Origin of the sequence: Zhengella sp., from assembly GCF_041397485.1 — a bacterium.
Taxonomy (GTDB): Bacteria; Pseudomonadota; Alphaproteobacteria; order Rhizobiales; family Rhizobiaceae; genus Zhengella.
Genome location: NZ_JAWKWO010000005.1, coordinates 337220 through 394890, shown reverse-complemented (window position 1 = coordinate 394890; position 57671 = coordinate 337220). Strand labels below are relative to the sequence as shown.

Annotated in this window: 53 protein-coding genes (1 of these 53 cut by a window edge); 17 read left to right on the top strand and 36 right to left on the bottom strand. The window is 64.0% G+C overall.

Translation table 11 applies throughout. The features are described from left to right. The first annotated feature begins 17 nt into the window (after positions 1-17). The 8 genes from R3D65_RS16770 (at position 18) to R3D65_RS16735 (ending at position 8760) form a co-directional block, all read left to right on the top strand. On the top strand, positions 18-410 hold the full coding sequence (locus tag R3D65_RS16770; RefSeq protein WP_371276412.1) for a 5-carboxymethyl-2-hydroxymuconate isomerase: 393 nt from the start codon (positions 18-20) through the stop codon (positions 408-410). Further along, positions 407-1918, top strand: a complete 1512-nt coding sequence (gene hpaE / locus R3D65_RS16765) for a 5-carboxymethyl-2-hydroxymuconate semialdehyde dehydrogenase (protein WP_371276411.1) — start codon at positions 407-409, stop codon at positions 1916-1918. The genes R3D65_RS16770 and hpaE overlap by 4 nt, the downstream gene beginning before the upstream one ends. A 62-nt stretch (positions 1919-1980) precedes the next feature. Continuing rightward, entirely contained in the window at positions 1981-2961 is a 981-nt protein-coding gene (hpaD, locus tag R3D65_RS16760; protein WP_371276410.1) for a 3,4-dihydroxyphenylacetate 2,3-dioxygenase, read from the top strand. A 90-nt stretch (positions 2962-3051) separates the two neighbouring features. Further along, entirely contained in the window at positions 3052-4449 is a 1398-nt protein-coding gene (locus R3D65_RS16755) for an aspartate aminotransferase family protein (protein ID WP_371276409.1), read from the top strand. Continuing rightward, positions 4446-5300 (top strand): fumarylacetoacetate hydrolase family protein, encoded by an 855-nt coding sequence (locus R3D65_RS16750; RefSeq protein WP_371276408.1) that lies wholly within the window; start codon positions 4446-4448, stop codon positions 5298-5300. Before R3D65_RS16755 ends, R3D65_RS16750 begins: the two co-directional genes overlap by 4 nt. Then, a complete protein-coding gene (hpaH, locus tag R3D65_RS16745) occupies positions 5297-6097 on the top strand; it encodes a 2-oxo-hept-4-ene-1,7-dioate hydratase (protein WP_371276407.1) in 801 nt (266 codons plus the stop codon). The genes R3D65_RS16750 and hpaH overlap by 4 nt, the downstream gene beginning before the upstream one ends. Positions 6098-6219: 122 nt before the next feature. Continuing rightward, a complete protein-coding gene (gene rimO, locus R3D65_RS16740; RefSeq protein ID WP_371276406.1) occupies positions 6220-7533 on the top strand; it encodes a 30S ribosomal protein S12 methylthiotransferase RimO in 1314 nt (437 codons plus the stop codon). Positions 7534-7638: 105 nt separating this feature from the next. Then, positions 7639-8760 carry an acyltransferase family protein gene (locus R3D65_RS16735; RefSeq protein WP_371276405.1) on the top strand — a complete coding sequence of 374 codons (1122 nt, stop codon included), beginning with the start codon at positions 7639-7641 and terminating at the stop codon, positions 8758-8760. 55 nt (positions 8761-8815) lie between these two features. Here R3D65_RS16735 and R3D65_RS16730 read toward each other — a convergent pair whose 3' ends face one another. The 6 genes from R3D65_RS16730 to pcsA all read right to left on the bottom strand — a co-directional run bounded on the left by R3D65_RS16730 (position 8816) and on the right by pcsA (position 15401). Beyond that, entirely contained in the window at positions 8816-9895 is a 1080-nt protein-coding gene (locus R3D65_RS16730) for a BMP family ABC transporter substrate-binding protein (RefSeq protein ID WP_371276404.1), read from the bottom strand. Between the two features lie 55 nt (positions 9896-9950). Continuing rightward, a complete protein-coding gene (locus R3D65_RS16725) occupies positions 9951-10919 on the bottom strand; it encodes an ABC transporter permease (RefSeq protein WP_371276403.1) in 969 nt (322 codons plus the stop codon). Then, positions 10912-12000, bottom strand: coding sequence for an ABC transporter permease (locus R3D65_RS16720; protein ID WP_371276402.1), 1089 nt, complete (start codon positions 11998-12000; stop codon positions 10912-10914). The genes R3D65_RS16725 and R3D65_RS16720 overlap by 8 nt, the downstream gene beginning before the upstream one ends. Then, positions 11997-13568 (bottom strand): ABC transporter ATP-binding protein, encoded by a 1572-nt coding sequence (locus R3D65_RS16715; RefSeq protein ID WP_371276401.1) that lies wholly within the window; start codon positions 13566-13568, stop codon positions 11997-11999. The genes R3D65_RS16720 and R3D65_RS16715 overlap by 4 nt, the downstream gene beginning before the upstream one ends. Before the next feature lie 106 nt (positions 13569-13674). Further along, positions 13675-14652, bottom strand: a complete 978-nt coding sequence (locus R3D65_RS16710) for a quinone oxidoreductase (RefSeq protein WP_371276400.1) — start codon at positions 14650-14652, stop codon at positions 13675-13677. Between the two features lie 2 nt (positions 14653-14654). Then, positions 14655-15401 carry a phosphatidylcholine synthase gene (pcsA, locus tag R3D65_RS16705; protein ID WP_371276399.1) on the bottom strand — a complete coding sequence of 249 codons (747 nt, stop codon included), beginning with the start codon at positions 15399-15401 and terminating at the stop codon, positions 14655-14657. A 206-nt stretch (positions 15402-15607) separates the two neighbouring features. On the opposite strand from pcsA, the gene R3D65_RS16700 reads away from it, so the two are divergent. Continuing rightward, the gene (locus R3D65_RS16700) at positions 15608-16855 is read left to right on the top strand and encodes a UbiH/UbiF family hydroxylase (RefSeq protein ID WP_371276398.1); all 1248 of its coding nucleotides are present in this window, start codon (positions 15608-15610) and stop codon (positions 16853-16855) included. Here the strand turns inward: R3D65_RS16700 and R3D65_RS16695 are convergent. Then, the gene (locus R3D65_RS16695; RefSeq protein WP_371276397.1) at positions 16793-17755 is read right to left on the bottom strand and encodes an AEC family transporter; all 963 of its coding nucleotides are present in this window, start codon (positions 17753-17755) and stop codon (positions 16793-16795) included. The genes R3D65_RS16700 and R3D65_RS16695 overlap by 63 nt on opposite strands. A 283-nt stretch (positions 17756-18038) precedes the next feature. On the opposite strand from R3D65_RS16695, the gene hspQ reads away from it, so the two are divergent. After that, entirely contained in the window at positions 18039-18371 is a 333-nt protein-coding gene (hspQ, locus tag R3D65_RS16690) for a heat shock protein HspQ (protein WP_371276396.1), read from the top strand. Positions 18372-18450: 79 nt separating this feature from the next. Here the strand turns inward: hspQ and R3D65_RS16685 are convergent, their stop codons facing one another. Next, positions 18451-19065, bottom strand: coding sequence for an invasion associated locus B family protein (locus R3D65_RS16685; protein ID WP_371276395.1), 615 nt, complete (start codon positions 19063-19065; stop codon positions 18451-18453). A 272-nt stretch (positions 19066-19337) separates the two neighbouring features. On the opposite strand from R3D65_RS16685, the gene R3D65_RS16680 reads away from it, so the two are divergent. Beyond that, positions 19338-21134, top strand: a complete 1797-nt coding sequence (locus tag R3D65_RS16680) for an extracellular solute-binding protein (RefSeq protein ID WP_371276394.1) — start codon at positions 19338-19340, stop codon at positions 21132-21134. Further along, entirely contained in the window at positions 21131-21970 is an 840-nt protein-coding gene (gene mazG / locus R3D65_RS16675) for a nucleoside triphosphate pyrophosphohydrolase (protein WP_371276393.1), read from the top strand. The genes R3D65_RS16680 and mazG overlap by 4 nt, the downstream gene beginning before the upstream one ends. Before the next feature lie 16 nt (positions 21971-21986). Here mazG and hflX read toward each other — a convergent pair whose 3' ends face one another. The 9 genes from hflX to dusB form a co-directional block, all read right to left on the bottom strand. Beyond that, positions 21987-23336: a GTPase HflX gene (gene hflX, locus R3D65_RS16670; RefSeq protein ID WP_371276482.1), complete on the bottom strand. Its 1350-nt coding sequence runs from the start codon at positions 23334-23336 to the stop codon at positions 21987-21989. Positions 23337-23384: 48 nt separating this feature from the next. Continuing rightward, positions 23385-23627, bottom strand: coding sequence for an RNA chaperone Hfq (gene hfq / locus R3D65_RS16665; protein WP_099307621.1), 243 nt, complete (start codon positions 23625-23627; stop codon positions 23385-23387). A gap of 141 nt (positions 23628-23768) precedes the next feature. Next, positions 23769-24632, bottom strand: a complete 864-nt coding sequence (locus tag R3D65_RS16660) for a D-amino-acid transaminase (protein ID WP_371276392.1) — start codon at positions 24630-24632, stop codon at positions 23769-23771. A gap of 50 nt (positions 24633-24682) precedes the next feature. Then, on the bottom strand, positions 24683-26059 hold the full coding sequence (trkA, locus tag R3D65_RS16655) for a Trk system potassium transporter TrkA (RefSeq protein ID WP_371276391.1): 1377 nt from the start codon (positions 26057-26059) through the stop codon (positions 24683-24685). Between the two features lie 19 nt (positions 26060-26078). After that, positions 26079-27440 (bottom strand): sigma-54-dependent transcriptional regulator, encoded by a 1362-nt coding sequence (locus tag R3D65_RS16650; RefSeq protein ID WP_371276390.1) that lies wholly within the window; start codon positions 27438-27440, stop codon positions 26079-26081. Further along, positions 27430-29697: an ATP-binding protein gene (locus R3D65_RS16645; RefSeq protein WP_371276481.1), complete on the bottom strand. Its 2268-nt coding sequence runs from the start codon at positions 29695-29697 to the stop codon at positions 27430-27432. Before R3D65_RS16645 ends, R3D65_RS16650 begins: the two co-directional genes overlap by 11 nt. Before the next feature lie 153 nt (positions 29698-29850). After that, entirely contained in the window at positions 29851-31308 is a 1458-nt protein-coding gene (gene ntrC, locus R3D65_RS16640; protein ID WP_371276389.1) for a nitrogen regulation protein NR(I), read from the bottom strand. A 3-nt stretch (positions 31309-31311) separates the two neighbouring features. Further along, positions 31312-32454 carry a nitrogen regulation protein NR(II) gene (locus R3D65_RS16635; protein ID WP_371276388.1) on the bottom strand — a complete coding sequence of 381 codons (1143 nt, stop codon included), beginning with the start codon at positions 32452-32454 and terminating at the stop codon, positions 31312-31314. Continuing rightward, entirely contained in the window at positions 32451-33482 is a 1032-nt protein-coding gene (gene dusB, locus R3D65_RS16630) for a tRNA dihydrouridine synthase DusB (RefSeq protein WP_371276387.1), read from the bottom strand. Before dusB ends, R3D65_RS16635 begins: the two co-directional genes overlap by 4 nt. 175 nt (positions 33483-33657) lie before the next feature. Here dusB and R3D65_RS16625 point away from each other — a divergent pair, with 175 nt between their 5' ends. Next, positions 33658-34851, top strand: coding sequence for a bifunctional 2-C-methyl-D-erythritol 4-phosphate cytidylyltransferase/2-C-methyl-D-erythritol 2,4-cyclodiphosphate synthase (locus tag R3D65_RS16625; RefSeq protein WP_371276386.1), 1194 nt, complete (start codon positions 33658-33660; stop codon positions 34849-34851). Further along, positions 34848-35339 carry a CinA family protein gene (locus tag R3D65_RS16620; RefSeq protein WP_371276385.1) on the top strand — a complete coding sequence of 164 codons (492 nt, stop codon included), beginning with the start codon at positions 34848-34850 and terminating at the stop codon, positions 35337-35339. The genes R3D65_RS16625 and R3D65_RS16620 overlap by 4 nt, the downstream gene beginning before the upstream one ends. Before the next feature lie 3 nt (positions 35340-35342). Here R3D65_RS16620 and R3D65_RS16615 read toward each other — a convergent pair whose 3' ends face one another. The 12 genes from R3D65_RS16615 to eno form a co-directional block, all read right to left on the bottom strand. After that, a complete protein-coding gene (locus R3D65_RS16615) occupies positions 35343-35804 on the bottom strand; it encodes a type II toxin-antitoxin system RatA family toxin (protein ID WP_371276384.1) in 462 nt (153 codons plus the stop codon). A 10-nt stretch (positions 35805-35814) separates the two neighbouring features. Then, positions 35815-36783 carry a lipoyl synthase gene (gene lipA / locus R3D65_RS16610; RefSeq protein ID WP_371276383.1) on the bottom strand — a complete coding sequence of 323 codons (969 nt, stop codon included), beginning with the start codon at positions 36781-36783 and terminating at the stop codon, positions 35815-35817. 31 nt (positions 36784-36814) lie between these two features. Beyond that, positions 36815-37111: a GlsB/YeaQ/YmgE family stress response membrane protein gene (locus R3D65_RS16605; RefSeq protein ID WP_371276382.1), complete on the bottom strand. Its 297-nt coding sequence runs from the start codon at positions 37109-37111 to the stop codon at positions 36815-36817. Positions 37112-37233: 122 nt separating this feature from the next. Continuing rightward, complete coding sequence (gene lpdA / locus R3D65_RS16600) at positions 37234-38682, bottom strand: dihydrolipoyl dehydrogenase (protein WP_371276381.1); 1449 nt, start codon at positions 38680-38682, stop codon at positions 37234-37236. A gap of 18 nt (positions 38683-38700) precedes the next feature. Then, positions 38701-39270 carry a GNAT family N-acetyltransferase gene (locus R3D65_RS16595; RefSeq protein WP_371276380.1) on the bottom strand — a complete coding sequence of 190 codons (570 nt, stop codon included), beginning with the start codon at positions 39268-39270 and terminating at the stop codon, positions 38701-38703. Positions 39271-39314: 44 nt separating this feature from the next. Beyond that, positions 39315-39551 (bottom strand): YdcH family protein, encoded by a 237-nt coding sequence (locus tag R3D65_RS16590; protein WP_371276379.1) that lies wholly within the window; start codon positions 39549-39551, stop codon positions 39315-39317. A 70-nt stretch (positions 39552-39621) separates the two neighbouring features. Further along, positions 39622-40263, bottom strand: coding sequence for an SGNH/GDSL hydrolase family protein (locus R3D65_RS16585; RefSeq protein ID WP_371276378.1), 642 nt, complete (start codon positions 40261-40263; stop codon positions 39622-39624). 3 nt (positions 40264-40266) lie between these two features. Next, positions 40267-41643 (bottom strand): pyruvate dehydrogenase complex dihydrolipoamide acetyltransferase, encoded by a 1377-nt coding sequence (locus R3D65_RS16580; protein WP_371276377.1) that lies wholly within the window; start codon positions 41641-41643, stop codon positions 40267-40269. 10 nt (positions 41644-41653) lie between these two features. Beyond that, entirely contained in the window at positions 41654-43102 is a 1449-nt protein-coding gene (locus tag R3D65_RS16575) for a pyruvate dehydrogenase complex E1 component subunit beta (protein ID WP_371276376.1), read from the bottom strand. Between the two features lie 13 nt (positions 43103-43115). Then, entirely contained in the window at positions 43116-44159 is a 1044-nt protein-coding gene (gene pdhA / locus R3D65_RS16570; protein WP_371276375.1) for a pyruvate dehydrogenase (acetyl-transferring) E1 component subunit alpha, read from the bottom strand. A gap of 210 nt (positions 44160-44369) precedes the next feature. Continuing rightward, on the bottom strand, positions 44370-44690 hold the full coding sequence (locus tag R3D65_RS16565) for a septum formation initiator family protein (protein ID WP_371276374.1): 321 nt from the start codon (positions 44688-44690) through the stop codon (positions 44370-44372). Positions 44691-44837: 147 nt separating this feature from the next. Beyond that, positions 44838-46112 (bottom strand): phosphopyruvate hydratase, encoded by a 1275-nt coding sequence (gene eno, locus R3D65_RS16560; protein WP_371276373.1) that lies wholly within the window; start codon positions 46110-46112, stop codon positions 44838-44840. Between the two features lie 234 nt (positions 46113-46346). On the opposite strand from eno, the gene R3D65_RS16555 reads away from it, so the two are divergent. Beyond that, entirely contained in the window at positions 46347-46475 is a 129-nt protein-coding gene (locus R3D65_RS16555) for a hypothetical protein (RefSeq protein ID WP_371276372.1), read from the top strand. An 11-nt stretch (positions 46476-46486) separates the two neighbouring features. Here R3D65_RS16555 and kdsA read toward each other — a convergent pair whose 3' ends face one another. The 7 genes from kdsA to R3D65_RS16520 form a co-directional block, all read right to left on the bottom strand. Beyond that, entirely contained in the window at positions 46487-47326 is an 840-nt protein-coding gene (kdsA, locus tag R3D65_RS16550; protein ID WP_371276371.1) for a 3-deoxy-8-phosphooctulonate synthase, read from the bottom strand. A 4-nt stretch (positions 47327-47330) separates the two neighbouring features. After that, complete coding sequence (locus tag R3D65_RS16545) at positions 47331-48173, bottom strand: VOC family protein (protein ID WP_371276370.1); 843 nt, start codon at positions 48171-48173, stop codon at positions 47331-47333. Positions 48174-48289: 116 nt separating this feature from the next. Then, the gene (locus tag R3D65_RS16540) at positions 48290-48436 is read right to left on the bottom strand and encodes a hypothetical protein (protein WP_371276369.1); all 147 of its coding nucleotides are present in this window, start codon (positions 48434-48436) and stop codon (positions 48290-48292) included. 214 nt (positions 48437-48650) lie between these two features. Beyond that, positions 48651-50486: a dihydroxy-acid dehydratase gene (ilvD, locus tag R3D65_RS16535; RefSeq protein WP_371276368.1), complete on the bottom strand. Its 1836-nt coding sequence runs from the start codon at positions 50484-50486 to the stop codon at positions 48651-48653. A 138-nt stretch (positions 50487-50624) separates the two neighbouring features. After that, on the bottom strand, positions 50625-51923 hold the full coding sequence (locus tag R3D65_RS16530; RefSeq protein WP_371276367.1) for a flavin-dependent oxidoreductase: 1299 nt from the start codon (positions 51921-51923) through the stop codon (positions 50625-50627). Positions 51924-52015: 92 nt separating this feature from the next. Continuing rightward, positions 52016-53785, bottom strand: coding sequence for a hydantoinase B/oxoprolinase family protein (locus R3D65_RS16525; RefSeq protein ID WP_371276366.1), 1770 nt, complete (start codon positions 53783-53785; stop codon positions 52016-52018). After that, positions 53775-55838 (bottom strand): hydantoinase/oxoprolinase family protein, encoded by a 2064-nt coding sequence (locus tag R3D65_RS16520; protein WP_371276365.1) that lies wholly within the window; start codon positions 55836-55838, stop codon positions 53775-53777. The genes R3D65_RS16525 and R3D65_RS16520 overlap by 11 nt, the downstream gene beginning before the upstream one ends. A 111-nt stretch (positions 55839-55949) precedes the next feature. On the opposite strand from R3D65_RS16520, the gene R3D65_RS16515 reads away from it, so the two are divergent. Both R3D65_RS16515 and R3D65_RS16510 read left to right on the top strand, forming a co-directional pair. Further along, entirely contained in the window at positions 55950-57344 is a 1395-nt protein-coding gene (locus R3D65_RS16515; RefSeq protein WP_371276364.1) for a hypothetical protein, read from the top strand. A gap of 94 nt (positions 57345-57438) precedes the next feature. Further along, a protein-coding gene (locus R3D65_RS16510) for an ABC transporter substrate-binding protein (protein ID WP_371276363.1) crosses the window boundary here: on the top strand, positions 57439-57671 show its start. The gene runs 1072 nt beyond the window's last position; only the first 233 of its 1305 coding nucleotides appear in the window; its start codon is at positions 57439-57441; its stop codon lies beyond the right edge, outside the window.

Sequence of the window (57671 nt, the reverse complement as noted above, 5' to 3'; positions counted from 1 at the left end):
TAGGGAGGAGTGACGGCGTGCCGCATATCCAGATCGACTATTCGGGCAATCTCGAACATCGCCTCGACATCGCGGGGCTGTGCCGTGCCCTGCGCGATGCGGCGGTGGAGACGGGAGTCTTCCCGCTGGCCGGTGTCCGGGTTCGTGCCACGGCCTGCACCCATTGGGTGATCGCCGATGGCGACCCGCGGCATGCCTTCCTCGACATTTCCATCCGTCTGCGCGGCGGGCGCCCGCCAGAGGACAAGCAGCGGGCGACCGCGCATGTGTTCGCCACCGCCGAGCGTTATTGCGCGGCGGTGATGGACTCATCCTCCTTCATGCTGTCGCTGGAAATGCGCGACATCGATCCGGAGCTGAGCCCGAAGGCCAGTTCCATTCGCAAATATGTTTCCGGAGATGCTTCATGAGCGATCTGCAAGCCCGCCTAGCCGCCCTTCAGCCCCATCTGGAGCGTTTCCGCGGCAATGGCGTCGAAAACCTGATCGATGGCGAGAGCCGGCCTGCCATTTCTGGCGACACCTTTGAAACCCGCTCGCCGGTGGATGAGAGCCTGATCGCGCAGGCTGCCAGCAGCGATGCCGGCGATATCGATGCTGCGGCCAGGGCCGCCAGGGCCGCCTTCCCGGAATGGCGGGCGATGAAGGGTGCCGACCGCCGGAAGCTGTTGCACAGGATAGCCGACGCGATCGTTGCCCGCGCAGAGGAAATCGCGCTTTGCGAATGCTGGGACACGGGCCAGGCGTACCGGTTCATGTCCAAGGCGGCGCTTCGCGGCGCGGAAAACTTCCGCTTCTTCGCCGACATGGCGCCCTCCGCGCGCGACGGCAAGTCCCTGCCCTCGCCCGGTCATCTCAATGTCACCTCACGCACGCCCATCGGCCCCGTCGGCGTGATCACGCCATGGAACACGCCCTTCATGCTGTCGACGTGGAAGATCGCGCCGGCGCTTGCCGCCGGTTGCACGGTGGTCCACAAGCCGGCGGAATTCTCGCCGCTGACAGCGCGTCTGCTGGCCGAGATCTGCCATGAGGCCGGTTTGCCGAAAGGGGTGCTGAATCTCGTCAACGGTTATGGCGAGACGGCTGGCAAGGCGCTGACCGAACATCCCGACATCAAGGCCATTGCCTTTGTCGGCGAAAGCCGCACCGGATCGATGATCATGGCGCAGGGCGCGCCGACGCTCAAGCGCGTGCATTTCGAACTCGGCGGAAAGAACCCGGTCATCGTCTTCGATGATGCCGACATGGAGAGGGCGCTGGATGCGGTCATCTTTATGATCTATTCGCTCAACGGCGAACGCTGCACCTCTTCCTCAAGGTTGCTGGTACAGGAGAGCATCGCCGACACGTTCCACGCCCGCCTTGCCGAGCGCGTCGCGCGGATCAGGGTCGGCCATCCGCTCGATCCGGCGACCGAAGTGGGGCCGCTCATCCACAAGACCCATTTCGACAAGGTCGCCTCCTATGTGGAGGCCGGCAAGCAGGACGGCGCCCGTCTGGCCGCCGGCGGAAAGCGCGTCGGAAGCAAGGGATGGTTCATCGAACCGACGTTGTTCACCGGGGCCACGCAGACCATGCGCATCGCGCGCGAAGAGGTCTTCGGCCCCTTCCTGACATCGATCACCTTCCGCGACGAGGACGAGGCCCTCGCCATCGCCAACGATGTCGACTATGGCCTGACCGGCTATGTCTGGACCAATGACATCACGCGTGCGCTGCGCTTCTCCGAGGGGCTGGAAGCGGGCATGATCTGGGTGAATTCGGAAAACGTGCGTCACCTGCCGACCCCGTTCGGGGGCATGAAGGCAAGCGGGATCGGCCGTGACGGCGGCGACTGGTCCTTCGAATTCTACATGGAGCAGAAGAACGTGGCCTTCGCCACGGGACGTCACAAGATCACGCGGCTCGGTGCCTGAACGGGCTGTGCCGCATCCGCTTCCCCCTCGTTTCGACCGCCGAGCTTCCAGGAGATCATGCCATGCCGGTTCCCGCGCCAAATCTCTACCCACCCTTCAATATCGTTCGCCTCAGCCACGTGGAACTGATCGTGACCGATCTGGCGGCCAGCCGGGCCTTTTATGTCGATACGCTCGGCTTGCAGGTGACCGACGAAACCGAACGCACCGTCTGGCTTCGCGCCATGGAGGAGCGCGGGCACCATTGCATGGTGCTGCACAAGGGCGATGTGCCGTCGGTGAACTACCTTGCCTACAAGGTCTTTTCCGAGAACGATCTCGATGGCGCGCATGACTGGTTTGCCGCGCGCGGCCACACGGTGGAGTGGGTGGACCGGGACTACCAGGGCCGCACCCTGCGAACCCATGATTGCTTCGGCGCGCCGATGGAATTCTATTTCCGCATGGACCGGCTGGCGCCCATCCATCAGCAATACGCTTTATATCGCGGTGTTAAGCCGCTCCGGATCGATCACTTCAACTGTTTCGCCCCGAATGTCGACGAGGCGGTGGCCTTCTACAACGAACTCGGGTTTCGGGTGACGGAATATACCGAGGACGAGGAAACCGGGCGTCTGTGGGCCGCGTGGACCCACCGCAAGGGCGGTGTGCATGACATCGCCTTCACAAATGGCACCGGCCCGCGCCTGCACCACACCGCATTCTGGGTGCCCACCCCCCTCAACATCATCGACCTGTGCGACCTCATGTCGACCACCGGCTACCTGAAGAACATGGAGCGCGGTCCGGGCCGGCACGGCATTTCCAATGCCTTCTTCCTCTATATCCGCGATCCTGACGGGCACCGCATCGAAATCTACTGCTCGGACTATCAGACCGTCGATCCCGATCTGGAGCCGATCCGCTGGGACCTGAAGGATCCGCAACGCCAGACCCTCTGGGGCGCCCCCGCGCCAAGGAGCTGGTTCGAGGAAGGCAGCCTTTTCGCGAATGTGGCACTGAGCGAGAGTGACATGAAGGCGCAGCCGATCATCGCGCCGTGACGACAGCGGCTTGCCACGGGCGTGGCAGGCGCGCAAACAGGCGGCATCGCATCCGCCTGCCATGACCTGCTGCAAGAGGGAACAGACACCATGACGCCTGAAGACTTCCGCAAGTGGTCGCGCATGGCAGCCGATTGGGGCGCGGATTATCGCGAGAGCCTGCGCGAGCGGCCCGTCAGGGCGCAGACGGCACCGGGCGACATTGCCGCGCAATTGCCTGCCTCGCCGCCGGAAGAAGCGCAGCCGATGGATGCGATCATGGCCGACTTCGAACACATCGTGCTGCCGGGCATGACCCATTGGCAGCATCCGCGCTTCTTCGCCTATTTCCCGGCCAATGCGGCGGATGTCTCGGTCGTGGCCGAGTATCTGGTCACCGCGATGGCGGCGCAATGCATGCTCTGGCAGACGAGCCCGGCGGCGACCGAGATGGAAACCCGGATGATGGACTGGCTGCGCCAGGCCATCGGCTTGCCGGCGCATTTCTCAGGCGTCATCCAGGACAGCGCCTCTTCCGCCACGCTGGCGGCGGTGCTGACCATGCGCGAACGCGCACTCGAATGGGGCGGAAACAGGCATGGTCTTTGCGGCCAGCCGCGCCTGCGTGTCTATGCAAGCGCGGAGGTGCATAGCTCGATCGACCGGGCCATCTGGATTTCCGGCATCGGCCAGGACAATCTGGTGCGTGTGCCCGTCTCCGGCGAACGGCGCGGCCTCGATCCGCAGGCCCTCGATGAAGCCATTCGCGCCGACCTTGCGGCGGGTTTCCTTCCGGCCGGCGTTATCGCCTGCACCGGCGGCACGAGCACCGGCGCTTGCGACGACATTGCCGCCGTCATTGCTGTCGCCAGGCGGCATGGCCTCTACGTCCACGTGGATGCGGCATGGGCCGGATCGGCCATGATCTGCCCCGAGTTCCGTTCTCTGTGGTCGGGTGTCGAAGGCGCCGATTCGGTCGTCTTCAATCCGCACAAATGGCTTGGCGCGCAATTCGACTGCTCGGCCCATTTCATTGCCGATCCCGAAAGCCTGGTCAGGACACTCGCCATCCAGCCGGAATACCTCAGGACCCAGGGCCATGACGGGCTGATCAACTATTCCGAGTGGTCGGTTCCGCTCGGCAGGCGGTTCCGGGCGCTGAAACTCTGGTTTCTCATTCGCGGCTACGGCCTTGAAGGCCTGCGCCAGCGCATCCGCAATCATGTGGCCTGGGCGCAGGCGCTGGCGGAGCGCCTGCGGGAGACACCGGGTTTCGAGATCGTCACGGAACCGGTTCTCTCGCTCTTCACCTTCCGCCTGAAGGGGCTGGACGACGCGGCGCAGCTTGCCTTCGTCAACCGCGTCAATGACGACGGGCGCATCTACATCACCCAGACACGCATCGACGGGGCCATTGCCATCCGCTTCCAGGTGGGCCAGTTCGATGCCCGCGAATCCGATGTGGCGATGGCCGGCGACGTGCTGGCGGAACTTGCGGAGACAGCATGAAATTTGCCACCTTTTCATCTGCCGGAGAGACATTCTGGGGCACCGTCGGCACGAATGGCGTGATCGCGCTGTCCCCGGATTTTCCGCAATACCGCACATTGCGCGATGTCATCGAAGCCGGAGCGCTCGGCGCCGTCGGCAAGGCCGCTGAAGGACGGGCGGTGACGCATCCCGATGGTTCCTTTCAATGGGAAATCCCGGTTCCGGATCCAGAGAAGATCATCTGCGTCGGTGTCAACTTCCCCGACAGGAACGCCGAGTACAAGGACGGGCAGGATGCACCGCCCAACATGAGCCTGTTCATCCGTTTTCCGCGTTCATTCGTCGGACACGAGCAACCGCTGCGGCGGCCGCCCGAAACGCACCAACTGGATTATGAAGGCGAAATCGCCGTGGTCATCGGCACGGGCGGGCGGCGCATTGCCGAGGCCCGCGCCCTCGACCACATTGCGGCACTGACGCTGTGCAACGAAGGCACGCTGCGCGACTGGGTGCGCCACGCCAAGTTCAACGTGACGCAGGGCAAGAACTGGGATGCTTCCGGCGCCATGGGGCCATGGCTGGTTCCCTTCACCGATCCCGCGCAGATCACCGATATCGGCCTGTGCACCCGCGTCAATGGCGAGACGCGCCAGCAGGACAGCACAGGGCGGATGCTGTTCCCGGTTGCCCGCCAGATCGCCTATATCTCCACCTTCACCACGCTCGTGCCCGGCGACATCATCGTCACCGGCACGCCGACAGGCGCCGGCGCCCGCTTCGATCCGCCAGTCTACCTCAAGCCGGGCGACCAGGTGGAAGTCGAGGCCGACGGTATCGGTGTCCTGCGCAACGGCGTGGTGGACGAATGACGCCCGGCGAGATCGAGGACGCCGCGAGGAGGCTGTTGGAGGCGGAACGGACGGGCGTCCAGTGCGGATTGCTGAGCCTGGCCCATCCGGGCATGACGCTGGACGATGCCTATGCTGTTCAGGCCGCGCTTGTCGCCCGGAAGCTGGCGAAAGGCCGCCGCGTGATCGGCTGGAAGATCGGCCTGACATCGCGGGCCATGCAACAGGCGCTGAACATCACGACGCCGGATTCCGGCGTGCTGCTGGACGACATGCTTTTCGAAACGGGGGCGACCGTCCCGGCCGGCCGGTTCATCCAGCCGCGGATCGAGGCGGAAATAGCCTTCATCATGAAGGACGGCCTGTCCGGCGCCCAGACGAGCCGGAGCGACGTGCTGGCCGCCACGCAGGCCATGGCGCCCGCACTCGAAATCCTCGACACGCGCATCCTGCGCGCCGATCCGGCCACCGGCAAGCCCCGGATCATCACCGATACCGTTTCGGACAATGCAGCCAATGCCGGCATCGTGCTTGGCCATGAACGCCACGCCCCCGGCGCCGCCGACCTGCGCTGGACCGGCTGCATCCTGAAGCGTGACGGCATTGTGGAAGAAACGGGTCTGGGTGCCGGCGTGCTCGACGATCCGGTCGCCGGCATCGTCTGGCTTGTGAAGCGGCTCGCCGTTTACGGCCAGGGCCTGTCGGCGGGCGACATCGTGCTGTCCGGTTCGTTCATCCGCCCGGTCGAGGCGCCGCCCGGCAGCCGCTTCGAGGCCGACTTCGGGCCGTTCGGAACCGTGTCCGTCGCCTTTGGCTGAAAGGCGCCCTGCCCGGCCGCCTTGCTCTCGCCGCCGATCCGGTCTATGCGCCTCATCGATTGCGGCCAGTCGCATGCCCCTGCATGCCCGCCGCCTGCCCCCGAAAGCACGGAAAGAGCCTCATGTCCGCACCGCGTGTCAGTTTCGTTTCCCTCGGCTGCCCCAAGGCACTGGTCGATTCCGAGCGTATCATCACCCGCCTGCGTGCCGAAGGCTACGAGATCGCCCGCAAGCATGACGGCGCCGATCTTGTCGTCGTCAACACCTGCGGCTTCCTCGATTCCGCGCGCGACGAATCGCTGGGCGCGATCGGCGAGGCGCTGAACGAAAACGGCAAGGTGATCGTGACAGGCTGCCTGGGGGCCGAGCCGGACGTTATCCGCGAGCGCCATCCCGGCGTACTCGCCATTACCGGCCCGCAGGCCTACGAAAGCGTCATGGCGGCGGTTCACGAGGCCGCCCCGCCCGTCCACGATCCGTTTCTGGACCTTGTGCCGGAACAGGGCGTCAAGCTGACGCCGCGCCACTATGCCTATCTCAAGATTTCCGAAGGCTGTTCCAATCGCTGTTCCTTCTGCATCATCCCGGCGCTGCGCGGCGATCTCGTTTCGCGACCGATCGGGGACGTGTTGCGCGAGGCGGAAAAACTGGTCAAGGCAGGCGTGAAGGAGATCCTCGTCATCAGCCAGGATACCAGTGCCTATGGCCTGGACATGAAGTATGCCGAAAGCCCCTGGCAGGACCGGCAAGTGCGTACGAGGTTCCTCGATCTTGCCCGCGAACTGGGCGAGATGGGCGTGTGGGTGCGCATGCACTATGTCTATCCCTACCCCCATGTCGACGAGGTCATTCCGCTGATGGCCGAGGGTAAGATCCTGCCCTATCTCGACATTCCCTTCCAGCATGCCAGTCCGGCCGTGTTGAGGAACATGCGCCGCCCGGCACACCAGGAAAAGACGCTGGAACGCATTCGCCGCTGGCGCGACATCTGCCCTGATCTGGCCCTTCGCTCCACCTTCATTACCGGTTTTCCGGGGGAGACGGAGGAGGATTTCACCATGCTGCTCGACTGGCTGGACGAAGCGAAGATCGACCGCGCCGGCTGCTTCAAATACGAGCCGGTCAAGGGCGCCCGCTCCAACGATCTCGGCCTTGAAGACGTGCCGGCCGAGATCAAGGACGCCCGCTGGAAACGCTTCATGGAGCGCCAGCAAGGCGTTTCGGCCAAACTTCTGAAGCAGCGTGTTGGCAAGCGCCTGCCGGTCATCATCGACACGGCGGACGGTACGGCGGGCACCGGCCGGACCAGGTATGACGCGCCGGAAATCGATGGTGTCGTGCATGTGCGCTCACGCCGCCCGCTACGCGTCGGCGACATCGTGACCGTGAAGATCGATGGCGCGGACGCCTACGACCTGCACGGCACTGCCGTATGACGGGACTGGCGCATTAACCCTGCCGGTTCACCCTGTCAGACGTATCTTATTTCGCTAAAGCAAGCTTGCCGCTAGTTTATGCCTTCTTCATGGAGGCGGCAGGCAATGACATCGGCAGATCAGGCTCAAGGCAACCGGCCGGCTCAGCGCATGGGATCGCTTGATCTCCTGCGCCTGGTCTCGGCGCTGGCCGTCGTCGCCTTTCACTACCTGTTTCGCGGCAGCGCCGGGCAAGTGCCCTATCTCGATCATCCGTATCCAGCGGCGCAAGCCATGGCGCTCTACGGCTATCTCGGCCTCAACCTTTTCTTCATGATCTCCGGATTCGTGATTGCCTGGTCGGCGGAGGGCCGTACGTTCCGCGCCTTCGCCATTGCCCGTTTCGCCCGGCTCTATCCCGGCTTCGTCATATGCATGACCATCACATTCGCCGTGCTTCTGTTTGCCGGCGATCCGCGCCTGCCGGTTGGAACCGCTCAGTATGCCGCCAATCTCGCCATGATCCCGCAGGTTTTCGGGCAACCCTTCATGGACGGTGTCTACTGGACCATCGTTCTCGAACTCGTCTTCTATGGCTGGGTTTCGCTGGCGATCCTCAGCGGCTTGTTTGCAAGCCGGAAGCTGCTGCTCCTGACCTCGTGGCTGGCCATCTCCATGGTGAACGAATACTGGCTTGGCAGCGGCGCGCTGCGCATGGTCCTGATCACCGAATACGCCCCCTTCTTCGCCGGCGGCGTCCTTGCGCATCACATCGTCTCGCGGGGATGGCGGCTGGATGCCGTGCTGCTGGCATTTGCCGCCTTCCTGATGGCGCTCACGCACATGAAGGGCATGCAGGGCTGGATGATGGCCCATTATGGCATTGCGCCCGGCAACCAGGCACTTGCCATTTCCGGTCTGGTCCTTCACCTCGTCTTCTGGGCGGCCGTGGCGGCGCGCGGGCTGTTGCCGTCGACCGGATTGGTGATGATGCTCGGTGGACTGACCTATCCGCTCTATCTCCTGCACCAGAATATCGGCTATGTCGGCATCAACGCCTTGACGCCGCTGCTGGGCCAGACGGCGGCATTGGTCGCGACCCTTTGCGCGATCCTCCTCGTCTCGTGGTTGGTCTGGCGCCATGGCGAGACGCCCGGCCGGCGCATGATCGCCACCCTCCTGAATCGCGGTGCGGACTGGCTGGTTTCCCGGCCATTGGTGCGCCGGATGGTGCTTGCGCGGCAATAAAAAAACGCGGGACCGAAAGGCCCCGCGCAAAGTTCATGGAAAAATGAAGGCAGCCTTACTGCGGCAGCTTGTCGTCCACGCCTTCGACATAGAAGTTCATGCCGAGAAGCGTGCCGTCATCGGCCACTTCGCCTTCTGCCAGCCAGTCGGAACCATCCTGCTTCTTCACCGGACCGGTGAAGGGATGGAATTCGCCCGACTTGATCTTGCCCTCGATTTCCTCGGCCTTGGCCTTCAGGTCGTCGGGCATGTTCGTGTAGGGCGCCATCAGCACCTCGCCTTCCGGCATGCCGGCCCACACATCCACCTGTTCCCAGGTGCCATCAAGCACGGCCTTCACCCGCTTGATGTAATAGGGTGCCCAATTGTCGACGATCGAGGTCAACTGGGTTTCCGGTCCGAACTTGATCATGTCGGATGCCTGGCCGAAGGCCTTGATGCCGCGCTCGGAGGCCACCTGCATGGGTGCGGTGGAATCCGTGTGCTGGGTGATGATGTCGGCACCCTGATCGACCAGTGCCTTGGCGGCATCGGCTTCCTTGCCTGGGTCGAACCAGGTATTGGCCCAGACCACCTTGACCTTGAAATCCGGATTGACCGACTGCGCGCCCAGCATGAAGGCGTTGATACCCATCACCACTTCCGGGATCGGGAAGGATGCGATGTAGCCGGCGGTACCGGCTTGCGACAGCGAAGCAGCGATCACGCCCTGCACATAGCGCCCCTCGTAGAAGCGCGCGTTGTAGGTGGCGACATTGGGGTGTTCGCGCTTGTAGCCGGTGGCATGCTCGAACTTCACGTCCGGGAACTTGGCGGCCACCTTGTTGGTGGCGTCCATGTAGCCGAACGAGGTCGTGAAGATGATGTTGCAACCCGAGCGCGCGAAACGCTCGATGGCGCGTTCGGCATCCGCGCCTTCCGGCACGCTTTCCAGATAAGCCGTTTCCACCTTGTCGCCGAGCGCTTCCTCAAGGGCCAGCAGGCCCTGGTGATGCTGGTAGGACCAACCGAAATCGCCGATGGGACCGACATAGATGAAGCAGGCCTTCACCTTGTCCATCTGCGCCATGGCGCCACTGGCCGCCGCGAGTGACATCGCGGATGCAGCGGCGAGGGAGAGGATCAGTTTTTTCATATGTTCAACCTCTTGAGTGTGTATGTCGCGCGGGGCTTCCCGTCCTGGTTCTTGTCTAGCGGTCCGGAACGAACGGCCGCCCCAGCGAGGCCGGTGTGTTCATCATCGTCAACCGCCTGTTTCGGGAGATAAGCACAAGGACCACCACTGTTGCCAGATAGGGAAGCGAAGAAAGGAACTGGGACGGAATGGATTTGATCAGTTCCGCCAGCCAGAACAGGGGGGCAGGCAGGAATCCGAGCTCTTTCAGGCTGATTGCCTGGATGTGGAGCTGGAGGATGGTGATCGCACCGAACAGATAGGCACCGGCCAGCACCCTCCAGGGACGCCATGAGGCGAAAACCACCAGCGCGAGCGCGATCCAGCCGCGCCCGGCCGTCATGTTCTCCACCCATTGCGGTGTGTAGGCCAGAGAGAGATAGGCACCGGCAAGACCCGCGCAGGCGCCGCCATACATGACGGCGAGATAACGGATGGCAATCACCTTGATGCCCAGCGCATGGGCCGAGCCGTGGCTGTCGCCGACCGCGCGCAGCGTCAGGCCGGCGCGCGTGCGGAACAGGAACCACGCCGTCGCCGCCGTCAGGGCGATGGACACATAAAACAGCGGATCCTGCCCGAACAACAGGCGGCCGACCAGCGGCAGCGCGGAAAGGCCCGGTATGGCGATGGCCTCCATGCGCACGCCCGGCGTTCCGACGAATGATTCGCCAAGTTGCCCCGACAGGCCGATGCCGAGCAATGTCAGCGCCAGGCCGGTGGCCACCTGGTTGGTGACGAGGGTCAGGGTCAGGAACCCGAACAGGAGCGAAAAGGCAGCGCCGGCCACAACGGCCGCGATGGCGCCCAGCCATGGCGAACCGGAGATGAGCGCCACGCCAAATCCGGTGACGGCGCCGATCAGCATCATGCCCTCGACGCCGAGATTGAGAACGCCGGAGCGTTCGACCACCAGTTCGCCGATGGCGGCCAGAAGCAGCGGGGTCGCCGCTGTCGCGACGGTCAACAGGATCGCCTCAAGCACCGCGCGCCTCCCCGGTTCCGCGCACGATACGTACGCGATAGTGAATGAGCGTGTCGCTCGCCAGAACGAAAAACAGCAGCATGCCCTGGAAGACACGGGCGGTCTTGTCGGAAATCTGCAACGATATCTGAGCCGCTTCGCCGCCAAGATAGGTCAGCGCCAGGACGAAACCGGCGACAATGACCCCGAGCGGATTGAGCCGGCCCAGAAAGGCCACGATGATCGCGGTGAACCCGTAACCGACCGAGAGCTTCTCGTTGAGGCTCTGCACCGCCCCGGCCACTTCCGTGATGCCGGCAAGTCCGGCCAGCGCGCCGGAAACCAGGAAGGCAAACAGCGTCATGCGTCTGGGCGAGAAGCCGGCAAACCGCCCGGCGCGCGGGCTCTGGCCAAGCACCCGCACCTCGAAACCCTTCAGCGTGCGCGACAGCAGGAACCAGACCACGATCGCGGCGACAATCGCCAGCGCGATGCCGATGTTGGCCCGGCCGGAGGCGGGCAGGATTTCCGGCAGCAGCGCATCGGCATGAAATGCGATGGTGCCGGGAAAGCTGAACCCTTCGGGATTGCGCCATGGTCCGCGCACAAGCCAGTCGTTGAACAGTTGCGCGACATAGACGAGCATCAGGCTCGTCAGGATTTCGTTCGTGCCGAAACGCACCTTCAGCAGCGCGGGAATGCCGGCATAGGCGGCACCGCCGACCATGGCCATGACCAGCATCATCGGCAGGACCAGCGGCCCCGTGAGACCGGGAAACATCACCGGCAGCAGGGAACCCAGCATGGCGCCGGTGATGAATTGTCCTTCCGCGCCGATGTTCCAGTTGTTGGAGAGATAGCAGACGCACAGGCCGGTGCCGATGAGGATCAGCGGCGCGGCCTTGATCGCCAGTTCATGCAACGACCAGGTCTCGGTCAGCGGCTCGATGAAATAGGAATAAAGGCCGACCGCCGGATTCTTGCCCAGCAATGCAAACATGATCGCGCCGGCAATGATGGTGAGCCCCAATGCGACGAAGGGCGACAGCGCGCTGAACAGGACCGAATGGCCGGAGCGCTTGACGAGTTCGATGCGCATCATGCCCCCTCCGCATGCGGCGTTGCCTTGTGGCCGGGCTCTGCCCCGCCCATCAGCAGGCCGATATTCTCGTACGTGGCCTCGCCAATGGGAACCGGTTTGGACAGCTTTCCGTTGTGCATGACAGCAATGGCGTCGGACATCTCGAACAATTCATCGAGATCCTGGCTGATGATGAGAACCGCCGATCCTTCGCGTGCGAGCTCGATCAGCGCCTGCCGGATACGCGCCGCGGCGCCGGCGTCCACGCCCCAGGTCGGCTGATTGACCACCATCACGGCGGGCCTGCGGTCCATTTCCCGCCCGACAATGAACTTTTGCAGGTTTCCGCCTGACAAGGCCGAGGCCTCGGGATCCTCGCCGCTCTTGCGCACGTCCATTTCCTTGACGATGCGCCGGGCGCCATCGGCCAGCGCCGCCGTGCGCACGGTGCCAAGAGCGCCGAGATAGGTGCCGCTGTCGGTGGCGTGGCGCGACAAGAGCAGGTTCTGCGACAGCGGCAGGCCCGGGGCGGCGCCGTGGCCCAGCCGTTCTTCCGGAACGAAACCCGCGCCGAGCCTTCGCCTTGCCGAGATGTCGAGATGGCCCGCATCCGTGCCGCGAATGCGCACGGCGCCAGCTTGCGCCTGCCTCGCCTCTCCGGAGACCGCCTCGAAGAACTCGCCCTGCCCGTTGCCGGCGACGCCGGCAATGCCGATGACGTGGCCAGCGCGAACGGTCAGGTCGATATTGGAAAGCCGCACGGAAAACGGTGTTGCAGCGGCACGCGACAGGCCCCGGATTTCAAGGAGCGCCTCGCCGTCCTCGCCGGCAGGGGCCGGGCGCGAAACGGTCTGGATTTCCTCGCCTACCATCATGCGTGCAAGCGAGGCCGCCGTTTCGTCACGCGGATTGCAATGTTCCACGACCTTGCCATGGCGCAAAACCGTGGCGCGGTCGCATAGCCGCTTCACCTCTTCAAGGCGGTGCGAAATGTAGAGGATGGACTTTCCTTCCTCGCGCAGCCGCTCCAGCGTCTCGAACAGCTTGTCGGCTTCCTGCGGGGTCAGCACCGATGTCGGCTCGTCCAGGATGATCAGTTCCGGCTTCTGCAGCAGACAGCGTATGATCTCGATGCGCTGGCGCTCGCCGACGGAAAGGTCGCCCACCAGTGAATGCGGGTCAAGCGGGAGACCGTATTCGACGGAAAGCCTTCGCGCGCTGTCGGCGATCTGGGCCAGCGGCGTCGAGCGGTCCAGCGCGAGCGCGATGTTTTCGGCCGCCGACAGGGCTTCGAACAGCGAGAAATGCTGGAAAACCATGCCGATGCCCAATTGCCGCGCCATGCTCGGCGAGGTGATGGCCTGCGGAACACCTTTCCAGCGGATGGTGCCGGCATTGGGTTCCAGCGAGCCGAAGAGCATCTTGACGAAGGTGGACTTGCCCGCGCCGTTTTCGCCGAGCAGGGCGTGGATTTCCCCCGGCGCTATGGACAGATCGACCCGGTCATTGGCCACGAGCGTGCCAAACACCTTGGTCAGTCCCTCGACGTCGAGAAGACGCCCTTTCTCCTGCAAATCCGTATCGCTCAACCGGCCCTACCCCCCCAATGACGCGATGAACCGGCAGTCTAACCGGTCAACCGGCCCGCTTTAGCCGGCTGCGTCTTGAAACAGCTTCAAGCTTTTTCCCGGCAAATCAAGGCACCAGAACCGTTGTTCCCGTTGTCTTTCGGCCCTCCAGATCGCGATGCGCCTGCTCGGCGTCCTTCAGTGCGTAACGCTGGTTTATGTTGATCGTGACGATGCCGCGCGAAACGAGATCGAACAGTTCCCCGGCCGCCTGCTCGAGCGCTTCGCGGGCGGCGACATAGGTGAACAGTGTCGGCCGGGTCGCGAAAAGCGAGCCCTTTTGCGAAAGATGGGCCAGGTTGAAGCCCTCGATCGGCCCGGACGATTGTCCGAAGGAGACGAAAAGCCCAAAAGGCTTCAGGCAGTCCAGCGAACCGGGATAGGTGTCCTTGCCCACCGAATCATAGACCACATCGCATTTCCCGCCGCTGGTCAGGCGGTCGATCTCGGCAACGAAATCCTGCTCGCGGTAATTGATGACCTCGTCATAGCCATGCGCCAGTGCCAGTTCGATCTTGTCGGGCGAACCCGCGGTGCCGATGACGTTGGCGCCCAGATGCTTGGCCCACTGGCCGGCGATCAGGCCCACGCCACCTGCCGCGGCATGGAAAAGGATGGTCTCGCCCGGCTTGACCGCATGCGTGCGGCGCAGCAGGTACCAGGCCGTCATGCCCTTGAGCATCATGCCGGCGGCCTGTTCGTCGCTGACCCCGTCGGGGACTTTGACCAGCCGGTCGGCAGCGATGACACGCTTCTGGGCATAGGCACCGAGGCCCGCGGCGTATGCGACGCGGTCGCCAGCGGTCAGGCCGCTCACACCTTCGCCGACGGCTTCGACGATACCGGCGCCCTCATTGCCGGGAATGAACGGCTGGCCGGCCGGCGCCGGATAAAGCCCGGTGCGGAAATAGGTGTCGATGAAATTGAGCCCGATCGCGGTATGCCGGATCAGCGCCTCGCCCTTGCCCGGCGCCGGCGTCTCGACGTCCTCGTAACGTAGGACATCCGGCCCGCCCGTCTCGTGAACACGAATGGCCTTGTGCATTGTCAGGAACTCCTTTTGCCGAGATTGGGAAACATCTGCATGATCGCGCCGATGAGGTAGAGATAGAGACCGGTCGCCGAGATGCCGATCTTTACCCAGAAACTGGCCTGCATGTTTTCAACCAGCGCGATGACGCCGAGCGCGCACCAGGCCAGGAAAACCGGGAGGTTGATCTCGCGGAGGCGCTTGACGCGCACCGGATGCAGGAAGTTGACGGGCACGAAGGTGAGGATGGCGGAGAAAACGACTGCGGCGAAGGATGTCCATTCGCCCGGCTCGATGACGAAAAGCGTGAAGACGAGCATGTTCCAGACAACCGGGAAGCCCTTGAAGAAGTTCTCCTTCGTCTTCATGGATGTGTCGGCGTAGTAGATGGCGCTCGAGATGACGATGATCGCCGCCGACAGGAACGACAGACCCTCGCCCATGAAACCGCGATTGTAGAGCGCGAAGGCTGGTATCAGCACATAGGTGACATAGTCGATGACATTGTCGAGCATGTCGCCCGACCAGGTGGGCAGGACCGACTTGACCTGGAGCTTGCGTGCGATCGGCCCGTCGATGCCGTCGACGAAAAGCGCCAGTCCGAGCCACAGGAACATGGCCGTCCACCGCTCTTCCGCGGCTGCCACAAGTGACAGGAATGCCAGGAAGGAGCCCGAGGCGGTCAGCAGGTGGACCGAAAAGGCCTTGGCCTGGGGCCAGGTCACCTTCTTGCCCGTGGGCCGGGAAAACAGCGGTCGTTTCACGCGCACGCCCCTCCGGCGGAAAGTCTCCACGCCATCGATTTTCCTCCCTTGCCCCGGTTTCGGGTCTGGTGCCCGGGCCGCAACATCCGGAAATGCCGCCGCCGTTGCGGGTCCATCCATTGCCGGCATGCCCTGTGCTGCCATATACGAAACCGCAAGGCCAGTGACTAGCCGTCCTGGACCGATCGTTTTTCACGGGAGAACGCATGGGCCAGTCAGATATCGTCATCGTGGGAGCGGGTCCGGCCGGGATGGCCGCGGCCCTCGCCCTGTCGCAGAGCGGCTGGCGGGTTTCACTCGCAGGCCCACCGGCCAATCCGGACGACCGGCGGACAACCGCCGTGATGATGCCGGGCGTCGATTTTCTCGCGCGGCTCGGGGTCGATGTGCGGGGTGAAGACGCCGCGCCGCTTCGCACGATGCGAATCGTCGATGCCACACGCCGCCTGGTGCGCAGCCCGACCGTGACCTTCCGCTGCGGCGAGATTGGCGAGGAGGCCTTCGGCTACAACATCGCCAACCGCCGGCTGAACGACCTGCTTGCCGATGCAATTGCGCGAGACGGCGCCATTGAACGCTTCGGGCAGGCCGTGACGCGCTGGATGCCTGAAACCGACAGTGTCTGCCTGGGGCTCGGCGACGACCACACGCTTCAGGGCCGCCTGGCTGTCGCGGCCGATGGTCGCGCCTCGGCAGGACGCGAGGCCGCCGGCATTCATGTGCGTACCCGCTCGCTGCCGCAAGTCGCCCTCGTGACAACATTCCGCCATGAGCGGCCGCATGAGGATACCTCCAACGAATTCCACACCGAGCATGGCCCGTTCACGCAGGTGCCGCTGGCCGATCCGGACCGGTCCAGCCTGGTCTGGGTGACGTCGCCCGCGGAGGCGGATCGTCTGTCCGGTCTGACGGAAGAGGCTTTCTGCCTTGCGCTCGAGCAACGGATGCAATCGATGCTGGGCCGGATTTCACAGCCCGGTTCACGCCAGCCATGGCCGCTCTCGGCCACCCTGCCGGCCGGATTCGCCGCGCGGCGGGTGGCGCTCGTCGGCGAGGCGGCACATGTGTTTCCGCCCATCGGCGCACAGGGTCTCAATCTCGGCCTGCGCGACGTCATGGATCTGGCCACGGTTCTGGAGGGCGTCCCGGATCCGGGCGCGCCGCATGTGCTCGCCCGCTATGCCGGCCGGAGGCGGCCGGATATCCTGGCGCGGGCCGGCGCGGTGAACGCGCTCAACGGCACCCTGCTTTCGGACCTCCTGCCCGCCCAGATCGCCCGCAGCGCCGGTCTCGGCCTGCTGCGCTCGCTTTCGCCGCTGCGCGGCTTCTTCATGCGCGAAGGCATGGCTCCCGGCAGCGGCCTGCGCCACCTCGCCGGCGAACTCGGCGGCCTAGGGAAAGAGGTCGGGCGGAAGGTAGCCGCCGGTCACCAGCAGCAGAAGGCCCGTCACTGAGACAACCGATATGGTGGTGGTCACGAGGATGGTTGCGGAGGCGCGCTCCACCCACACACCATATTGCTGCGCGATGACGAACACGTTCGTTGCCGTCGGCAGCCCGGCCAGCAGGACCGCTGACCAGACCCAGACGGGATCGAAGTTGCCCACCCAGCTCAGGGTGATCCAGCAGATCAGCGGATGGACGAGCAATTTCAGCGGCACGATCAGGCCGATCTCGGCGGGCATCCGCCGGAGCGGGCGCAGGGCCAGTGTCACGCCCATCACGAACAGCGCGCAAGGAGCCGCCGCATTGGCGAGATATTGCAGGAGGCGCTCCAGCGGAACGGGCGGCGCGACATGCAGCGCCGCGGCGCTTACGCCGACAACGGTCGCGAGAATGAAGGGATGCAGTGCGATTTTCCGCACGACGCCGATGGCGATGCGCAACGGCGGTTCATCGGTGCCGCCCGCCAGCCCCATCATCAGCGGCGCAATGGCGAAATGCAGGATGTTCTCGAAGCAGAAGATCAGCGCCACCGGCACTGCCGCCTCCTGACCCAGTGCCAGCAATGCCAGGCCCGGCCCCATATAGCCGATATTGCCGTAGGCCGCGGCCAGCCCCTTGACGGTGCTCTGGGCTATCTCGCCGCGCGAACGGATCACCGACCAGACGAACATGACCGCGAAGACGAGATAGGTCGAGAAGACGGAACCGAAAATGTAGCCCCATTCGGTGAGCTTCTCGATCGGCGTCTTGGACAGGAGCTGGAAAAACAGCGCGGGCAGCGCGATGTAGATGATGAAGGTGTTCATCCAGCCCAGCGCCTCAAGCGGCTGGCGGGTGATGCGCGCGACCACGAAGCCCAGAAGGATCAGCCCGAAAAAGGGCAGGACGAGGCCGATGACATTGCTCATGGATGCGAAGGGTACTGCGCTGCGATCTGACGACAAGGCGAATGGCCGGAATGCCTCCGGGCCACAGCTTCATTACACGGGCAGAACCGATACGTCACGCGGGCGCGCATGGAAATTCCTGAAGCGTCGCCGCAAATCGCCGGCGCGGATGCTCAGGCGGGCCGGTTCACCGCCTGTTCATGCGACCCTGCCATGATAAGCCGGCAAATCGGGAGGCCAGCGGCTGCGGGTATTGAACCATCGTGTTCAAGCCCCAGATAAGGCGTCCAGGAGAGTGTTGCAGATGAGCATGATAAACCAAGCGAAATTCCAGATCGGGCAGGTTGTTCGCCATCGCCTTTTTCCGTTCCGCGGCGTGGTCTTCGACGTTGATCCCGTGTTCGCCAACACGGAGGAATGGTATCAGGCTATTCCGCCGGAAATCCGGCCGCACAAGAACCAGCCCTACTATCACCTGTTCGCCGAGAATGCCGAAACCGAATATGTGGCCTATGTCTCCGAGCAGAACCTGCTTCCAGACGATTCCGGCGAGCCGGTCCGCCACCCCCAGGTGCGTGAGTTCTTCGCCGGCATGAGCGAAGGCCGCTACGTGCCGCGCGAGGCGAGCATGCACTGAGCAACGATCACGGGCGGTCGACATGAAAACGGGGCCTTGCGGCCCCGTTTTCATTTGATCCGATGCTGGCGGGAATCGCTCAGTTGGATTTCGCCTTTTCCTGCTCGGCCTGAAGCTTCTTCTGGAATTCTTCCTGCCGCTTGGCGATTTCCTCCTGGAGCTTCTTCTGGCGCTCCTCGTAGTCCGACTGCTGGATCGGTTCGCCGTCATAGGCCTCGGTGAAGCCTTTCAGCGTGATCTTCACCGGTGTCGGCTGGTTCTGGAAGTTCACGGCGGTGATCGTCAGTTCGCCGCCCTTCTTGAACGAGTTGATGATCTCGTCGGTCAGCGGTGCCTCTGCAATGCAGCTCGGCGACGGCTGGATCGGGCAGATCACATATTCCAGCTTGGCGGTCTTGCCGCCATCGATCTGCAGGCCGATGCCGGGCGGCAGGATACGCATCGGCGGAACGGTGATCTGCATGATCCGGCGCTGGGCCTTGCCTGAAATCTCGATGAGGGAAATGCCGACCAGCAACTGGCCCGTTTCCTTGGCCGCCTTGATGAACTGCACATTGCAGACATCGCTGTCCTTCTGCTTCTGGCACAGCTTGAACCAGCCGTCAGGAATCTGGTTCTGCTGGGCGGACGCAGGCGCGGTGAACGCCGCTCCGGCGGCGGCCAGGGCGAAAGCTGCAAGAGTCAGCTTCTTCATCATGTCTATCCTCTTAAATCCTTGGCGGCATTCTCGCCGCCGCCAGCTGGTCTCGTGTTGCCCAAATGAGGCAATTGAATGTCGCCGGAGCCTTTGCGGCGGACATGCACCGTTCGCGCGGGTTGTTACACCGTGGCGCTGCCAAGGGCAAGCAGGCAGCGGCCGGGAATCGGCGGTTCGCCCGCGTTGCCCGGACGTGGCCATTGAGCGGCACGCCATGCATGGTAACGTCACGACCGAATCATGAACGAGAATGCCATCGGGAACCGCCCATGTTTCTCCTGCGCCTCCTTGTCGCCCTCACCGCGGCCGTCCTCATGGCGGGGCCGGGCCATGGCCAGCCGGTCCATGCCATCTCGATGCATGGCGAACCAGCCCTGCCCGCCAGCTACGACCATTTTCCCTATGCCAATCCGCAGGCACCGAAAGGCGGGCGTGTCGACTACGCGGTGCGCGGTACGTTCAATTCGGTCAATCCGTTCATCGTCCAGGGCGATGCTTCGCGCGGCCTGTTCGACCAGGAATTCGGCTACAACGTCTTTGAAAGCCTCATGGCGCGCTCGCGCGACGAGGCCTTCACGCTGTATCCGCTGATCGCGCGCGCGGTGGAAACCGACGAGGAGCGCAGCTTCATCGAGTTCACCCTGGACGAGCGCGCCCGTTTTTCCGATGGAGAGCCGATCCGCGTCGAAGACGTGCTGTTTTCCATGAAGCTGATGAAGGAGAAGGCGCGGCCGCTTTACCGGCGCTGGCTGGACGGGGTGGACCGGATCGAGAAGACCGGCCAGGGCAAGGTGCGGTTCACCTTCAACGAGAAGGCCGACCGGGAATTGCCGCTGCTTCTGGCGCTTCTCCCCATCCTGCCGGAACACGCGACCGATTTCGACACGTTCGACCGCACGACGCTGGAGCCCATGGTCGCCTCCGGGCCCTATGTCATGGCCGGCATTGATCCCGGCCAGTCGATCACGCTGAAGCGCAATCCCGATTACTGGGCCAAGGACCACCCCTCCAAGCGCGGTTTCGACAATTACGACGAAATCCGGATCGTCTATTTCCGCGACGAGGCGACCATGTTCGAGGCGTTCAAGAAGGGCCTCGTGGATGTCTTTGTCGACAAGGATCCGGTGCGCTGGAAGAACGAGTATGAATTTCCGGCAATCGCGGACGGGCGGATCGTGAAATCGGAATTCGAGGAAGGCCTGCCGTCCGGCATGCTGGGTTTCGTGTTCAACACGCGCCGGCCGCTCCTGGCGGACAAGGCCCTGCGCGAGGCGCTTTCGGGCCTGCTGGATTTCGAATGGATCAACAGGAACCTCTATGACGGGTCCTACACCCGGACGAAGAGCTTCTTCGACGGTTCCGAACTCGGCTCCCATGGCAAGCCTGCAAGCGCGGCGGAAAAGGCGCTTCTGGCGCCCTTCCCCGATGCGGTCGAGCCGGAGGCCATGACGGGCACGCTTTCGCCGCCGGCTTCGGATGGTTCGGGCCGTGACCGCGCCTTTCTCCGCCATGCCTTCGAGATCCTCAAGGCGGGCGGCTACAGGCTGCAAGACCGTGTGATGCTGACGCCTGACGGCCAGCCGGTTCGCTTCGAGATCCTGCTCAAGGGAAAGTCAGGCGAAGCGCTGGCGGCTGCCTGGCAACGCACGCTGGCGGCGCTCGGCATTGCTGTCGAACTGCGCAGCGTCGACGATGCGCAATACCAGCAGCGCCTGCAAACCTATGACTATGACGTGATGATGCAGTTCTATTATTCGTCCCTGTCACCGGGTGCCGAGCAGATCGGCCGCTGGGGATCGGCCGCCCGCGACCTGGAAGGTACCTACAATTTCGCCGGCGTCGCGAACCCGGCTGTCGATGCCATGATCGATGCCCTGCTCAAGGCGCGCGACAAGGATGATTTCGTCACTGCCGTCCGCGCCTATGACCGCGTTCTTCTTTCCGGCCATTACCTGGTGCAGCTTTACCACCTGGAAGGTCAGCGCGTGGCCCATTCCAGCGCCATCCACCACCCGGAAACGACGCCGGTCTACGGCTACCAGTTGCAGACCTGGTGGCGCGAATGAGCGGCCGGCCGATCGCGCCGTCGCGCCATGTCGAGGGCCTCCTGGATATCATGGAGGCGTTGCGGACGCCTGGAACGGGCTGTCCATGGGATCTCGAACAGGATTTCGCATCCATAGCGCCCTACACGATCGAGGAAGCCTATGAAGTGGCCGATGCGATCCAGCGCGGCGATCTCGTCGATCTGCGCGACGAACTGGGCGACCTGCTTCTGCAGGTCGTCTTTCACGCCCGCATGGCCGAAGAGCAGGATGCCTTCGCCTTTCCCGATGTGGTCGAGGCAATCACCGCCAAGATGATCCGCCGACACCCGCATGTCTTCGGCAATGGCGATGCCGCCGACCCGGCGGCGGTCAAGAAGACCTGGGACGATATCAAGGCGTCGGAACGCGCCGCCAAGCGGGCCGAGCGCCTTGCCAAGGGGCTCGACCCGGAGCCGGGTGGCAAGGGCTATCTCGATTCCGTACCCACTGCCCTGCCTGCACTGTCGCGCGCGCTCAAGCTGCAACAGCGCGCGGCCACGGTCGGTTTCGACTGGAAGGAAACCGCGCCGGTCCTCGACAAGATCGAGGAGGAAATCGGCGAGTTGCGCGAAGCGCTCGCATCCGGTGACACGGCCCACGCCCGCGAGGAATTCGGCGATGTGCTGTTCGCGCTGGTCAATCTCGGCCGTCACCTTGGCCTGGACAGCGAGGATGCCCTGCGGCGCACGAACGACAAGTTCGCGCATCGCTTTCACAAGGTGGAACAGGCGCTTGAACAACAGGGCAGTTCGCTGGAAAAGGCCAGCCTCGACGAGATGGAGGAACTCTGGCAGGCGGCCAAGGCAAAGCCCTGACTCCTGACCGGAGATGTCAGTCTTCCCAGGCCTCGCGCGCGCGCCGGCCATGAATCCGCTCGAGGATTTCGTCCGCCGCGGCCTGCGGCGCCTGCAGGTCCAGGCTCACGCCGCCATCCTCATGGTCTGTCCGCTGCATGACCGTTGCATGGCGGTAGACCCAGTCGATCAGCGGCATCTGATCGGCGCTCAGCGTGACGGAGAGCGCGCGCAGCGTGCCCGATATGTGCGTTTCGATGGCAGCCATGAGGGCGTCGGTTCCCTCGCCCGTGATCGCCGAGACCGCGATCGGCCGGTTAGCAGCCGGCAGGGATTGCGTATCCTCGGCAAGCCGCGCCCTGTCCGCATCGTCCAGATTGTCGATCTTGTTCCAGACTTCCAGAACGCGGCGGCGGTCGCCGGGATCGACGCCGAGACCGGAAAGGATTTCCTCCACGTCCTCGGCCTGCGCCACCGTGTCGGGGTCGGAAATGTCGCGCAGGTGGATGACGAGATCGGCTTCGACCACCTCTTCCAGCGTCGCCCGGAAGGCCGCGACGAGATGGGTCGGCAGATCGGAGATGAAGCCGACCGTGTCCGAGAGGATGATGATGGCCCCATGCGGCAGCCTGACCCGGCGCAAGGTGGGATCAAGCGTGGCGAACAGCATGTCTTCGGCCATCACGGACGCACCGGTCAGCCGGTTGAACAGGGTCGACTTGCCGGCGTTCGTGTAGCCGACGATCGCAACGACCGGATAGGGAACCTTCTTGCGCTTGGCACGGTGCAGGTCGCGCGTGCGCCGAACGGTTTCCAGCTCCCGCCTGATCTTGGTGATCTTGTCCTGGAGGATGCGGCGGTCGGCCTCGATCTGCGTCTCGCCCGGGCCTCCGAGGAAGCCGGCGCCACCGCGCTGGCGTTCAAGGTGGGTCCAGCTTCGCACCAGCCGGCCGCGCTGATACTCCAGATGGGCCAGTTCCACCTGCAGCACGCCTTCCTTGGTGCGCGCGCGGCGGCCGAAGATTTCCAGGATGAGACCTGTCCGGTCCAGGACCTTCGCCCCGAATTCGCGCTCCAGATTGCGTTGCTGAACCGGGGTCAGCGGATGATCGACGACAACGAGTTCCGCGCCCTTCTCCCGCACGATTTGCGCAAAACCCTCGATCCTGCCCGTCCCGAAAAGGGTTGCGGGCCGTGGCTGGGCCACGGTCACGATCTCGGCGTGGACGATTTCCTGGTCGATGGCCTGAACGAGACCGCAGGCTTCCTCCAGCCGGGCCTCCGGCGAACGGGAAAGCCGCCGCCGGACGCCGCCGTCGGCATCGCGCCGGTCCTGCAGGCGTGTCAGTACGGGAACGAGAACCAGCGCCCGGACGCCCAGGCGCAGGCCGTCACCGTCATCCCCGCCCCCGGCGTCTTTCGGGCCGGAAACCAATCAGGAACCGCTCTCTTCGCTCTCGAACATCTGCACAGGCTGGCTGGGCATGATTGTCGAAATCGCGTGCTTGTAGACAAGTTGCGAATGCCCGTCCCGGCGAAGGAGAACGCAGAAATTGTCAAAGGATGTGACGACACCCGTGAGCTTCACGCCATTGATCAGGAAAATCGTGAGCGGATTCTTGTTCTTGCGGACTGTATTGAGGAAAAGATCTTGAAGATTTTGGGAACGTTCAGCCATTTTTTGTTCTTTCACCGCGTCATTCTAGTTTGACAATCCGGGGGCAATGGGTCGGGAGACCGGCAGCAATCCGGCAGCGGCAGACGGCCTGAAACAGAAACACAAATGAAACGGTCCACCCTCTCCGTACCCTGCGGGTTATCAAACCATGGTCTTTTCCGCAATGTCAAAGAAGGCCTTGCGCAGCGAAAGTGCTATGCCTCCCGGCGCGCCGTTGGCGACGGTGCGTTCATCGATGCGCACGACAGGCATGACGAGCGTCGTAGCGGCAGTGATGAAGGCCTCGCGGGCGTTCATCGCTTCCTCCACGCTGAAAGGCCTTTCCTCAATGGCCAGACCCAATGAAGCGGCCACGTCGAATACGGTCGTGCGCGTGACGCCGCGCAGAATGCCGAATTCAGCCGGGCGCGTCACGAGAATGCCGTCGGCTGTCACGATCCAGGCATTGGTTGCCGCCCCTTCGGTCACCAACCCGTCCTCGTCCACGAACCAGGCTTCCGCTGCGCCCGCTTCCCTGGCGGCCTGCCGCGCCATGACATTGGGCAGAAGGCCGATGGTCTTGATGTCGACGCGCTCCCACCGGTTTTCCGGCACGGTGATGACGGCGATGCCTTTCTCCGCCCGGGCAGTGGCGGCGGCGGGATCGGTCCTGCGCGCCGTGATCACAAGGGAAGGCCGCACCATTGGATGGGGAAAGACGTGATCGCGCGGCGCCACGCCGCGGGTGACCTGGAGATACACCATGCCGTTGACAATGCCGTTGCGGCGCACCACCTCGCGCATCACCACTTCCAGGGCCAGCCGGCGCATGGGCCAGGCCATGACGAGCTCATGCAGGGAGCGGTCGAGCCGGTCGAGATGACGGCTGATGTCGATGATGAAGCCCCGCGCCACCTCGCAGACTTCATAGACGCCATCGGCAAACTGGTAGCCGCGGTCCTCCACGTGAACCACCGCATCGCGATGGGGAACATAGCGGCCATTGACATAGGCGATGCGAGGCATGGAACTGGATCTCCGCGGAGTTTGAACGTGTCTTGGAAGGCGGCCCGGTATCAGAAGAATTCCAGGCTGACGCGGAACATCTGCTCCACCTGCTTGACGGCCCGCTGCAAGGCGAAGATCACGACCCGGTCGCCCGGCCTGACCTTCAGCGCTCCGCCGGGCTTGATCATCTTGCCGTCCCGCCAGACCGCGCCGATGCGCATCCCGTCCGGCAGGTCCAGTTCGCGCAGTTCCGCGCCGACGAGCGACGAGGTCTCCAGGGCTTCGGCCTCGATGATCTCCGCTGCCCCGCGCTGGATCGTGTGAACGGCGCGGATGCGGCCGCGCCGCACATGTTGCAGAACGCGCGAGATGGTGATGTTGCGCGGATTCACATAGGCATCTATGCCGAGCGTGCGGGCGAACTCGTGAAAGCCCGGATTGTTGATGAGGACGAGATTGGACTTGCAGCCGAGGCGCTTGGCCATGGCCGATGCCAGGATGTTGACCTGGTCGTCATTCGTCAGCCCGACCATGAGATCGGCGTCGGCAATGTCGGCCTCCATCAGAAGCCGCTGTTCCAGCGCATCGCCATGCAGTACAACCGTGCGATTGAGCTGGTCGGCGATGTCGATGGCGCGCTCCCGGTTGTTCTCGATGATCTTGACCTTGGCGTGGGCCTGGCGGCCTTCCAGCGTGCGCGCGACGAAGAGGCCGATATTGCCGCCGCCGACGATGACGATCCGCTTGGCTTCGGGCTCCTCATGGCCGAACAGGCCGAGCGTGCGCTTCACCTGCCCGCGTTCGGTGACGACATAGGCGAGATCACCGGCCGCCAGCTGGTCCGCCGAATGCGGGATGAAGACCCTGTCGTCGCGCGATACGCCCACCACCGTTGAAGGAAGGTCGGGGAACAGTTCGGTCAACTGCGCCAGCGGCGTGTTGATGACCGGGCATTCCTCCATGCACTCGATGGCCACCATGACGACATTGTTATCGGCAAAGCGCACGATGTCGGTCGCACCAGGCAAGGCAATGCGCCGCAGCACCATTTCGCCCACTTCCACTTCCGGCGAAATGATGACGTCGATGGGCATGTGGTCGCGCGAGAACAGGTCCTGGTAGTGCTTGCGCAGATAGGATTGCGACCGGATCCGCGCGATCTTGGTCGGGACGTTGAACAGCGAATGGGCGACCTGGCAGGCCACCATGTTGACTTCGTCATGAAGCGTGACGGCCACGATCATGTCGGCCTGTTCGGCGCCGGCTGCCTCCAGCACTTCCGGATGCGAGCCGTGGCCGATGAAGCCGCGCACGTCGAGCGTGTCGCGCACAGCGCGGATCAGTTCCGGGGAGGTGTCGATGACCGTGACGTCGTTCTCCTCCGCAGCAAGCCGCTCGGCAATGCCATAGCCCACCCGGCCGGCTCCGCAGATGATGACACGCATGGCAGGTCTCCGCCCCTATTCAAACACCCAGCGACTTCAGCTTGCGATGAAGCGCGGACCTCTCCATACCAATGAATTCGGCTGTGCGCGAGATGTTGCCGCCGAAGCGGTTGATCTGCGCGACCAGATAATCGCGCTCGAACATCTCGCGCGCCTCGCGCAGCGGCAATGCCATGATGTGCTGGTCGGTCTGGCTGGGCGTTCGCGGCATCATTTCGCCGATTTCGGCGGGCAGAAGATCGGCCGTGATGGGCGATTCGGGATTGTCGCCGCGGGCAAGGATCATCAGCCGCTCCACGTTGTTGCGAAGCTGGCGCACGTTTCCCGGCCAATTGTGCGCCTGCAGCACCGCCATCGCGTCATCGCCGATCTGCCGGGGCTTGATACCGGACTGGCGGGCGATCTGGCTGACGAAATAGTCGGCCAGGTAGGGAATGTCCTCGCGCCGGTCGGCCAGCGGCGGAACGATGACCGGAACCACGGCCAGGCGGTGATACAGGTCCTCGCGGAACGCACCCTCGGCAATCATCGCCTCGAGGTTGCGCGCGGTCGAGGAAATGATTCGCACATCCACCTTGACCCGGCGTGTGCCGCCGACGCGTTCAAACTGCTGGTCGATGAGCACACGCATGATCTTGTTCTGCGTCTCGCGCGGCATGTCGGCCACTTCGTCCAGATAAAGAATGCCGCGATGGGCTTCCTCCAGCGCACCGACCTTGCGTTCCGCGCCGTTCGATTCGGTGCCGAACAGTTCGATCTCCATGCGCTCCGGCGTGATCGCTGCCGCATTGATGGAAACGAACGGCCCGCCCGCCCGGGCCGACTGGGCATGAATGGCGCGGGCGACGGCCTCCTTGCCCGAACCCGACGGGCCGACGATCATGACGCGGCTGTTGGTCGGCGCCACCCGCTCGATCGTCTGGCGCAATTGCATCATCACATGGGAATTGCCGATCAGGTCGAAGGAATCGCTCGACCGTTTCTTCAGTTCCGACACCTCGCGCTTCAGCTTCGAGGTTTCCAGTGCGCGTTCGGCGATCAGGATCAAGCGATCGGACTTGAACGGCTTCTCGATGAAATCGTATGCGCCGCGCCGGATGGCGGAGACGGCGGTCTCGATCGTTCCATGTCCCGATATCATGACCACGGGCAGATCCGGGTGGATCTTCCTGATCGCATCGAGAAGCGCCAGCCCGTCGAGCCGGGAGCCCTGCAGCCATATGTCAAGGAAGACAAGGCGCGGGACACGTTCCGAGATGGCGGCCAGCGCACTGTCGCTGTCATGGGCGGTGCGTGTCTCGTGCCCTTCGTCTTCCAGGATACCCGCCACAAGCTCGCGAATGTCTGTCTCGTCATCGACAATGAGAATGTCAGACGCCATGGTCCACCTTCCGGTCGTTTTCTTGTTGCGTATGCGCCCCTTTGGCCACCGGCGCGGCGCCGCTGCCGGCCGATGGCAGAACGATGCGGATCATCGCGCCGCGCCCGCCGTGGAACGATGTTGGCGCATCGTGCAGGCTGAGCGTGCCGCCATGGTCCTCGACGATCTTTCGCACGATGGCCAGGCCAAGGCCCGTACCCTTCTCGCGCGTTGTCATGTAGGGTTCGAGCAGCCTCTGCCGGTTCTCGCGCGGCAGGCCGCGGCCGTTGTCGATCACCTCGACGACGATCCGGCCGTTGTCATTGCGGGCGGTGATCCGGATGACGCCCTTGAGGCCCGGCTCGTCCACCGTCGCTCCGTCGATCGATTCCGCCGCGTTCTTGACGAGATTGCCGACGGCCTGCGCCATGAGGCGGTTGTCGAAGCGGCCCGGAAGAGGCTCGTCCATGAAGGCGCGCTCGAAGGCGATCTCGCTGCGCGACACCTCGACGAGGAAAGAGGCTTCGCGCAGCGCCTCGCGCAGGTCGGTCTCCTGCATGGCGGGTTTCGGCATGCGGGCGAAGGCCGAGAATTCGTCGACCATGCGGCCGATGTCGCCGACCTGGCGGATGATCGTGTCAGTGCACTGGTCGAAAACCTCACGATCCTCGGTAATGACCTTGCCGTAGCGCCGGCGGATCCGTTCGGCGGAGAGCTGGATCGGGGTCAGCGGGTTCTTGATCTCATGGGCGATCCGGCGCGCGACATCCGCCCAGGCCGACGTGCGCTGCGCGGTGACGAGGTCGGTGATGTCGTCCACCGTGACCACATAGGCATGGTCGTCGTCATCGGAATCCTCCACCGTGATCTGCACGTTGAAGGTCCGCTCCACGCCGTTGCGGTAAAACGCCGTCTGTTCGCGCCAGACCGGACGGCCGGAATTGCGCGCGATTTCGAAGACCTGGCCGATATGCGGCAGGATTTCCGACAGGTTCTTGCCTTCCACATCAGCCGACAGAACGCCCAGCATCTGCTCGCCGGACCGGTTGACCAGCGAGATTGAACCGTCGAACTGGACACCGATGACACCGGCTGTCACGCCCGACAGGACGGCCTCGGAAAACCGGCGGCGCTCATCGATCTGGTCCTTGGCGCCCAGCAATTCGTTGCGCTGGCTCTTCAACTGCGCGAGCATCTTGTTGAACGTATCGCCGAGATAGGCGACGTCACCGTCGGACTGGCGGACCGGGACGCGCACATCGAGATTTCCTGTGGAGACCTCATCGGCCGCGCCGATCAACTGGCGGATCGGGCGCACCAGCCGGTCGGCAACGGCAATCCCGGTCCAGATTGCCGAGAGCACGACCACAAGGGTGACGCCGAGGTAAAGCAGCGCGAAGGCCACCTGCGTCGAGGTGCGGTTGTTGGCCAGTCCCTGATATTCGGAGACGTTGGCCGCCACGATCTGTCGTGCCTTGATGACTTCCGGATCGACGACGCGCACGGTGTAGAGAAACAGGTCGCCATCCTCCAGTTCGCGCAGCTTGACGACGCAGCCGACCAGATTGCGAAAACGGGGCGGAATGAGCACCGGACGGCCATCCTGCGCCTGTTCGATCACCTCGGGAAACGGTTCCGGCATGGGAAACTCGGCCGTGGTCTCCGCCGTCATGACGAAGGCGCCCTGTGCATTGATGAGCGCAGCATGCGCCAGCGCCCGCCCATTGGCCTGGTCCGACATGAACTTGCGGAAACCGCCCTTGTCGAGACTGAAGAGCAGCCGGTTCTGGTCCAGGTCACCGGCCATGGAAAGCGTGGTGCCCTGAAGGCTTCCCGCGTTTTCGCGGATGTAGGCCTCGGCAATGGAAAGCGAGGAATTGATGATCGCGCGGGTGCGGATTTCGAACCAGCGGTCGAGTCCGATGTCCAGCGTCACCGACGCCACGATGGCAACGAGGATGGCGGGGACCGCTGCCACGAGGGAAAACAGCGCCACGATGCGCACATGCAGCCGCGATGCGGCCTTGCCGATGCGGCGCGACTGCATGATCCGCCGTGCCTCGCGCACGATCAGCACGATCAGCGTCAGCACGAGCGCGGCGTTGACGCCGATGAGGATCAGGGTCGTGGTTTCGTCCGGGGTGATGGGCGTGAGGCCCATCAGGATGACGAAGGACGTGACAGCGACCAGCAGCGAGGCAACGACGGTCAGGACGCCCGGCAGCGCGAGCAGCCTGCGGCCTTCGCCCGGCATCATGCCGTCACCTTTTTCCTTCATGCGATCCAGCACGAGAAACCGTCCACCCGTCTCGGTTCTGCCCCGTCAGCGAGGCGTGACCCTATTGCAACGCATTGTGACGATTCTGCAACAAAACGCCGTTGAACGGAAGCTCTATGGGTGGCCGATGGTGAAAATGAGGCGGAAATCCGTTCAGCCCGTTTTCGCCGTTCGATAGACGTTGACGCCCAGTTCGCGGATTTTCTTTCGCAGCGTGTTGCGGTTCAGACCGAGCAGTTCCGCGGCCTTGATCTGGTTGCCGCGGGTTGCCGTCATGCATGCCAGGACGAGGGGATATTCCACATCCTGAAGCACGCGCTGATAGAGGCCCGGTGGCGGCAGGTCTTCGCCGAAACTGCGGAAGTAGCGCTGCAAGTAGTGCTCGACCGCCTGGGAAATGGTGATTTCCTCCGGCAGGCTGGCCATTCCCGCCGGCGCCGCCGCGCCCGGCACGCCGGACAGTTCGGTTTCGACGATCTCCGCGGTGATCTCGTCCTGCGGATAAAGGGCTGCGAGGCGGCGGACGAGGTTTTCCAGTTCGCGCACATTACCCGGCCAGGGATAGTGCTTCATGATGTCGAGCGCGTCCTGCGATATGCGTTTGGCAGGCAGGCCTTCCTTTTCTCCGGCCTTGAAGAAATGGCGCACCAGGTCGGGCACGTCCTCGGCGCGTTCGCGCAGCGGCGGCAGGCGCAGCGGGACCACATTGAGACGGTAGAACAGGTCCTCCCGGAAGAGCCCCTGGTTGATCGCGACACGCAGATCCTTGTTGGTGGCGGCCACGATGCGTACGTCGGTCTTGATGGGCGTGCGTCCGCCCACGGTGGTGTATTCGCCCTGCTGAAGCACGCGCAGAAGCCGTGTCTGCGCCTCCATCGGCATGTCGCCGATCTCGTCGAGGAAGAGGGTGCCGCCCTCGGCCTGTTCGAAACGGCCGGTGGAGCGGTGCTGGGCGCCGGTGAAGGCGCCGCGTTCATGGCCGAACAGTTCCGACTCGATCAGATCGCGCGGGATCGCGGCCATGTTGATGGCGACGAAAGGCCCGTTCCGCCGGCGGCCATATTCATGCAGGGCGCGCGCCACCAGTTCCTTGCCGGTCCCGGATTCGCCGGTGATCATGACGGTGAGGTCCGTCTGCATCATGCGCGCCAGCATGCGGTAAATGTCCTGCATGGCAGCGGACCGCCCCACCAGCGGCATGGAATCGGGCTGTTCGTCCGTTGCCTTGTCCACCGACGGCCGTTTCGGCTCAGCCATGGCCCGGCCGACAATGTTCAGCAATTCGGTCAGGTCGAAGGGTTTGGGCAGATATTCGTAGGCGCCGCGTTCTGAAGCGCGGATGGCCGTCATGAACGTGTTCTGCGCACTCATGACGATGACCGGCAGTTCCGGCCTGATCTTCTTGATGCGCGGCAGAAGGTCAAAGGCATTTTCGTCCGGCATGACGACATCGGTGACGACGATGTCGCCCTCCCCGGCCGCGACCCAGCGCCAGAGCGTTCCGGCGTTGGAGGTGACGCGCACATCGTAGCCGGCGCGCGCCAGCGCCTGGTTCAGCACGGTCCGGATTGCCGCATCGTCATCTGCGACCAGAACGGTTCCGTTGGGCATGGTTCAGTTCTCCGTTGCCGGCGAAAGGCCGCCGGTCTCGTTGCTGCCGGGCTTCCATGCCGGCATGAGGATTCGGAATGTCGTGCCGCGCGCCGACGTGTCGCATTCGATGACGCCGCCATGTTCGCCCACGATCTTTGCCACCAGCGCCAGTCCCAGGCCCGATCCGTTGGTCTTGGTGGATATGAAGGGATCGAAGATGTAGGGCAGGATGTCGTCCGGAACGCCCGGGCCATTGTCGCGCACGCAGAATTCCAGCGGCAGCGAAACGCGCTCGGCAGTGCCCGGCACGGACAGGCGGATGCCCGGGCGGAAGGCGGTCGACAGCGTGATCTCGCCATCGGCCCGGTCGCCAAGCGCCTCCGCGGCGTTCTTCACCAGATTGAGGAAAATCTGAACGAGCTGGTCGCGATTGGCATAGACCGGCGGCAGTGACGGGTCATAGTCCTCGTTGATGTGGAACTTTCGGGCAAAGCCGTTGAGCGCCAGCGCCTTAACATGGTCGAGCACGACGTGGATGTTGACTGGCGCGCGGTCGATGGGGCGTTCGTCGGAAAAGATCTCCATCCGGTCCACCAGCGCGACGATACGGTCGGTCTCGTCGGTGATGAGCCGCGTCAGGGCGCGGTCCTCGTCGGAGGCGGAGAGTTCCAGCAATTGCGCGGCACCGCGAATGCCCGAAAGCGGGTTCTTGATCTCGTGCGCCAGCATGGCCGCAAGGCCGGTGACAGAGCGGGCCGCGCCGCGATGCGTCATCTGCCGGTCGATCTTGTCGGCCATGGTGCGCTCCTGGAACATCACCACGACGGAGCCGGGAATCTCGATGACCGGCGCGACGTAGATGTCGACCACCTTGTCCGGGCCGAGCCGCGGCGAGGAAATGTCGACCCGGTATTCGTTGACCGGTGCGCGGCGCTCACGCACCTGCTCGACAAGCGTTGCCAGCGGCGATCCGAAGGGAATGAACTGGTCGAGCCGGTTGCGGGCCAGAATGGCGGAGGAGGAGCGGAAGAAGGATTCCGCATCGGCATTGGCAAAGGTGATATAGCCCTTCTCATCGACCATGATGACCGGATGGCGGATCGTGTTGAGGACAAGCTGTGCCGGATCGGCCGTGCTTGTGAGGGTCTGCGCGGCCGGCTTCATGCGGCTCTCCGTGTCTCGGTGAATGAGGGGTCGGTCAGGACCGTTTCCAGCGCCGTCATCACGGTGTGCGGGTCGGTCCCGGTCATGATCGCCGTTCGCATGGCATCCGGGCAGCCGGGCGCGTGCCTTTCGAGATACCAGCCCAGGTGCTTGCGCGCCTGGCGCAGGCCGGGCTGGTCACCGTAGAGTGCAAGCATGTCGCGATAGTGATCAATCACATAGGCCGCCAGATCGTCCGGCGCGGCGTTTCCACGAGCGGGTCCGTTCCTGGCGGCGGCTGCCGCCGCGGCGATCGACCCGGCGAGCCAGGGCTGGCCATAGTGGCCGCGCCCGATCATCACGGCATCGGCGCCGGACTGCGCCAGGATGGCGGCTGCATCCGCTGCGGTTTCCACGTCGCCATTGGCCACAAGTGGCACGCTGACAGCCTCGCGCACCGCATGAATGGCGCGCCCGTCCGCCCTGCCCTTGTAGAACTGCATGCGTGTGCGCCCGTGCACGGTGATCATGGCGACACCGGCATCCTGCGCCATGCGCGCGATGAGCGGCGCGTTCATGCTGTCGGTGTCCCAGCCGAGACGCATCTTCAGCGTGACGGGCACCGATACCGCCGCCACGACGGCATGGACCAGCGAAAGCGCATGGCCGGGATCGCGCATGAGCGCAGAGCCGCAATAGCCGCCCGTCACCTTCTTGGCGGGACAGCCCATGTTGATGTCGATGATGTCCGCGCCGCCTTCCTCGGCAATGCGTGCTGCCTGCGCCATCGCCTCCGGCTCGCGTCCGGCAAGCTGAACGGACTGGATCGGAATGCCGGCAAGGCGTATGCGCCGCATGGATTCGGCGCGACCGCGCGCCAGTTCACCCGAAGCGACCATTTCCGATATGGTCAGGCCTGCGCCTGCCCGATGCGCACGCAGCCGGAAGGGCTGGTCGCTGACGCCCGACATGGGCGCAAGAAACACCCGGTTCGGCACCGTGACCTTGCCGATGGCGAGGGGTTGTGCAAGTTTTGCGAGGTGGTTCATGATTATTTTTCGGGCATTTTCCTTACTGCCTTTTTCTAGACAGTTCCGGCTCGCAATGCAATTGGCTTTTGCACTGCCGCAAAAGAAAACCGGTTGCAGGCTGGCATCCCCTTGCGGCCCGCAGTATGGCTTGCTGCGCGAAGGGCAAAGGCGCAGGGGCATCAACGTGACAAACATGGCGGAAACACGGTTCGATGCAGTCGTGGTGGCAGCCGGACGGGGCGAACGCGCCGGCCAGCAGGGCGGGCCGAAACAATACCGGATGATTGGCGGCAAGCCGGTGCTCCGCCATGCGCTGGAGAGTTACCTGCGGCATCCGAAAATCCGCCGCGTCATTGCTGTCATTCATGCCGATGACCGCGCCCTGTTCGAGGTGGCAAGCGCTGGACTGGACGCCGGACGGCTGGCTTTCGTGACCGGCGCATCCGACCGGCAAGGCTCGGTTCTCAAGGGGCTTGACGCGCTGTCGGGCGAGCCGCCGGATTTCGTGCTGATCCATGACGGCGGGCGCCCCTTCTGCGACGCAGCCCTCATCGACCGCGCGAGGGAAGCGCTTGGGCCGGACAATGGAGTTCTGGCGGCGGTTCCGGTTTCCGATACGCTGAAAAAGGGCGATCCGTCCGCTCTTGTGGCCGGCACCCTGCCGCGCGACGGGTTGTTCGCGGCGCAGACGCCGCAGGGTTTTCCGTTTTCAGCGATCCTGGAAGCCCATCGCAAGGCGGAAACGTCCGGCCTGCGCCATTTCACCGACGATGCGGCCATCGCCGAATGGGCCGGCCTGCCGGTCCGCCTGATCGCCGGTTCGCCCGACAATTTCAAGATCACCTGGCCGAGGGATATTGCCATGGCAGACCGCATTCTGGCCGCCGCCTTTCCGGATGTGCGCACCGGCAATGGCTATGATGTCCACACGTTCGGGCCCGGCGATCATGTCTGGCTGTGTGGCGTGAAGATCCCGCACGAGAAAACCCTGTCCGGGCATTCCGATGCCGATGTCGGCCTGCATGCGCTGACCGATGCCCTGCTGGCAACCATCGGGGCGGGTGACATCGGCACGCATTTCCCGCCCTCCGACCCCCAATGGAAGGGTGCGCCTTCGCATATTTTCGTGGAACACGCCGTGCGGCTGGTGAAGGAGAAGGGCGGACGCATCGCCAATGCCGACATCACGCTCATTGCCGAAGCGCCCAAGGTCGGCCCGCATCGCGTCGCCATGACGGCGGCGCTTTGCGCCATGCTGGGCGTGGGCCCGGAACGGGTTTCGGTCAAGGCGACGACGAACGAGAAGATGGGCTTTGTCGGCCGGCGCGAAGGAATTGCCGCCATCGCCACCGCAACCGTCATCTATCCCGGGGAGGTGCCGGAATGAGCGCTGCAACAAGGGAATTCGCTGCCGCGGTTCTGGATGCCGCACGTGCCAGGGGCATGATGATCGCCACGGCGGAAAGCTGTACCGGCGGACTGATCATCGGTGCGCTGACCGACATTGCCGGTTCGTCCGATGTGGTGGATCGCGGCTTCGTCACCTATTCCAACCAGGCCAAGCAGGACATGCTGGGCGTATCGGAAGACACGCTCACGGCCCATGGCGCGGTCTCGGCTGAAACGGCTACCGAAATGGCAGCCGGCGCGCTGGCCCGTTCGGGCGCCGATCTCGCCATTTCCGTCACCGGTGTCGCTGGCCCCGGCGGCGGCAGCGATGAAAAGCCGGTCGGCCTCGTCTGGTTCGGGCTTGCGAAAGACGGCGCGCGGGCGATTGCCGAGAGCCGCATGTTTGCCGGGCTCGACCGCGAAGGCGTACGCCGGGCCACCGTCCTTCACGCGCTTGCAATGCTGAAGGCCGCGCTGGACGCCTGACGTTCAGGCCGCTCCGCCGCGCCCGTAGATCACGTCCGCGCGCTTTTCAAAGGCCTCGGCGAACATGCGGAAGGCTCTGTCGAAGACCGCGCCCATCATGGCGCCCAGGATACGGCTGCGGAATTCGTAGTCGATGAAGAAATGAACCGTGCAGGCATTTCCACCGCGCGGTTCGAATGACCATTCATTGGTAAGGTACCTGAAGGGTCCGTCGACATATTTCACCAAAATCGTTTGCGCCTGGCGGTCCAGCAGAACCTGGCTGGTAAAGGTTTCCCGGATCGCCTTGTAGCCCACCGTCATGTCGGCCACGATCATCTCGCGGTGATCGCGTTCGCGACGCGAGCGCACGGTCAGTGCCTCGCACATGGGCAGGAATTCCGGATATTTCTCAACATCGGCAACAAGGGCGAACATGTCGCCGGCAGCGTGCTCGACCGGGCGTCTGGTCTCGAATTTGGGCATGGATGATCGATCAGTCCTTCGCAGACGCCTGCCTGGCTTCGCGCGCGGCCCTGAGCCGTGCGAAATCCTCCCCCGCATGGTGCGATGAACGCGTCAGGGGGCTGGCGGACACCATCAGAAAGCCCTTCGAATAGGCCGCCGTCTCGTAGGACTTGAACTCTTCGGGCGTGACGAAGGCCCTGACCGGGTGATGCTTGCGCGTCGGCGCCAGATACTGCCCGATGGTGATGAAGTCGACATCGGCGGAACGCAGGTCGTCCATGAGCTGCAGCACCTCGTTGCGCTCCTCGCCCAGGCCGACCATGATGCCCGACTTCGTGAAGATGGCCGGATCGATTTCCTTGACCCGCTGCAACAGGCGTATTGAGTGGAAGTAGCGCGCGCCCGGCCGCACCGTCAGGTAGTTGGACGCCACGGTTTCCAGATTGTGGTTGAAGACATCGGGCTTCGCCGCGACGACGATTTCCAGTGCGCCCTCCTTGCGCAGGAAATCCGGCGTCAGGATTTCGATCGTCGTTTCCGGCGAGGCCGCCCGCACCGCCGCGATCACATCGGCAAAGTGGCGCGCGCCACCATCGGCGAGATCGTCGCGGTCCACCGAGGTGATGACGACATGCTGCAGCCCCATCTGGCGCACAGCCCTGGCCACGTTTTCCGGCTCGTTCGGGTCTAGCGCATGCGGCTTGCCGGTGATGACATTGCAGAAGGCGCAGGCGCGCGTGCAGATCTCGCCCATGATCATGAAGGTGGCGTGCTTCTTGTCCCAGCATTCGCCGATATTGGGACAGCCGGCCTCCTCGCACACCGTGACAAGGTTGTTGTCCTTCACGATGGAGCGGGTTTCCTGATAGGTCTTTGACACCGGCGCCTTGACCCGTATCCAGGCGGGCTTGCGCTGGATCTCGTTCTCCGGGTTCTTCTGCTTTTCCGGATGGCGCGGACGCTGTTTTCCGGTGACGGTGTCGAGAATTGTGACCATATCTTGCTATGCCTTTTTCCGGGCCTGCACTTCAGGAACGCGTGTTGCGGCTGCTTTTTCCAAAAAGCCAAAGGATGGCAATCGCGCCAAGCGTCGCAACCACGAGATTTCCGAGGAAACCGTAATAGGTGATGTTCAGCAGGCTGGCCAGCGTGCCGCCCACGAATGAGCCGGCAATGCCGACGAGGATGTTGGTCAGCAGGCCGTGGTTGCGGTTCAGGGCGCGCTCGGCCACGTAACCGGCGAGAAAGCCGATCAGCAGCATGCCGAAAAAGCCGACGCCCGCCATGCCCATAACGCCGAATTCGGATCCGTAGGAATGCATCATGTCGCCATCATCCCCTTGTCAGGCCTGCCCATCATATGGGCAGTGACCGTGCCTTTGTCACCCGCCCGCCACAGCGGCTGCCGGCCAGATCGCGCGCGAGCCGGTCGGCCATCGTCTCCAGATCATGCGTTGAGTACGCGGCCATAGGCGTCCAGCACGCTTTCCTTCATCATCTCCGACAGGGTCGGGTGCGGGAAGATCGTGTGCATGAGTTCCTCTTCCGTCGTTTCGAGGTTCATGGCGACCACGAAGCCCTGGATGAGTTCGGTGACTTCGGCGCCGACCATGTGGGCCCCCAGCAGTTCCCCCGTCTTCTTGTCGAAGATCGTCTTGACCATGCCCTGGTCCTCGCCCAGCGCAATGGCCTTGCCATTGGCGCCGAAGGAGAAGCGGCCGACGCGGATGTCGCGTCCCTGCTCCTTTGCCTTCGCTTCCGTCAGCCCCACCGATGCCACCTGCGGGTGGCAATAGGTGCAACCGGGGATCTTGGCCTTGTCGGTGGCATGGACATTGGGCAGGCCGGCGATCTTCTCGATGCAGACAACGCCCTCGTGCTCGGCCTTGTGCGCGAGCATGGGCGGTCCCGCCACATCGCCGATGGCGTAAATGCCTTCCACATTGGTGCGGCCATAGCCGTCAATGACGATGCAGCCGCGCTCGGTCTTCACCCCGAGTGACTCAAGGCCGAGATTCTCGATATTGCCCTGAACGCCAACCGCCGAAATCATCCGGTCGGCCTCGATCACCTCGCTCTTGCCGCCTTTCAGTTCCACGGTGGCTTTCACCGAATTTGCGCCCTTCTCGACCTTGGTGACCTTGGCCTCGGTATGGATCTTCAGCCCGGCCTTTTCCAGTTGCTTGCGTGCGATGGCGGAAATCTCGGCATCCTCCACCGGCATGATCGTTGGCATGACCTCGACAACGGTCACGTCGCAACCCATGGCGTTGTAGAAGGAGGCGAACTCGATGCCGATGGCGCCCGAGCCCATGACGAGCAGCTTTTTCGGCAGTTCCTGCGGCACCATGGCCTCGAAATAGGTCCAGATCAGCTTGCCGTCCGGCTCGATGCCCGGCAATGCGCGGGGCCGCGCGCCCGTGGCGACGATGATGTGTCTTGCAGAATACTCGCCCTCGCCCTTCGTGCCCTTGGGCGCCGGGTGCTGCGGCTGCATGGGCGCCTTGGATGGCTTGCCAACCGTGATCCTGCCCTTGCCGGCCAGTTTCGCCTCGCCCCAGATGACGTCGACCTTGTTCTTCTTCATCAGGAAGCCGACGCCACCATTCAGCCGGCCGGAGACGCCGCGCGAGCGTTCCACGACCGCCTTGACGTCGGCCGTCACCTTGCCTTCCAGCTTGAGGCCGTAGTTCTTGATATGATCGGCATAATGCATGATCTCGGCCGAGCGCAGCAGGGCCTTGGTGGGAATGCAGCCCCAGTTCAGGCAGATGCCGCCCAGATGCTCCCGTTCCACGATGGCCGTCTTGAAGCCAAGCTGCGCAGAGCGGATGGCGGTCACATAGCCGCCCGGGCCGGAGCCGATGATGATCACGTCGTAGGAATTGTCAGCCATGGTCGCCAAGCCTTTCGGTCAGGATGCGGGCCGCTTCAGGAGCAGCCATTCTCTGGTGTTGCGGGGTTTCCCATGCGCCACGAAGGGCGCGCGCGCTGCGGTTTCAAAGCCGTGGGCGGCGTAAAGGGAAAGAGCGGGAGCATTGTCATCTGCACAGACCAGCGCCATGGCATGCCCGGCAGCCCGCTCCAACTGGTCGGCCAGCAGCCGCCGCGCCAAGCCTTGTCCGCGATGGCGGGTATAGACGGCCAGCGCGTCCAGCAGCCAGCCGCCAATGGCTCGCCTGAACAGGGACATGACCGGCTCGAAGAGCGGATCGGGATGATCGGGGAAGGTGGTCCATGCCGGCAGATGGTAGCCGACGGCCATGCCTGCCGTCAGGCCTTCCACATGCGCGATCCGCGCATTGCGCCAGTTGCAGGGGCTGGCCTCCCCCAGATAGCTTTCGCGCCCGACCTCCAGCGCGCTGGCACCCGCCCCGTTCGCAGCCGCCCTGCCCCAGGCTTCAGCCGTCAAGCCATGGCCCGCGATGTCGTCGAGAATCGCAAGGTCTGCACAGTCGGTCGGTCGTGCTGCACGTATGTGCAAGGGGCGGTCTCCGCGTTGTCCGGGAGACCGCCCGAGCCATCGGCTCAGCTGGCGAGCATCCCGTAGATTTCGTCCTTCAACCGCAGGCGCTGCTTGCGCATGTCTTCCATGTGGAAGTCATCGGTCGGTTCGACATTGGTCTCGGCGCGATGAATGGCGCGGTTGATATCGTGATACTCTTCGAAAAGCTTGGCGAAATGAGCGTTTGACGACTTCATCTCGTGCATCTTTTCGGTGTGCTCCGGGAATTCCTCCGCCAGTTCGTGCGGCACATGGGACATCGGCGAACCTCCTGTTTTGTCCGTTCGTCCCGACCCTAGTGCCTGCTTCCCCTTCTTCCATTGACCCCGATCAAAGACCGAGCATCACGTGAACCATTGGCGCCAGCGCCTTTCCGAGCGCGCGCGTGTTTTCGCCGTCTATGTGGACACCGTCGGCCGGCGCCGTGCGGGCGACGCTTCCCGCATCGAAGAAGCCGCAATCCGCCTCATCCGCCAGATCCGCATAGAGCGAGGCCAACATGGCCGACTGTTCCACACCGCCTGCAAACATGGCGGCGAAGAACGGGTCGGCTGTCTCGCAGAGCGGCGGCGGCGCGACGATGAGCACATCCGGCGCCCGCGCGCCTTCAATGCCCGGCACATGGTTCTTCACGATCGTCACAAGACGGCGCATGCCCTGAAGCGCCGCGACGGCCGTGCCGGCGATATGCGGCTTCATGTCATTGCTGCCGAGCATGATGACGACAAGATCCACCGGCGCATGCGTGTAGAGCACGGTCGGCAGGATGCGGGCGCCATTGCGGTCGCAATCGGCCAGATGTTCGTCATAGGCCGTGGTGCGCCCGCGCAGCCCGTCGGCGATGACCCGGGCACGGCCTTCCAGTGCTGCTTCCAGCACATTCGGCCAGCGCAAGGCCTCCGGATGCCGGCCGCCGGTGGCCGGATCGGATCCCCATGTCAGCGAATCGCCGAAGGCCAGGACGGTCTTCATGGCTCAGACCAGCATGCTCATCGGGTTTTCGATGTAACCCTTGAACGCGGCGAGCAGCTCCGCCCCGAGCGCGCCATCGACGCAGCGATGGTCGGTCGACAGTGTGACCGTCATCATCGTCGCAATGGCAATGGCATCCCCCTTGACGACGGCACGTTTCTCACCCGCCCCGACCGCAAGAATGGTCGCATGCGGCGGGTTGACCACGGCGGAGAAATTTGACACGCCCATCATGCCCATGTTGGAGACAGCGGTCGTGCCGCCCTGATACTCCTCGGGCTTGAGCTTCTTCTCCTTGGCGCGCGCGCCCATGTCCTTCATCTCGTTGGAAATGGTGGACAGGCTTTTTTCTTCCGCCCGCCGTACAATCGGCGTGATCAGTCCGCCGGGGATGGACACGGCAACACCGACATCGGCATGATGATGTTTCACCATGGCCTCATCGGTCCAGGACACGTTCGCATCGGGAACATCGCGCAATGACAGCGCCAGCGCCTTGATGATCATGTCGTTGACCGACAGCTTGTATGCCGGCTTGCCATTCTTCTGGGGCGCGGACGCATTGAGCTGGACGCGCAGCGCCAGCAACGCATCGAGTTCGCAATCCACCGAAACATAGAAATGCGGGATCGTCTGCTTGGCCTCGGTCAGGCGCCGGGCGATGGTCTTGCGCATGTTGTCATGCTTGACCAGGTCGTAGCTGCCTTCGGCGAAGTTGCGCAGCACGGCATCGGTGGACGGACCTGCCGCCATGGCCGGTGCAGCGGCAGGCGCCGCCTTTTGTGCTTCTGCCTTCGGGGCCTCTGCCTTCGCCGCGCCGCCCTTCCTGGCGGCCTCGACATCGGCCTTGACCACGCGTCCCTTCGGACCGGAGCCGGTTACCTTCGCGATGTCGATACCTGCTTCCTTCGCGATGCGCCGGGCAAGTGGCGAGGAAAAGATGCGGTCTCCGCCGGACGCGGGCGCGGGTCCGGCCTGCGGCGTCTTCGGCGCGGCATCGGAGGCCGGGCCGAGCAGATCGGCCGTATCCTTTGCCGGGCCTTCGGCGGAAGGCGCGGGCTTTTTGTCGGCGGACGATGATTTTTCGGCACCGCCCTTGGCGCCGCCGCCGCCCTTCGCAGCCTCGTCCACATCCTCGCCCTCCCCGGCCAGGATGGCGATGACGGCATTGACCTTGACGCCCTCGGTGCCTTCCGGAACGACGATCTTCGCGACCGTTCCCTCGTCCACGGCTTCCACTTCCATGGTCGCCTTGTCGGTCTCGATCTCGGCGATGACGTCGCCGGCGGAAATGCTGTCGCCTTCCTTGACCAGCCACCTGGCGAGATTGCCCTCTTCCATGGTGGGAGACAGCGCGGGCATGGTGATTTCAATCGGCATGGCGCTCTCCTCAGGCCTTGTAGGTGACGGCTTTCACCGCCTCGATCACCTCCGCCACGTTCGGCAGGGCGAGTTTCTCAAGGTTGGCTGCATAGGGCATCGGCACATCCTTGCCACAGACCGTGACGACGGGCGCATCGAGCCAATCGAAAGCGCGCTGCATGACCTGGCTTGCGATATGGTCGCCGACCGAGGATTGCGGGAAGCCTTCCTCGACCGTGACGAGCCGGTTGGTCTTCTTCACGCTTTCGATGACGGTATCGAGGTCCATGGGCCGGATGGTGCGCAGGTCGATGACTTCGGCGTCGATGCCCTGGCCCGCCAGTTCCTCGGCCGCCTTGACCGCATAGGTCATGCCGATGCCGAAGGAAACGATGGTGACATCCGTGCCTTGCCTGTGAATGCGTGCCTTGCCGATGGGCAGCACGAAGTCATCCATTTCCGGAACCTCGAAGGACTGGCCGTAGAGAATTTCGTTCTCCAGGAAGATGACCGGATTGGGGTCGCGGATCGCAGCCTTCAGCAGGCCCTTTGCATCGGCCGCCGTGTAGGGCTGGATGACCTTCAGGCCCGGAATGTGGCTGTACCACGCCGCGTAGCATTGCGAATGCTGCGCCGCCACGCGGGCAGCCGCGCCGTTCGGTCCGCGGAAGACGATGGGCGCGCCCATCTGCCCGCCCGACATGTAAAGGGTCTTGGCCGCGGAATTGATGATCTGGTCAATCGCCTGCATGGCGAAGTTGAAAGTCATGAATTCGACGATGGGCTTCAGACCGGCCATCGCGGCGCCGACGCCGATTCCGGCAAAGCCGTGCTCGGTGATCGGCGTGTCCACCACGCGTTTCGCGCCGAATTCCTCCAGCAGGTTCTGGGTGATCTTGTAGGCGCCCTGGTACTCGGCCACTTCCTCGCCCATGATGAAGACATCGCCGTCCCGGCGCATTTCCTCGGCCATGGCCGAGTTCAGCGCCTCGCGCACGGTCATCTTCACCATCGTGGTGCCATCGGGAATGTCCGGGTCGGCGCCGGCCTCCGGCTTCTTCGGCTCGGGATGAACCTTGCCTTCGCCCGGCACGCGGCGGGCCTCCATGTCGGCAACCGGATCGCCCGCGGCCGCCTCGCCTTCACCCGAGGCGCCATCGGCCGCGCGGTCGCCATGGGGATCACGCGACGCAGTGCCTTCGCCGGACGCCCCTTCGAGCGCGGATTCGTCCTCGCCTTCGGCCAGCAGCAGGGCAATGGGCGTGTTCACCTTCACGCCCTCGGTGCCTTCGGCCACGAGAATCTTGCCGAGAACGCCCTCGTCCACGGCCTCCACTTCCATTGTCGCCTTGTCGGTTTCGATCTCGGCGATGACGTCGCCCGCGGCCACGCTATCGCCTTCCTTCTTGACCCATTTGGCCAGATTGCCCTCCTCCATCGTCGGGGAAAGCGCAGGCATCAGGATTTCAATCGGCATCGTCTTCTTCCCCTCAGAGCAGGATATCGGTGTAAAGCTCGGACGTATCCGGCTCCGGATCGTTTTGGGCGAATTCGGCGGAGTCGGCGACGATGTCGCGGACCTCCTTGTCGATCTTCTTCAGTTCGTCCTCCCTGGCCCATTCCTTTTCCAGAAGGCGCGCCTTGACCTGTTCGATCGGGTCCTGCTCCGTGCGCATTTTCTGCACCTCGTCCTTGGTGCGGTATTTCGCCGGGTCGGACATGGAGTGGCCGCGATAGCGATAGGTCATCATTTCCAGGATGATCGGCCCGTTGCCGCCCCGGCACCAGTCGAAGGCTTCCTGCGAGGCGGCCTTGACCGCGCGCACGTCCATGCCGTCCACCTGCATGCCGGGGATCTTGAAGGACACGCCGCGATGGGAGAAATCGGTTTCGGCCGATGCGCGGCTCACCGAGGTACCCATGGCATAGCGGTTGTTCTCGATCACGTAGATGACCGGCAGCTTCCACAGGGCGGCCATGTTGAAGCTCTCGTAGACCTGGCCCTGGTTGGCCGCGCCGTCTCCGAAGAATGTCACCGAGACATTGTCATTGTCGCGATAGCGGTTGGCGAAGGCCAGGCCCGTGCCGAGCGAGACCTGCGCGCCGACAATGCCATGGCCGCCATAGAAATGCTTCTCCTTGGAGAACATGTGCATGGAGCCGCCCTTGCCCTTGGAATAGCCGCCCCGCCTGCCGGTCAGTTCCGCCATCACGCCGCGCGCATTCATGCCCGCCGCGAGCATATGGCCATGGTCGCGATAACCGGTGATGAACTGGTCGCCATCCTTCTTGGCCATCTCGATGCCGGTGACCACCGCTTCCTGGCCAATGTAGAGGTGGCAGAAGCCGCCGATGAAGCCCATGCCATAGAGCTGGCCGGCCTTTTCCTCGAAACGGCGAATGAGCAGCATGTCGCGATAGGCGCGGAATTCCTGATCCTTGTCAAACTCCTCGGGCGCCGGCGCCTTGCGGATGAGCCCCGGCGAACCGGTGGCGCCCTTGCGGGATGAGGACTTCCTTGCTGCTGCGGCCATGCTGCGCGCTCCCTGTCTTGAGATTTCCTCCAGGGGCGGGAGAACATGACCCGAAAGGCCGAACGGCCTCCCACCCGTTCACTGGGCGATACGCTAGCAGGTTTCAGCCATGCGGCAAATGCATTTCTCGCATGGGAGGCATGCAGGCAAATGTCTGCAAATGTTGAGGAAAACAACTGTGAACCGAAAAATGGTTAATTCCGCGCGGACCTATCCGTTCGGCCCGGCCAGAATCACGATCTCGTCGGGACCGACCCTGCCCAGCTGCCTGCGAACCTGCTCGTCGAGCATGTCCTTTTCGATGGTGCCATCATGGAGCAGCTTGTTGCGCGCTTCAAGCCTCCGACGCAACGCGGTGGTTTCCGCCAGTTCCTGGCTCAACTGCGCGACCTGCGCTTCCAGCTGTGCCTTGTTCTTCAGGCCGTATTCGCCCTCGAAGGCGTGATATCCGAAATAGCCGAGAAAGGCGGCTGCCAGCAGGGGCAGAATGAGACGGCCGGACTTTCGGCGCTTGTGCTGGCGGGTCCACATGGGCGGGCTGCTACTCGATACCAAAGACAGGCCTGCATCATGCGCGGTCATGCTTAAGGCTTGGTTACGCCGTCCGCTAAATTGAAAGAAAACGGCCGCGCCCCCAAGGGACGCGGCCGCGATGGGCAATCGCTGCTTGTCCCGGGCTCAGGACTTGAGAATGCCCCGGCCGGCATAGCGGGCCTGGGAACCCAGTTCCTCTTCGATACGGATGAGCTGGTTGTACTTGGCGAGCCGGTCGGAGCGGGCCAGCGAACCGGTCTTTATCTGTCCGCAATTCGTGGCGACGGCCAGATCGGCGATCGTCGCATCTTCCGTCTCGCCCGAACGGTGCGACATGACGGCCGTGTAGGATGCCTTGTGGGCCGTCTCAACGGCGTCGAGCGTTTCGGTCAGCGAACCGATCTGGTTGACCTTGACGAGGATGGAATTGGCCGCGCCAATGCGGATGCCGTCGCGCAGGCGGGCCGAATTGGTGACGAAGAGGTCGTCCCCGACAAGCTGCACCTTGTCGCCCACCGCCCTGGTCAGCGCCACCCAGCCGTCCCAATCGTCCTCGGCCATCCCGTCCTCGATCGAAATGATCGGATAGGCTTCGCAAAGCCTGGCGAGATATGCCGCCTGTTCCTCGCCCGAGCGGGTGACGCCCTCGCCCTCGTAGGCATACTGGCCGTCCTTGAAGAACTCGGTCGAGGCGCAATCGAGCGCCAGCGCGATTTCCTCGCCGGGCTTGTAACCGGCCTTCTCAACCGACTTCATGATGAAATCGAGCGCGGCTTCGGCGCTCTTCAGGTTGGGCGCGAAGCCGCCTTCGTCGCCGACGGACGTGTTGTGGCCGGCCGCCGACAGATCCTTCTTCAGCGTGTGAAAGACCTCCGCGCCCATGCGCACGGCTTCCGCGATGCTGCTCGCGCCGACCGGCATGACCATGAACTCCTGAAAGTCGATGGGATTGTCCGCATGGGCGCCGCCATTGATGATGTTCATCATCGGCACGGGCAGCACGCGGGCATTGGGGCCGCCGACATAGCGGTAGAGCGGCAGGCCGCAGGCCGAGGCCGCAGCCTTTGCGACCGCAAGCGAAACGCCGAGAATGGCATTGGCGCCGAGCCGTGCCTTGTTCGGCGTGCCGTCCAGCTCGATCATCACCTGGTCGACATGGATCTGGTCTTCGGCATCCATGCCGCCGATGGCTTCGAAGATCTCGCCATTCACCGCCTCGACCGCCTTCTGGACGCCCTTGCCGAGAAAGCGCGTGCCACCATCGCGCAGTTCGACCGCTTCATGCGCGCCGGTGGACGCGCCCGAGGGCACCGCAGCCCGGCCGAACGAGCCGTCTTCAAGCCGTACATCCACTTCGACCGTGGGATTGCCGCGGCTGTCAAGGATTTCCCGTGCGGCAATGTCGATGATCGCAGTCATTGAATCGGTCCTTTATGAGACAGGAATGGGAGGGTCCGCGGCTTCCATAACCCAAACCACGTTCGCCCGAAAGGCCCGGGGGGCGGTCGACGGCCCTAAAACCGTTTCAAACCATGGCCATGGCGCAGATTACGGGCTGACACGGTTTTTGATCGGCGCCGCCACAGTTCCGCCGTCCCTCTTCAACACCCTTGCTGCATGGCGGGAAGCGATGCGGCAAGAGGAGCGATTGCCATGACGAACCTGACCGGACTTGCCCTTCTCGCGCTGTTTGGCGCTGCCATCGTGACAAGCTGCCAGGAGCCTCGAAGCTTCACCGGGCAGGCACCGGCTTCGCCACCGGTGTTGGCCTTCGTTGATTAACTTTTTCCCGGTTAACTCGACGGTTTGACGATCGCGTCAATAGCGAGCAACTGTTCGAGAAGGGCCGGCATGTCGGACAGCTTCATCATGTTGGGCGCATCCGATGACGTGGTATTTTCGGGATCGTCATGGGTCTCGATGAAGACACCGGCCACACCGGTGGCCACGGCTGCGCGCGCAAGATAGGGCACCATGCGCCGGTCACCGCCCGACGAGGCACCCTGCCCGCCCGGCTGCTGCACCGAATGCGTCGCATCGAAGATTACCGGCGCGCCGGTTTCAGCCATGATCGGCAGGGCGCGCATATCGGACACGAGGGTGTTGTAGCCGAATGATGCGCCGCGCTCCGTGATGAGCACGTCCGGATTGCCGCTGTCGGTGATCTTGCGTACCACGTTCTTCATGTCCCAGGGCGCGAGAAACTGCCCCTTCTTGACATTGACGACCTTGCCGGTGCGCGCCGCCGCTACCAGAAGGTCCGTTTGCCGGCATAGGAAAGCCGGGATCTGGAGCACATCGACATGTGGGGCGACGATGGCGCACTGCTCCTCGGTATGGATATCGGTGAGCACCGGAAGGCCGAATTCCCGGCGCAGGTCTTCGAAAACCGGCATGGCGGCATCCAGCCCGGCGCCGCGTGTCGCGCCGATGCTGGTGCGGTTGGCCTTGTCGAAGGATGACTTGTAGACAAGGCCAATGCCGAGGCCGTCGCAGATTTCCTTCAGGCTGCCGGCCATGTCGAAGGCGTGCTGGCGGCTCTCAAGCTGGCAAGGACCAGCGATCAGCGACAATCTTGCTGCATTGGAGAAGGTGACGGCGCCCACGGAAACGCCTGGATTGGGTGCGGACATCGGATCACTCCTCGAAGATGAATGTTGCGCCCTGCCCCGGCGCCGGCGGAACGGAAATTGCGCCATCGGCAGCCTTGAAGACGATACTGGCGGCCTCCAGCCTCGTCCGCAGCAGGTCCATATCGCGACAGGCGAAACGGACGGCGTGACAGGCGAGCCCGGTCGATCCGGCATCCCGTTCGACGACAAGGTCAGCGTTCGGCAAGACGACGCGGATGCGCTCGGCATTGCCCGTGGCGGGCACGCCGGTGAATGCCTCGATGAAACCGCGATGGCGGGCAGGTTCCTGTGCCCGAAGGACAACGCCGCGCAGCCCGGAAACGCCATTCACATGGTTTTCGAGGGAGGTACGGTCCACCGCAGGCACGTTGACCCGCTGGCAAGTGAAGAAGAAGGCCGCATTTGCGGGCTGTGGCGCCGCAAAGGCCAGCCGGAAGGATGCTTCGCCTTCATCGCCTTCGGGCGTGCGGAAGCCGCGGGAAAAATCCAGCCGCGCTCCGCCGCCATATCCCGCGGCTTGAAACGCGGTATCGTCGTCATCGGCATCATCGCTGCCGAGCACTACGGCCGAGAAGCCGTTTTCTCCGGCCTCGGCGCGAAAACGTGCATCGCCGGCAGTGAAGCTGTTTCCATCCCGCGCCGTTCGTGCCGCCAGGGCGGCATCGCCGACGGCCAGCGGTTCCAGAAACGTGCCATCGGCGAAATAGATGCAAGCGTTGACCGTGCCGAAGGGATGGATGCCGTCAGGCGCGCAGGTGAAACCGAGCGCCGACAGCCTCTCCCGTGCAAGATCGAGCGAGGGCACCGGCAGAACGAGATGATCGAGGGGATGAGGCGTGTTTGTCATGGCGCGGGTTTGCCCCAAATCGCCTGTCCGTTCAAGTCGCACGAGACGGACGCCCCGATGCCGTCCCAGCGATGAAGAAACCCGTTTCGCCTTCGGCGTTTCCCGAGGGCAAGTCGCTAGAAGACAAGCCCCATGACGATGGCCTCGAAAAGATTGCACGGCACCGGGAATCCGCCAATAGGCTGCTGGCATCCCGACGACGGATAAAAAAGAAGAATGCCAAGCCCGATCACCAGCACAACGCCAACAAGAAGCTTCTTCATGGTTCCGGTTCTCGCCCCCCGGCAATTCCTGCTCGAAACCAGCTGAGACACGGCACGGAACCATGGCGGCATCGGTGCCACCGCAAGACCGGGCGGACGATATTTCAGGCAATCACGAACTTCTACCTGTGATGGATACATACCCCCCCCTTGCACGAAAAAGGGCAGGAAGCAATGCTCCCTGCCCTGATACAGGCCGAACGGAAGGTTCCGGCTATTCGACCACGCGAACCGCGCCCTTGGCGGCGGACGTGGTCATCGCGGCATAGGCCTTGAGCGCGGTCGTGATCTTGCGCTTGCGCTTCTCTGCCGGCTGCCAGCCCATTTCGTTCTGTTCCTCGCGGCGGCGTGCCAGTTCGGCATCGTCGACGGCGAGATGGATCGTGCGGTTGGGAATGTCTATCTCGATCAAGTCGCCCTCGCGGACAAGGCCGATGGTGCCGCCCTCGGCGGCTTCCGGCGAGACATGGCCGATGGACAGGCCGGACGTGCCGCCGGAGAAGCGCCCGTCGGTGATCAGCGCACAGGCCTTGCCCAGGCCCTTCGACTTCAGGTAGCTCGTCGGATACAGCATCTCCTGCATGCCAGGGCCGCCACGCGGGCCCTCGTAGCGGATCACCACGACGTCGCCGGCCTTGACCTCGTTGGAAAGGATGGCCTTGACCGTTGCATCCTGGCTTTCGAAGAGGCGTGCCGGACCCGAAAACTTCAGGATGGATTCGTCCACGCCCGCCGTCTTCACGATGCAGCCGTCCTCGGCCAGGTTGCCGAACAGTACGGCCAGACCACCATCCTGGCTGTAAGCATGTTCCCTGGCGCGGATGACGCCTTTTTCGCGATCCGTATCGAGATCGGGATAGCGCCGCGACTGCGAGAAGGCGACTTCGGTGCGCACGCCGCCCGGTGCCGCGCTGTAGAATTCGCGCACGTTGTTGGCCTGGGTGCGCATGATGTCCCAATGCTCCAGTGCATCGCCCATCGTGGCCGAATGCACCGTGGGCAGGCTCGTGTTGATGAGTCCGGCGCGATCCAGTTCGCCCAGGATCGCCATGATGCCGCCGGCGCGATGCACGTCCTCCATGTGAACGTGGCTGACCGCCGGCGCGACCTTGCAGAGAACCGGCACCTTGCGCGACAGCTTGTCGATGTCGGACATGGTGAAATCCACCTCGCCCTCATACGCGGCGGCCAGCAGGTGCAGAACCGTGTTCGTGGAGCCACCCATGGCAATGTCCAGCGTCATGGCATTGGCGAAAGCGTCGTAATTGGCAATGTTGCGCGGCAGGACGCTCTCGTCATCCTGCTCGTAATAGCGGCGCGCCAGATCGACGACCAGATGGCCAGCCTCGATGAACAGGCGCTTGCGGTCGGCATGGGTGGCCAGTGTCGAGCCATTGCCCGGCAGCGCAAGGCCGAGCGCCTCGGTCAGGCAGTTCATGGAATTGGCGGTGAACATGCCGGAGCACGAGCCGCAGGTCGGGCAGGCGGAACGCTCGATGGCTTCCACCTGGGCATCGGTGACGCTGTCGTCGGCCGCCGCCACCATGGCGTCGACCAGGTCGAGCGCCTGCTCCTTGCCGTCTTCCCAGACCACCTTGCCGGCTTCCATCGGCCCGCCGGAAACGAAAACCACGGGGATGTTGAGGCGCAGCGCGGCCATCAGCATTCCGGGCGTGATCTTGTCGCAATTGGAGATGCAGACCATGGCGTCTGCGCAATGGGCATTGACCATGTATTCCACGCTGTCGGCGATGACCTCGCGGCTGGGCAGCGAATAGAGCATGCCATCATGGCCCATGGCGATGCCGTCATCCACGGCGATGGTGTTGAATTCCTTGGCGATGCCGCCGGCCGCCTCGATCTCGCGGGCTACAAGCTGGCCCAGATCCTTCAGGTGGACATGGCCAGGCACGAACTGCGTGAAGGAATTGACCACCGCGATGATCGGCTTGCCGAAATCGGAGTCCTTTACGCCGGTGGCGCGCCAGAGTCCGCGGGCGCCGGCCATGTTGCGGCCATGGGTGGTCGTGCGGGAGCGATAGGCAGGCATTGTTCATCCCTCTTCTGATCTGACCCTGCGTTTTGGCGCTTCCATCCCGTTTTTTCAACCGGAATCGGTTCACCCCTCGGTGAAAACCGCCAAATGAACTTCAATGCTTCCTTGAAAACCGGCGATGGAACACGGCTCTCAGGACAGGACGGCTTCGCGCGCCCTTGCTCCTGCGGCAATGGTCGGGCCGGAGGAATTCAGCTTTTCGATGGCGAAGCCTGCCGCAGCCTTGTACCTGGCCATGAAGTCCGAGCGTTCTGCTGCCGGAATCACGTCGTCAATATTGTCGAATTCACCGCCACAGCGCTCGTCCACCATGTTGAGAAGGCCGAACGGCCCTGCGCCACGGTTGCGCAGCACGAGTTCGGAAACCGGCCCGCACAATCGGGCGTCATAGGCAGCCAGCGCTTCGCGTGTCACGCCGTGCTCCACCATTGCCGCGCCCAGAATCCGCGCATCGATGATCGCCTGGCTGGCGCCGTTGGAACCGGTCGGATACATGGCGTGGGCGGCATCGCCCGTCAGCGCGACCGCGCCATCGACCCAGGTCGCAACGGGATCACGATCGATCATCGGGTTTTCATAGGCGATGTCGGCCTTGCGCAGCATGTCCGGCACATCCAGCCAGTCGTAGCGGAAGCCCTCGAAATGGTGGACGAATTCTTCCACTTCCACCGGACGGAACCAGCCGCTGGCCTGCCAGCCTTCCGAATTGTCCAGCGTCATCTCGGCGATCCAGTTGATCGTGGCGAGGCCGGTTTCCGGATCCGGATGGGAGATCGGGTAGATGACCATGCGGTGGCGGTGGGTGCCGAGACCGACAAAGGACGACCCGGTGCGGATCGGCCGCGCCTGCGTGGTGCCGCGCCACATGATCGCCCCGCCCCAATGGATCGGCGGTTGCGACGGGTGCATGTGCGCGCGAATGGCGGAATGGATGCCGTCGGCGCCGATCAGCAGCGTGCCCGTCTCGCGGCCGCTGGAGCCGTCTGCATGCTCGACAAGCGCCGTCACCGTGCCGTCCGCATTGTTCGCATAGCCGGTGATCTTCGCGCCGAGCCGCACAGAGGCCGCCCCGGCGCGCGCCATGAAGGCTTCGGCCAGCATCATGTGGAACTTGCCGCGATGCACGGCATATTGCGGCCAGTTGTAGCCGGCCAGCAGGCCGCGCGGCTCGGAATAGATGTCATTGCCGTTCAGGCCGACCAGCGCCCATTCCTTCGCCGGAACGCCGACGCGGTCCAAATCGTCCCCGGTGAAGCCAAGATCGTAAAGCTCGCGCACGGCATTGGGCTGGATGTTGATGCCGACGCCCAGCGGCTTGAGTTCGCGCACCTGTTCGAACACCGTGCAGGCAACGCCGATCTGGTTCAGCGTCAGGGCGGTGGCAAGGCCGCCGATACCGCCGCCGGCGATCAGGACATGGGGCTTGGTCATGACTGTTTTTCCGACATGCAAGGATTTTCGTGTCGCGACGGTATAGGCAAGCGGTTGATGGGGCGCAACGCCTCAGGCGGCCGGATTGCCGGTCACATCGCTGCCGGCCTTGCGTCATGTCTCATGGCATGGCGAAGACGCCCGGTCGCCTCCCGGTCCACACTTGCTTCTTCTCCCGTCAGGACCACACCGAACAGCCTGTGCGCCTGCTCGGCCGTATAGCGCTCCAAACGCACATCTTCTGCCACGGCTTGCGGGTCGCGCGTCAGCGGATCGCCATAGCCGCCGCCGCCCGGCGTGCGCACATGGACCCGGTCGCCAGGCGCCAGCGGAATGTCCTGTTCCTTGGACAGATGCTCCGGCGTGTAGGGCCGCCCCGCGCGCCAGACGGTGACCTCATTGACGGCACCGTCCGCCCCGCCCAGCGCGCCCTGCGGGCCGAACCGGCCATGATCCATGACGAAGGATGCGCGCGCTGCGCCACGCCGCAATTCAAGCTCATAATCGAGCCCGAAGCCGCCGCGATGCCGTCCGGCCCCGCCCGATCCCTCGCGCAGTGCATAGCGACGGTAGAGCACGGGAAAGGCCTGCTCCATGATCTCCACCGGCGGGGCTTTGGATATGCCGATGGTCGAGCAGCCATTGGCCAGCCCGTCATGGTCGCCATTGCCGCCATAGCCGCCGCCGGAAAGCTGGTACATGACAAAGTCGCGCGCCCTGGCAGGATCGTGCCCGCCGAGCGCGAAGTTGCCCGATGTGCCAGCCGGCGCTGCCGTCACACGGTCCGGCACGGCCTCCACCAGCGCGGCAAAGACGGCCTCGGCGATGCGCTGCGAGACCTCGGCGGCGCAGCCCGAGACCGGGCGCGGATAGCGGGCATCGAGAAATGTGCCTTCGTATCCGGTCACATGCAGCGGCTCGAAGGCGCCGGCGGAGATCGGAACCTCGGGAAAGATGTGGCGCATGGCGAGGTAGACCGATGACAGGGTGGTCGCCAGCACCGAGTTCATCGGCCCGGCACAAGGTGGCGCGGAGCCGGCGAAGTCGAAGGTGAGACTGTCGCCTGCCTTGGTCACGGCAAGGCGGATGGCCAGCGGTTCGTTGACGACGCCATCGCTGTCCACCCAGGCGACCGAGCGGTAGCAGCCGTCGGGAATGGCCGAAACAAGCGTGCGCATCTGTTCCGCGGCGCGTGCCCGCAAGGCGCCGATGGCCTCGCGCACGGTCGCGTCGCCATAGCGGTCCAGCAGTTCGCCGAGCCGGTCGGCACCGACCTGCAGCGCGGCGGCCTGTGCCTTCACATCGCCGATGCGCTGGTCCGCCACGCGGATATTGGAACAGATGATGGCGTAGATTTCCGGATCGAGAACACCCTGTTTGAAAAGGCGGACGGGCGGCAGGCGCAGACCCTCCTGCTCCACCGCGGTCGCCGAAGCGGAGAAGCCGCCCGGCACGGCGCCGCCCGTGTCCGGCCAATGACCGGTATTGGACAACCAGCAGAAGATCTTGCCGTCGCGGTAGAAGGGCATGGCGAAACGCACATCCATGAGGTGCGTGCCGCCCAGATAGGGATCGTTGACGATGTAGATGTCACCGGGCGCAGGTGCGGCTGCGGTTCCCGCCGCTATCATGGCAATCAGCGTGCGGGTGGAATATTGCATCGTGCCGACGAAGACCGGCAGGCCGCCCGCCCCTTGCGCGATCAGCGAACCGTCCCCAGCGTCATAGATGCCGTCGGACCGGTCGTTGGCCTCTGCGATCACCGGCGAAAAGGCTGCGCGCGAGAAGGTCAGATCCATCTCGTCGCAGACCTGCTGCAACCCGGCCTGGATGACCGAAAGCGTGACCGGATCAAGCGCCATCGCCGCCTCCCACCGTGATGATGATGTTGCCATGGGCATCGCCGATGGCGTGGTCTCCCGGCTCCACCAGAACCGTCGTGTCCATCTGCTGAATGACAGCCGGGCCATGCAGTTCGAAACCCGGTGGCAGGAAATCGCGCCAGTAGACGGGCGTGTCGCTCCATCCGCTGTCAAACCAGACGGATCGCGTCCCTGTCTGCGCCTCGCCAAGCGTTGCCTTGCGGCCGGCCGGATCGATGAGCGCCGAAAGATCGAGGGTTGCACGTTCGCCGATCACCGACACGTTGACGTTCAGCAGAACGGCGCGGATCTCCGGCAATTGCACCTTGAACCGGGCAAAATAGGCCTGCTCGAACAGGCGCTGGATCGTCTCGCGGTCGGGTGCGGGACCAGGCAGCGGCACGCGCAGCAGATGCGTCTGTCCGGAGAATTGCATGTCGGCCGAGACGAGATGCCTGATCGCCCGCGTTTCCACCCGTTCCTTCCGGATCAGCGCTTCGCCCTCGGCCATGCGTTCGGCGACAAGGCGATGCAGGGCTGCCACGTCAAGCGTGGCCACCGGACTGTTGATCGTGTTGACGAAGTCGTGGCGCATGTCGGCCACCACGCAGCCAAGCGCATTGGTGATCCCCGGGCGCGGCGGCACGAGAACGCGGGGAATGGCCAGCTCGCGCGCCAGCGCACAGGCATGCAACGGCCCCGCGCCGCCGAAGGCGAACAGCGCGAAATCGCGCGGATCGGCACCCATGGAGACCGAGACCATGCGGATGGCGCCGGCCATTTTCGTGTTCGCCATGCGTATGACGGCCGCCGCCGCCCCGGTTGCGTCGAGGCCGAGCGGATCGCCGATGGACGCCGCGAAGACCGCGGCGACATGATCGATGGAAACACCGCCCTCCACCGATTTCAGCCGCGCGGGATCGAGCCTGCCGAGCAGCAGGTTGGCGTCCGAAATCGTCGGCTCGGTGCCGCCACGGCCATAGCAGACCGGCCCGGGCACCGCGCCCGCGCTCATCGGCCCGACATCGAGCAGGCCGGCCGCATTGACCCGGGCAATGGACCCGCCACCCGCCCCCACCGTGCGCACATCCACCATGGGCACGTGGATGGGCATGGCGTATTCGATCTCGATCTCGGACGAGACCGGTGGCTGGCCGCCACGGATCAGCGCGACATCGGTCGAGGTGCCGCCCATGTCATAGGTGACGAGGTTCGAAATGCCGGCGAGCAATCCGGTATGGGCCGCCGCCTTGACGCCCGAGGCGGGGCCGGACATGACCGTCTTGGCCGCCTCGCGGGCGACCATACGCGACGACACCATGCCGCCATTTCCGTTCATGACAAGGACTTCGCCGCCATAGCCGCGCGCTTCGAGTTCCTCGCGCAGGCGGCGCACATAGCGCTCCAGAAGTGGCTGGACCGATGCATTCACGGCGGCTGTCACACCGCGTTCGAACTCGCGCGCCTCCGACAGGATCTCATGGCCAAGCGTGACATGATCGTTGGGCCAGAGTGCGCGGACGATCTCGCCAGCCCGGCTTTCATGAGCCGGATTGGCATAGGCGTGGAGGAAATGGATCACCACGGATTCGCACCCGGCGGCGATCAGTTTGCGGGCGCACGCATCCACTTCGGCCTCGTCAAGCGGGATGACGATGTCGCCCTCTGCATCCATCCGCTCGGCAACTTCAAGGCGCAGGTCACGCGGAATAATGGGGTTGAACTTTCCTTTCATTCCATAGGCTTGCGGGCGAGTTCTGCGGCCAAGCTCGAGCACGTCGCGAAAGCCGCGCGTGGTGATGAGGCCAGTGCGCGCCAGCTTGCGCTCCAGCACGGCATTGGTGGTGGTGGTCGTGCCGTGGATGATGAGGCCGAGCGTGGCGAGGTCGGCCTCAGCCTCCTCCAGCGCCGCCAGCACGCCATAGGCCTGGTTGTCGAGTGTGGATGGCACCTTGGCCAGGTGGACCGCGCCGCTGGCCTGGTCAAGCAGGACAAGATCGGTGAAGGTTCCTCCCACGTCGATCCCGGCGATACGCACGCCCGCCTTTTCCATGCTGGACCCCGCGATTTTCTTCGTATGCAAATGAATGCGCAAACCCCTTGCCTTGTCAACGCGAAGCGGCTGCAATGGTGACGGCGCAACGAGGTGGGGAGCTCAGGCGGCATGGAGAAGCGGGGCTTGGCATGCCTGGCTGGCGGTCTTGCCGGTCTCGGGCTTCTGGCGGGCGCGGCGCCTGCTTGCGCCCATGTTTCGGAAGGCGGGCTTGTCCTGTTGCTGCCGACAGGCATCTACATCGCGTCCGGGGTCATCGCCGTGGTGTTGACCGTGCTGGCCATGCTGCTGCTGCCGAGGGCGATCACGGGGGCATTGTTTGCTGCCGTTTCCCTGTCCCTGCCGGGACTGCGGCCCCTGCGCCTCGGCGGACAGGTGGCTGCCCTTGCATTGCTGGTCGCGCTTGTCACGAGCGGATTTCTCGGTACGCGCGATCCGCTGGAAAACCCGTTGCCGCTGGCGATCTGGACCGTCTGGTGGATCGTGCTGGTCTTCCTCCAGGCGCTGATCGGCGATCTCTGGCGCTGGATCAATCCGTTTGCCGGTCTGGCATGGCTGCTCGAAAGAGCCGGCCGCCCAGGCGCCGTCATTTTCCTGCCGGAGCGGATCGGTGCCCTACCCGCGGTCGTGCTCTACGTGGCTTTCGGCTGCTTCTATCTGGCAGACATCGCACCGGACGATCCCGACAGGCTGGCTGCGGTCGTGTCCGGCTATCTCGTCTTCACGCTGATGGCCATGCTGCTGTTCGGCCCGCGCGCCTGGCTGCGACACGGCGAGTTCGTCACCGTGCTGATGAGCCTCATCGCCCGCGTCGGCCTGGTTGCCCGTCGCCGGGATGGCTGGCGGATCGGTCTCTGGGGGCATGCCATTGCGAACGCACCGCCTCTGTCGTCCGCGCTCGCCGTTCTCGTGCTGCTGATGATGGCCACCGGTTCCTTCGACGGAATCAACGAGACCTTCGCCTGGCTCGCGTTCATCGGCGTCAATCCGCTGGAATTTCCGGGCCGCTCTGCCGTCTGGTTGCAAACCGTGCTTGGCCTGTTTGCGACCATGGCGCTTTTCGTCACCGTCTTCGCGGGCGCCATCTGGGCCGGCCTGCGGCTGGCAGGCGAACAGCACCGTTTTTCCGAGGTCTTCCGGCGCCAGGCTGCCGCGATCCTGCCCATTGCGGCCGGCTATCATCTGGCGCACTATCTGACGGTCCTGCTCGTCAACGGGCAATACGTGCTGGAAGCCCTGACCCATGCCTTTCATGAACACGGTGAGCATGACGAGGTCACGACCGGGTTTCTGAACACGACCGAAAGCGTGCGCGTCCTTTTCCTCACGCAGGCCGGCGGCGTGGTGGCCGGCCATGTGATCGCCATCGTGGCTGCCCATGCCATCGCGCTTGGCATGTTCCCGTCGAACCGCAAGGCGCTGCTTTCCCAGGTGCCGCTGATCGCGGTGATGATCGCCTTCACGCTGTTCGGGCTGTGGCTGCTGGCCGCTCCGCGCGGCGCATGAGCGGAAGCGCTTGAAAAGGCTGGACTCGGAGGCTGACCTTGCGCAAGGTTAACAGTTGAAGGGGCATGCCGCCCGTCTTCCAGAGGAGAACGTCATGACGACCAGTGACAGGAAAGACCTCCGCAGCACACGCCGCGACATCCTGAAGGGTGCGGCTGCCGGAGCCGGTGCGATTGCTGCTTCAACGGCCCTGCCGGGGTTCGTGCGCTATGCACAGGCGCAGACATCCGAACCCATCAGGATCGGCTTTCAGGTCCACCGTACCGGCATCGGCGCGGCCTACGGGCGCTGGTATGACCGGGTGACGACCGCGGCCACCAAGCTGAT

Bases quoted from the DNA above. Each gene is read 5' to 3' on its own strand.
- dusB (WP_371276387.1), bottom strand. From the start codon at position 33,482: ATGAACCACCTCGCAAAACTTGCACAACCCCTCGCCATCGGCAAGGTC.
- R3D65_RS16575 (WP_371276376.1), bottom strand. From the start codon at position 43,102: ATGCCGATTGAAATCCTGATGCCTGCGCTTTCCCCGACGATGGAGGAG.
- R3D65_RS16515 (WP_371276364.1), top strand. From the start codon at position 55,950: ATGGAGAAGCGGGGCTTGGCATGCCTGGCTGGCGGTCTTGCCGGTCTC.
- lipA (WP_371276383.1), bottom strand. From the start codon at position 36,783: ATGGTCACAATTCTCGACACCGTCACCGGAAAACAGCGTCCGCGCCAT.
- R3D65_RS16720 (WP_371276402.1), bottom strand. From the start codon at position 12,000: ATGATGCGCATCGAACTCGTCAAGCGCTCCGGCCATTCGGTCCTGTTC.
- hpaD (WP_371276410.1), top strand. From the start codon at position 1,981: ATGCCGGTTCCCGCGCCAAATCTCTACCCACCCTTCAATATCGTTCGC.
- R3D65_RS16540 (WP_371276369.1), bottom strand. From the start codon at position 48,436: ATGAAGAAGCTTCTTGTTGGCGTTGTGCTGGTGATCGGGCTTGGCATT.
- R3D65_RS16755 (WP_371276409.1), top strand. From the start codon at position 3,052: ATGACGCCTGAAGACTTCCGCAAGTGGTCGCGCATGGCAGCCGATTGG.
- R3D65_RS16735 (WP_371276405.1), top strand. From the start codon at position 7,639: ATGACATCGGCAGATCAGGCTCAAGGCAACCGGCCGGCTCAGCGCATG.
- R3D65_RS16685 (WP_371276395.1), bottom strand. From the start codon at position 19,065: ATGAAGAAGCTGACTCTTGCAGCTTTCGCCCTGGCCGCCGCCGGAGCG.
- R3D65_RS16555 (WP_371276372.1), top strand. From the start codon at position 46,347: ATGACGAACCTGACCGGACTTGCCCTTCTCGCGCTGTTTGGCGCTGCC.
- R3D65_RS16700 (WP_371276398.1), top strand. From the start codon at position 15,608: ATGGGCCAGTCAGATATCGTCATCGTGGGAGCGGGTCCGGCCGGGATG.
- R3D65_RS16545 (WP_371276370.1), bottom strand. From the start codon at position 48,173: ATGACAAACACGCCTCATCCCCTCGATCATCTCGTTCTGCCGGTGCCC.
- R3D65_RS16580 (WP_371276377.1), bottom strand. From the start codon at position 41,643: ATGCCGATTGAAATCACCATGCCCGCGCTGTCTCCCACCATGGAAGAG.
- ilvD (WP_371276368.1), bottom strand. From the start codon at position 50,486: ATGCCTGCCTATCGCTCCCGCACGACCACCCATGGCCGCAACATGGCC.
- rimO (WP_371276406.1), top strand. From the start codon at position 6,220: ATGTCCGCACCGCGTGTCAGTTTCGTTTCCCTCGGCTGCCCCAAGGCA.
- hpaH (WP_371276407.1), top strand. From the start codon at position 5,297: ATGACGCCCGGCGAGATCGAGGACGCCGCGAGGAGGCTGTTGGAGGCG.
- hfq (WP_099307621.1), bottom strand. From the start codon at position 23,627: ATGGCTGAACGTTCCCAAAATCTTCAAGATCTTTTCCTCAATACAGTC.
- R3D65_RS16565 (WP_371276374.1), bottom strand. From the start codon at position 44,690: ATGTGGACCCGCCAGCACAAGCGCCGAAAGTCCGGCCGTCTCATTCTG.
- mazG (WP_371276393.1), top strand. From the start codon at position 21,131: ATGAGCGGCCGGCCGATCGCGCCGTCGCGCCATGTCGAGGGCCTCCTG.
- R3D65_RS16645 (WP_371276481.1), bottom strand. From the start codon at position 29,697: ATGAAGGAAAAAGGTGACGGCATGATGCCGGGCGAAGGCCGCAGGCTG.
- R3D65_RS16530 (WP_371276367.1), bottom strand. From the start codon at position 51,923: ATGACCAAGCCCCATGTCCTGATCGCCGGCGGCGGTATCGGCGGCCTT.
- lpdA (WP_371276381.1), bottom strand. From the start codon at position 38,682: ATGGCTGACAATTCCTACGACGTGATCATCATCGGCTCCGGCCCGGGC.
- R3D65_RS16525 (WP_371276366.1), bottom strand. From the start codon at position 53,785: ATGGCGCTTGATCCGGTCACGCTTTCGGTCATCCAGGCCGGGTTGCAG.
- hpaE (WP_371276411.1), top strand. From the start codon at position 407: ATGAGCGATCTGCAAGCCCGCCTAGCCGCCCTTCAGCCCCATCTGGAG.
- R3D65_RS16635 (WP_371276388.1), bottom strand. From the start codon at position 32,454: ATGAAGCCGGCCGCGCAGACCCTCACAAGCACGGCCGATCCGGCACAG.
- hspQ (WP_371276396.1), top strand. From the start codon at position 18,039: ATGAGCATGATAAACCAAGCGAAATTCCAGATCGGGCAGGTTGTTCGC.
- ntrC (WP_371276389.1), bottom strand. From the start codon at position 31,308: ATGCCCAACGGAACCGTTCTGGTCGCAGATGACGATGCGGCAATCCGG.
- pdhA (WP_371276375.1), bottom strand. From the start codon at position 44,159: ATGGCCGCAGCAGCAAGGAAGTCCTCATCCCGCAAGGGCGCCACCGGT.
- R3D65_RS16695 (WP_371276397.1), bottom strand. From the start codon at position 17,755: ATGAGCAATGTCATCGGCCTCGTCCTGCCCTTTTTCGGGCTGATCCTT.
- trkA (WP_371276391.1), bottom strand. From the start codon at position 26,059: ATGCGTGTCATCATCTGCGGAGCCGGCCGGGTGGGCTATGGCATTGCC.
- R3D65_RS16620 (WP_371276385.1), top strand. From the start codon at position 34,848: ATGAGCGCTGCAACAAGGGAATTCGCTGCCGCGGTTCTGGATGCCGCA.
- R3D65_RS16680 (WP_371276394.1), top strand. From the start codon at position 19,338: ATGTTTCTCCTGCGCCTCCTTGTCGCCCTCACCGCGGCCGTCCTCATG.
- R3D65_RS16605 (WP_371276382.1), bottom strand. From the start codon at position 37,111: ATGATGCATTCCTACGGATCCGAATTCGGCGTTATGGGCATGGCGGGC.
- kdsA (WP_371276371.1), bottom strand. From the start codon at position 47,326: ATGTCCGCACCCAATCCAGGCGTTTCCGTGGGCGCCGTCACCTTCTCC.
- R3D65_RS16590 (WP_371276379.1), bottom strand. From the start codon at position 39,551: ATGTCCCATGTGCCGCACGAACTGGCGGAGGAATTCCCGGAGCACACC.
- R3D65_RS16660 (WP_371276392.1), bottom strand. From the start codon at position 24,632: ATGCCTCGCATCGCCTATGTCAATGGCCGCTATGTTCCCCATCGCGAT.
- R3D65_RS16520 (WP_371276365.1), bottom strand. From the start codon at position 55,838: ATGGAAAAGGCGGGCGTGCGTATCGCCGGGATCGACGTGGGAGGAACC.
- R3D65_RS16710 (WP_371276400.1), bottom strand. From the start codon at position 14,652: ATGCACAAGGCCATTCGTGTTCACGAGACGGGCGGGCCGGATGTCCTA.
- eno (WP_371276373.1), bottom strand. From the start codon at position 46,112: ATGACTGCGATCATCGACATTGCCGCACGGGAAATCCTTGACAGCCGC.
- R3D65_RS16650 (WP_371276390.1), bottom strand. From the start codon at position 27,440: ATGGCGTCTGACATTCTCATTGTCGATGACGAGACAGACATTCGCGAG.
- R3D65_RS16625 (WP_371276386.1), top strand. From the start codon at position 33,658: ATGGCGGAAACACGGTTCGATGCAGTCGTGGTGGCAGCCGGACGGGGC.
- R3D65_RS16730 (WP_371276404.1), bottom strand. From the start codon at position 9,895: ATGAAAAAACTGATCCTCTCCCTCGCCGCTGCATCCGCGATGTCACTC.
- R3D65_RS16585 (WP_371276378.1), bottom strand. From the start codon at position 40,263: ATGAAGACCGTCCTGGCCTTCGGCGATTCGCTGACATGGGGATCCGAT.
- R3D65_RS16615 (WP_371276384.1), bottom strand. From the start codon at position 35,804: ATGCCCAAATTCGAGACCAGACGCCCGGTCGAGCACGCTGCCGGCGAC.
- R3D65_RS16750 (WP_371276408.1), top strand. From the start codon at position 4,446: ATGAAATTTGCCACCTTTTCATCTGCCGGAGAGACATTCTGGGGCACC.